The sequence below is a fragment of the Acinetobacter sp. FDAARGOS_559 genome (assembly GCF_003940475.1).
Lineage (GTDB): Bacteria > Pseudomonadota > Gammaproteobacteria > Pseudomonadales > Moraxellaceae > Acinetobacter > Acinetobacter baumannii.
In genome coordinates, this window is the sequence record NZ_RKJG01000005.1 from 4,032,321 (window position 1) to 4,088,536 (window position 56,216).

The 56,216-nt window shown below is 39.5% G+C and carries 60 protein-coding genes and 2 pseudogenes (2 of these 62 cut by a window edge); 33 read left to right on the top strand and 29 right to left on the bottom strand.

Going from position 1 to position 56,216, the window contains the following annotated elements:
• A protein-coding gene (locus EGS71_RS20965) for a LysR family transcriptional regulator (RefSeq protein WP_000119787.1) crosses the window boundary here: on the top strand, positions 1-183 show its end. The gene continues 723 nt to the left of window position 1, outside the view; the window shows 183 of its 906 coding nt (coding positions 724-906); the start codon falls outside the window, past its left edge; the stop codon is at positions 181-183.
• Position 184: 1 nt separating this feature from the next.
• On the opposite strand, the gene EGS71_RS20970 is transcribed toward EGS71_RS20965, so the two are convergent.
• Entirely contained in the window at positions 185-475 is a 291-nt protein-coding gene (locus EGS71_RS20970) for a hypothetical protein (RefSeq protein ID WP_004736273.1), read from the bottom strand.
• A gap of 969 nt (positions 476-1,444) precedes the next feature.
• Here EGS71_RS20970 and EGS71_RS22515 point away from each other — a divergent pair.
• The 3 genes from EGS71_RS22515 to EGS71_RS20980 all read left to right on the top strand — a co-directional run bounded on the left by EGS71_RS22515 (position 1,445) and on the right by EGS71_RS20980 (position 2,595).
• Entirely contained in the window at positions 1,445-1,588 is a 144-nt protein-coding gene (locus tag EGS71_RS22515) for a hypothetical protein (protein WP_000251688.1), read from the top strand.
• A 269-nt stretch (positions 1,589-1,857) separates the two neighbouring features.
• Positions 1,858-2,286: a hypothetical protein gene (locus tag EGS71_RS20975; RefSeq protein WP_001136759.1), complete on the top strand. Its 429-nt coding sequence runs from the start codon at positions 1,858-1,860 to the stop codon at positions 2,284-2,286.
• An 87-nt stretch (positions 2,287-2,373) separates the two neighbouring features.
• Positions 2,374-2,595, top strand: a complete 222-nt coding sequence (locus EGS71_RS20980; RefSeq protein ID WP_000498474.1) for a hypothetical protein — start codon at positions 2,374-2,376, stop codon at positions 2,593-2,595.
• 84 nt (positions 2,596-2,679) lie between these two features.
• On the opposite strand, the gene surA1 is transcribed toward EGS71_RS20980, so the two are convergent.
• The 3 genes from surA1 to EGS71_RS20995 form a co-directional block, all read right to left on the bottom strand.
• Complete coding sequence (gene surA1, locus EGS71_RS20985; protein ID WP_000132045.1) at positions 2,680-2,997, bottom strand: surface antigen protein 1; 318 nt, start codon at positions 2,995-2,997, stop codon at positions 2,680-2,682.
• Between the two features lie 105 nt (positions 2,998-3,102).
• Positions 3,103-3,324, bottom strand: coding sequence for a hypothetical protein (locus tag EGS71_RS20990; RefSeq protein ID WP_000108365.1), 222 nt, complete (start codon positions 3,322-3,324; stop codon positions 3,103-3,105).
• Positions 3,325-3,608: 284 nt separating this feature from the next.
• Complete coding sequence (locus EGS71_RS20995; protein ID WP_000482091.1) at positions 3,609-4,088, bottom strand: CinA family protein; 480 nt, start codon at positions 4,086-4,088, stop codon at positions 3,609-3,611.
• Between the two features lie 315 nt (positions 4,089-4,403).
• Between EGS71_RS20995 and EGS71_RS21000 the strand changes: the two genes are divergently transcribed.
• Both EGS71_RS21000 and katE read left to right on the top strand, forming a co-directional pair.
• Positions 4,404-5,813 (top strand): iron-containing redox enzyme family protein, encoded by a 1,410-nt coding sequence (locus EGS71_RS21000; RefSeq protein WP_001145692.1) that lies wholly within the window; start codon positions 4,404-4,406, stop codon positions 5,811-5,813.
• Positions 5,814-5,867: 54 nt separating this feature from the next.
• Positions 5,868-8,012 carry a catalase HPII gene (katE, locus tag EGS71_RS21005; protein ID WP_002009133.1) on the top strand — a complete coding sequence of 715 codons (2,145 nt, stop codon included), beginning with the start codon at positions 5,868-5,870 and terminating at the stop codon, positions 8,010-8,012.
• Positions 8,013-8,067: 55 nt separating this feature from the next.
• Here katE and EGS71_RS21010 read toward each other — a convergent pair whose 3' ends face one another.
• Both EGS71_RS21010 and EGS71_RS21015 read right to left on the bottom strand, forming a co-directional pair.
• Positions 8,068-8,946: an SDR family oxidoreductase gene (locus tag EGS71_RS21010; RefSeq protein ID WP_000432325.1), complete on the bottom strand. Its 879-nt coding sequence runs from the start codon at positions 8,944-8,946 to the stop codon at positions 8,068-8,070.
• A 141-nt stretch (positions 8,947-9,087) separates the two neighbouring features.
• Positions 9,088-9,501 (bottom strand): DUF6367 family protein, encoded by a 414-nt coding sequence (locus tag EGS71_RS21015; protein WP_000983537.1) that lies wholly within the window; start codon positions 9,499-9,501, stop codon positions 9,088-9,090.
• 484 nt (positions 9,502-9,985) lie between these two features.
• On the opposite strand from EGS71_RS21015, the gene EGS71_RS22900 reads away from it, so the two are divergent.
• The gene (locus EGS71_RS22900; protein WP_000024215.1) at positions 9,986-11,218 is read left to right on the top strand and encodes a KGG domain-containing protein; all 1,233 of its coding nucleotides are present in this window, start codon (positions 9,986-9,988) and stop codon (positions 11,216-11,218) included.
• A 60-nt stretch (positions 11,219-11,278) separates the two neighbouring features.
• Here the strand turns inward: EGS71_RS22900 and EGS71_RS21025 are convergent, their stop codons facing one another.
• Entirely contained in the window at positions 11,279-11,515 is a 237-nt protein-coding gene (locus tag EGS71_RS21025) for a hypothetical protein (protein WP_000795915.1), read from the bottom strand.
• Between the two features lie 282 nt (positions 11,516-11,797).
• Between EGS71_RS21025 and EGS71_RS21030 the strand changes: the two genes are divergently transcribed.
• Entirely contained in the window at positions 11,798-12,409 is a 612-nt protein-coding gene (locus EGS71_RS21030) for a LexA family protein (RefSeq protein WP_001124835.1), read from the top strand.
• A gap of 70 nt (positions 12,410-12,479) precedes the next feature.
• Here the strand turns inward: EGS71_RS21030 and EGS71_RS21035 are convergent, their stop codons facing one another.
• Entirely contained in the window at positions 12,480-13,091 is a 612-nt protein-coding gene (locus tag EGS71_RS21035; protein ID WP_000885224.1) for a LysE family translocator, read from the bottom strand.
• Positions 13,092-13,247: 156 nt separating this feature from the next.
• Between EGS71_RS21035 and EGS71_RS21040 the strand changes: the two genes are divergently transcribed.
• Positions 13,248-13,703, top strand: a complete 456-nt coding sequence (locus EGS71_RS21040) for an Lrp/AsnC family transcriptional regulator (protein WP_000376215.1) — start codon at positions 13,248-13,250, stop codon at positions 13,701-13,703.
• Positions 13,704-13,759: 56 nt separating this feature from the next.
• Here EGS71_RS21040 and EGS71_RS21045 read toward each other — a convergent pair whose 3' ends face one another.
• Positions 13,760-15,376: a purine-cytosine permease family protein gene (locus tag EGS71_RS21045; protein ID WP_000116432.1), complete on the bottom strand. Its 1,617-nt coding sequence runs from the start codon at positions 15,374-15,376 to the stop codon at positions 13,760-13,762.
• Positions 15,377-15,571: 195 nt separating this feature from the next.
• On the opposite strand from EGS71_RS21045, the gene EGS71_RS21050 reads away from it, so the two are divergent.
• Complete coding sequence (locus EGS71_RS21050; RefSeq protein WP_000115395.1) at positions 15,572-19,036, top strand: ATP-binding protein; 3,465 nt, start codon at positions 15,572-15,574, stop codon at positions 19,034-19,036.
• Positions 19,033-19,992 carry a response regulator transcription factor gene (locus tag EGS71_RS21055; RefSeq protein ID WP_000107134.1) on the top strand — a complete coding sequence of 320 codons (960 nt, stop codon included), beginning with the start codon at positions 19,033-19,035 and terminating at the stop codon, positions 19,990-19,992. The genes EGS71_RS21050 and EGS71_RS21055 overlap by 4 nt, the downstream gene beginning before the upstream one ends.
• A gap of 46 nt (positions 19,993-20,038) precedes the next feature.
• On the opposite strand, the gene EGS71_RS21060 is transcribed toward EGS71_RS21055, so the two are convergent.
• Together EGS71_RS21060 and EGS71_RS21065 are read right to left on the bottom strand one after the other, a co-directional pair.
• Positions 20,039-21,109, bottom strand: coding sequence for an alpha/beta hydrolase (locus EGS71_RS21060; protein WP_002009271.1), 1,071 nt, complete (start codon positions 21,107-21,109; stop codon positions 20,039-20,041).
• 45 nt (positions 21,110-21,154) lie between these two features.
• Positions 21,155-21,631, bottom strand: a complete 477-nt coding sequence (locus EGS71_RS21065; RefSeq protein ID WP_000179387.1) for a cyclophilin-like fold protein — start codon at positions 21,629-21,631, stop codon at positions 21,155-21,157.
• Between the two features lie 285 nt (positions 21,632-21,916).
• On the opposite strand from EGS71_RS21065, the gene EGS71_RS21070 reads away from it, so the two are divergent.
• A complete protein-coding gene (locus tag EGS71_RS21070) occupies positions 21,917-22,807 on the top strand; it encodes a LysR family transcriptional regulator (protein WP_000608483.1) in 891 nt (296 codons plus the stop codon).
• On the opposite strand, the gene EGS71_RS21075 is transcribed toward EGS71_RS21070, so the two are convergent.
• Positions 22,785-23,990, bottom strand: coding sequence for an MFS transporter (locus EGS71_RS21075; RefSeq protein WP_000093900.1), 1,206 nt, complete (start codon positions 23,988-23,990; stop codon positions 22,785-22,787). The genes EGS71_RS21070 and EGS71_RS21075 overlap by 23 nt on opposite strands.
• A gap of 262 nt (positions 23,991-24,252) precedes the next feature.
• Between EGS71_RS21075 and EGS71_RS21080 the strand changes: the two genes are divergently transcribed.
• Entirely contained in the window at positions 24,253-24,537 is a 285-nt protein-coding gene (locus EGS71_RS21080; RefSeq protein ID WP_001025680.1) for a GNAT family N-acetyltransferase, read from the top strand.
• Positions 24,538-24,645: 108 nt separating this feature from the next.
• Here EGS71_RS21080 and EGS71_RS21085 read toward each other — a convergent pair whose 3' ends face one another.
• The gene (locus EGS71_RS21085; RefSeq protein WP_085944081.1) at positions 24,646-24,759 is read right to left on the bottom strand and encodes a hypothetical protein; all 114 of its coding nucleotides are present in this window, start codon (positions 24,757-24,759) and stop codon (positions 24,646-24,648) included.
• Positions 24,760-24,823: 64 nt separating this feature from the next.
• On the opposite strand from EGS71_RS21085, the gene EGS71_RS21090 reads away from it, so the two are divergent.
• The 5 genes from EGS71_RS21090 to EGS71_RS21110 all read left to right on the top strand — a co-directional run bounded on the left by EGS71_RS21090 (position 24,824) and on the right by EGS71_RS21110 (position 28,712).
• Complete coding sequence (locus tag EGS71_RS21090) at positions 24,824-25,483, top strand: amino acid ABC transporter permease (RefSeq protein WP_001104467.1); 660 nt, start codon at positions 24,824-24,826, stop codon at positions 25,481-25,483.
• On the top strand, positions 25,473-26,138 hold the full coding sequence (locus EGS71_RS21095; protein WP_000418069.1) for an amino acid ABC transporter permease: 666 nt from the start codon (positions 25,473-25,475) through the stop codon (positions 26,136-26,138). The genes EGS71_RS21090 and EGS71_RS21095 overlap by 11 nt, the downstream gene beginning before the upstream one ends.
• A 2-nt stretch (positions 26,139-26,140) precedes the next feature.
• Positions 26,141-26,872 carry an amino acid ABC transporter ATP-binding protein gene (locus EGS71_RS21100; RefSeq protein ID WP_001130360.1) on the top strand — a complete coding sequence of 244 codons (732 nt, stop codon included), beginning with the start codon at positions 26,141-26,143 and terminating at the stop codon, positions 26,870-26,872.
• Positions 26,873-26,902: 30 nt separating this feature from the next.
• Complete coding sequence (locus tag EGS71_RS21105) at positions 26,903-27,763, top strand: transporter substrate-binding domain-containing protein (RefSeq protein ID WP_000476785.1); 861 nt, start codon at positions 26,903-26,905, stop codon at positions 27,761-27,763.
• Between the two features lie 82 nt (positions 27,764-27,845).
• Complete coding sequence (locus EGS71_RS21110) at positions 27,846-28,712, top strand: cysteine ABC transporter substrate-binding protein (protein ID WP_000209982.1); 867 nt, start codon at positions 27,846-27,848, stop codon at positions 28,710-28,712.
• Between the two features lie 50 nt (positions 28,713-28,762).
• Here EGS71_RS21110 and EGS71_RS21115 read toward each other — a convergent pair whose 3' ends face one another.
• Both EGS71_RS21115 and EGS71_RS21120 read right to left on the bottom strand, forming a co-directional pair.
• Entirely contained in the window at positions 28,763-28,882 is a 120-nt protein-coding gene (locus tag EGS71_RS21115) for a hypothetical protein (protein WP_001990052.1), read from the bottom strand.
• 76 nt (positions 28,883-28,958) lie between these two features.
• Positions 28,959-29,894: a LysR family transcriptional regulator gene (locus EGS71_RS21120; protein WP_002009175.1), complete on the bottom strand. Its 936-nt coding sequence runs from the start codon at positions 29,892-29,894 to the stop codon at positions 28,959-28,961.
• A 91-nt stretch (positions 29,895-29,985) separates the two neighbouring features.
• Here EGS71_RS21120 and EGS71_RS21125 point away from each other — a divergent pair, with 91 nt between their 5' ends.
• On the top strand, positions 29,986-30,624 hold the full coding sequence (locus EGS71_RS21125; protein ID WP_000267778.1) for a LysE family translocator: 639 nt from the start codon (positions 29,986-29,988) through the stop codon (positions 30,622-30,624).
• Between the two features lie 84 nt (positions 30,625-30,708).
• On the opposite strand, the pseudogene EGS71_RS22850 reads toward EGS71_RS21125, so the two are convergent.
• The 6 genes and pseudogenes from EGS71_RS22850 to EGS71_RS21150 all read right to left on the bottom strand — a co-directional run bounded on the left by EGS71_RS22850 (position 30,709) and on the right by EGS71_RS21150 (position 36,818).
• Positions 30,709-30,835 (bottom strand): annotated as a pseudogene (locus EGS71_RS22850) (hypothetical protein).
• A gap of 429 nt (positions 30,836-31,264) precedes the next feature.
• Positions 31,265-33,226 carry a family 2A encapsulin nanocompartment cargo protein cysteine desulfurase gene (locus tag EGS71_RS21130; RefSeq protein ID WP_000211585.1) on the bottom strand — a complete coding sequence of 654 codons (1,962 nt, stop codon included), beginning with the start codon at positions 33,224-33,226 and terminating at the stop codon, positions 31,265-31,267.
• Positions 33,201-34,133 carry a family 2A encapsulin nanocompartment shell protein gene (locus EGS71_RS21135; protein WP_001107594.1) on the bottom strand — a complete coding sequence of 311 codons (933 nt, stop codon included), beginning with the start codon at positions 34,131-34,133 and terminating at the stop codon, positions 33,201-33,203. Before EGS71_RS21135 ends, EGS71_RS21130 begins: the two co-directional genes overlap by 26 nt.
• Positions 34,134-34,373: 240 nt before the next feature.
• A complete protein-coding gene (gene epsC / locus EGS71_RS21140) occupies positions 34,374-35,315 on the bottom strand; it encodes a serine O-acetyltransferase EpsC (protein WP_085944080.1) in 942 nt (313 codons plus the stop codon).
• Between the two features lie 18 nt (positions 35,316-35,333).
• Entirely contained in the window at positions 35,334-35,843 is a 510-nt protein-coding gene (locus tag EGS71_RS21145; RefSeq protein ID WP_000992245.1) for a rhodanese-like domain-containing protein, read from the bottom strand.
• Positions 35,844-36,081: 238 nt separating this feature from the next.
• Positions 36,082-36,818: pseudogene (locus EGS71_RS21150) on the bottom strand (SDR family oxidoreductase).
• A gap of 125 nt (positions 36,819-36,943) precedes the next feature.
• Here EGS71_RS21150 and EGS71_RS21155 point away from each other — a divergent pair.
• Positions 36,944-37,864 (top strand): LysR family transcriptional regulator, encoded by a 921-nt coding sequence (locus EGS71_RS21155; protein WP_000357074.1) that lies wholly within the window; start codon positions 36,944-36,946, stop codon positions 37,862-37,864.
• A gap of 37 nt (positions 37,865-37,901) precedes the next feature.
• On the opposite strand, the gene yghU is transcribed toward EGS71_RS21155, so the two are convergent.
• From yghU to EGS71_RS21170, 3 genes are all read right to left on the bottom strand, one after another.
• Positions 37,902-38,762, bottom strand: a complete 861-nt coding sequence (gene yghU, locus EGS71_RS21160) for a glutathione-dependent disulfide-bond oxidoreductase (protein ID WP_001285213.1) — start codon at positions 38,760-38,762, stop codon at positions 37,902-37,904.
• A 32-nt stretch (positions 38,763-38,794) separates the two neighbouring features.
• A complete protein-coding gene (gene yfcF, locus EGS71_RS21165; RefSeq protein ID WP_001058356.1) occupies positions 38,795-39,421 on the bottom strand; it encodes a glutathione transferase in 627 nt (208 codons plus the stop codon).
• Positions 39,422-39,540: 119 nt separating this feature from the next.
• A complete protein-coding gene (locus tag EGS71_RS21170; protein ID WP_000949916.1) occupies positions 39,541-40,446 on the bottom strand; it encodes a LysR family transcriptional regulator in 906 nt (301 codons plus the stop codon).
• Positions 40,447-40,556: 110 nt separating this feature from the next.
• Here EGS71_RS21170 and EGS71_RS21175 point away from each other — a divergent pair, with 110 nt between their 5' ends.
• Both EGS71_RS21175 and EGS71_RS21180 read left to right on the top strand, forming a co-directional pair.
• Entirely contained in the window at positions 40,557-40,988 is a 432-nt protein-coding gene (locus EGS71_RS21175) for a CidA/LrgA family protein (RefSeq protein ID WP_000102765.1), read from the top strand.
• 13 nt (positions 40,989-41,001) lie between these two features.
• Positions 41,002-41,691 (top strand): LrgB family protein, encoded by a 690-nt coding sequence (locus tag EGS71_RS21180; RefSeq protein WP_001028714.1) that lies wholly within the window; start codon positions 41,002-41,004, stop codon positions 41,689-41,691.
• A 7-nt stretch (positions 41,692-41,698) separates the two neighbouring features.
• Here EGS71_RS21180 and EGS71_RS21185 read toward each other — a convergent pair whose 3' ends face one another.
• A complete protein-coding gene (locus EGS71_RS21185; protein WP_000113417.1) occupies positions 41,699-43,189 on the bottom strand; it encodes a PLP-dependent aminotransferase family protein in 1,491 nt (496 codons plus the stop codon).
• A 115-nt stretch (positions 43,190-43,304) separates the two neighbouring features.
• Here EGS71_RS21185 and EGS71_RS21190 point away from each other — a divergent pair, with 115 nt between their 5' ends.
• Positions 43,305-43,940: an FMN-binding negative transcriptional regulator gene (locus EGS71_RS21190; protein ID WP_000275755.1), complete on the top strand. Its 636-nt coding sequence runs from the start codon at positions 43,305-43,307 to the stop codon at positions 43,938-43,940.
• 42 nt (positions 43,941-43,982) lie between these two features.
• Positions 43,983-44,576, top strand: coding sequence for a GNAT family N-acetyltransferase (locus tag EGS71_RS21195; protein WP_000060333.1), 594 nt, complete (start codon positions 43,983-43,985; stop codon positions 44,574-44,576).
• A gap of 3 nt (positions 44,577-44,579) precedes the next feature.
• Here the strand turns inward: EGS71_RS21195 and EGS71_RS21200 are convergent, their stop codons facing one another.
• Both EGS71_RS21200 and EGS71_RS21205 read right to left on the bottom strand, forming a co-directional pair.
• Positions 44,580-45,572 carry an AraC family transcriptional regulator gene (locus EGS71_RS21200; protein WP_000872515.1) on the bottom strand — a complete coding sequence of 331 codons (993 nt, stop codon included), beginning with the start codon at positions 45,570-45,572 and terminating at the stop codon, positions 44,580-44,582.
• Positions 45,573-45,611: 39 nt separating this feature from the next.
• Positions 45,612-46,442: an oxidoreductase gene (locus EGS71_RS21205; RefSeq protein WP_001098856.1), complete on the bottom strand. Its 831-nt coding sequence runs from the start codon at positions 46,440-46,442 to the stop codon at positions 45,612-45,614.
• A 342-nt stretch (positions 46,443-46,784) separates the two neighbouring features.
• Between EGS71_RS21205 and mdcA the strand changes: the two genes are divergently transcribed.
• From mdcA to madM, 9 genes are read left to right on the top strand one after another with little or no spacing between them, the layout of a single operon-like run.
• On the top strand, positions 46,785-48,464 hold the full coding sequence (mdcA, locus tag EGS71_RS21210) for a malonate decarboxylase subunit alpha (protein ID WP_000399249.1): 1,680 nt from the start codon (positions 46,785-46,787) through the stop codon (positions 48,462-48,464).
• A complete protein-coding gene (locus EGS71_RS21215; protein WP_000968293.1) occupies positions 48,464-49,348 on the top strand; it encodes a triphosphoribosyl-dephospho-CoA synthase in 885 nt (294 codons plus the stop codon). Before mdcA ends, EGS71_RS21215 begins: the two co-directional genes overlap by 1 nt.
• Positions 49,349-49,350: 2 nt before the next feature.
• A complete protein-coding gene (locus tag EGS71_RS21220) occupies positions 49,351-49,650 on the top strand; it encodes a malonate decarboxylase subunit delta (RefSeq protein WP_000448953.1) in 300 nt (99 codons plus the stop codon).
• Positions 49,643-50,494 carry a biotin-independent malonate decarboxylase subunit beta gene (locus tag EGS71_RS21225; protein WP_000129854.1) on the top strand — a complete coding sequence of 284 codons (852 nt, stop codon included), beginning with the start codon at positions 49,643-49,645 and terminating at the stop codon, positions 50,492-50,494. Before EGS71_RS21220 ends, EGS71_RS21225 begins: the two co-directional genes overlap by 8 nt.
• Entirely contained in the window at positions 50,491-51,318 is an 828-nt protein-coding gene (mdcE, locus tag EGS71_RS21230) for a biotin-independent malonate decarboxylase subunit gamma (protein ID WP_001017585.1), read from the top strand. Before EGS71_RS21225 ends, mdcE begins: the two co-directional genes overlap by 4 nt.
• Positions 51,309-51,917: a malonate decarboxylase holo-ACP synthase gene (locus EGS71_RS21235; RefSeq protein WP_000245142.1), complete on the top strand. Its 609-nt coding sequence runs from the start codon at positions 51,309-51,311 to the stop codon at positions 51,915-51,917. Before mdcE ends, EGS71_RS21235 begins: the two co-directional genes overlap by 10 nt.
• A gap of 12 nt (positions 51,918-51,929) precedes the next feature.
• The gene (gene mdcH, locus EGS71_RS21240) at positions 51,930-52,868 is read left to right on the top strand and encodes a malonate decarboxylase subunit epsilon (RefSeq protein ID WP_000146923.1); all 939 of its coding nucleotides are present in this window, start codon (positions 51,930-51,932) and stop codon (positions 52,866-52,868) included.
• A gap of 48 nt (positions 52,869-52,916) precedes the next feature.
• Entirely contained in the window at positions 52,917-53,333 is a 417-nt protein-coding gene (gene madL / locus EGS71_RS21245; RefSeq protein ID WP_000587904.1) for a malonate transporter subunit MadL, read from the top strand.
• Complete coding sequence (gene madM, locus EGS71_RS21250) at positions 53,326-54,090, top strand: malonate transporter subunit MadM (protein WP_000229914.1); 765 nt, start codon at positions 53,326-53,328, stop codon at positions 54,088-54,090. The genes madL and madM overlap by 8 nt, the downstream gene beginning before the upstream one ends.
• A 49-nt stretch (positions 54,091-54,139) precedes the next feature.
• On the opposite strand, the gene EGS71_RS21255 is transcribed toward madM, so the two are convergent.
• Positions 54,140-55,024 carry a LysR family transcriptional regulator gene (locus EGS71_RS21255; RefSeq protein ID WP_264753157.1) on the bottom strand — a complete coding sequence of 295 codons (885 nt, stop codon included), beginning with the start codon at positions 55,022-55,024 and terminating at the stop codon, positions 54,140-54,142.
• 130 nt (positions 55,025-55,154) lie between these two features.
• Positions 55,155-56,216 carry the 3' portion of a PLP-dependent aminotransferase family protein gene (locus EGS71_RS21260; RefSeq protein ID WP_000278280.1) on the bottom strand. The gene runs 357 nt beyond the window's last position, so only the last 1,062 of its 1,419 coding nucleotides appear in the window; its start codon lies off the right edge, out of view — the gene reads right to left on this strand; it ends in the stop codon at positions 55,155-55,157.

The following is a 56,216-nucleotide window of genomic DNA, read 5'->3' on the forward strand; positions in this document are numbered from 1 at the left end:
CAACTAAATGAATTCCAGATTCGAAATGCGTTACAGCAAAAACAACTCGTCAAAATTCTTGAAGATTGGAATATTCATGCTTCTGAAGAATTTCATGCTGTCTGGATTGGCCACGATAAGTATGTTCCTAATCGCGTACGTACATTCTTGGATTTTTTGGTAGAGCATGCCTCTATAAATTAGTTTAGTGTTTGCTCGCACTCAATTGGCACTGCTGCATTGTTTGATTCATGGTTTCTACAAAGTTCATTTTTGCATCAATATTTTGCAAACTTAATTTTGGTAAACTTTCTACAAATTGAGGTGAATAATGCTGCTCTAAAGAATTATAAATACAATTGCACGCTGAAAGTTCATGTCCGGCCCATACACAACGCGTATTAAATTCATTTTTACTCATTGGCCTGCACCCCATCAAATTTAAAACACCTATTGTCAGAAGGCTCACCAAAACAAAACGATAGAGAAAAAACATTCTTGTTACTCTTCATGGGTTGTTGTTATCGTTAAGTGATGTTGATAGAAGTTTTAATCTTTATGTGATTTTGAATACATAAAACTTCTGCCCCCAATCTTGTATATCAAGATGGGTACACAAAAAGATTAAGTAAAAATTTTTCGAACTCTATAGTGTGTAGTTCTTTTAAACAGAGGATGAGAAAGAACTCTAAGAAATGACTGCTTGAGTGAAAGATGTTGAATGTAAGTAGGTTTAATAAAAGAGTTTAAAAAATATAGAATAATAGTCATGAGTGACTCCTTGGTTAAAAGAAGTTATGCCCACTCATTGCTCATTATTATGGTGGCGAAACGAAAGAGGGTTAGCAGACTGATACCTAAGAAACCAGCACACCCAAGGGTGTCCCACTCCCGTTCCTCCATCAAAGGCACGAGGGGCGTCACACCAAAAAACGTGTTTTTAGTGCACTTAGGTAGACGGTCTGCTAAAACCGACTGACAAAATTGGTCAGCGCGAGCATCATAAGCTGAGCATTGGGGTGGGTCAATTGCAAAAATAAAAGATTGATTTATATAACTTGATATAAATATTTCACTGTTTTTATTTAGAAAATAGAAAAATTAAAAAATATAATGTGAGTATAAATAATTTGAATATAAGTCACACTATTATTTTTTAATCTTATATATCAAATATTTATTAATTGTTTATTTGTATAGTATATCAATATCTCTAATTGGGTGTGTTGTTTGGCTAAACTATTTAATAATTCGAATTTTATAACATGACCAGCGTCTCCTAAACATTGCTTGCCAAAAAATAACCAAAATATCAATTGCAAGAAATATAATTTTATTAATCATAATTTTTGGTTTTTACAAAAGCTTGCATAATCTACAAAAGTTAAGAGAACCACTGCGGTAGGCCAACATAAGATAATGTTATTCATAAACCTACATTTTAATATTTATAAAGGTGATTTAAATGGTAAGAATCGTTTGTGCAGTAAGTATGGTGTTGGCAATTGCTATGGGTATGAGTGCTTGCCAAGATCGTAATTCAAGAAATGACGGCATGCATGAAGCAAGTGATCCAGCCACATCTCATGACATGAATAAAAACTCGTAATAAATTAGCTTCTCTAAAAAGCCTACTTTATTAGTAGGCTTTTTTAATCGTTATTTTATATAAAAAATATAATTTAATAATAATGAAATATATAAAAATATAAAATTAATCAAATATTTATTTTATTTTTACAATTTGGAGAATTTATTGTTGCCGTTTTGTTGCAATCTTAAGTTAACGTTTCAAAAAGTTAATAAAACAAACACAATAGCTTACTTATATTCATCCAAAATTCATTTTAGTAAGAGCGAACTATAAAAGGTAAGGATATGCCCCAATATTTAAAAATAGCTGAGAAAATATATCAAAATGTTAAAGAAAAAAAAGGCTTTACGGATGATCCGATGGAAGATCTTAATAATTTGATGATTGAACTCAGACAAGAAATAAAGGGGACAAAATTAAAGCTTTTATATAATTATATTGATTTTGCCGAAATACTCATTAAACCTTTGCAAGAGTCAAAAATTAAATTGGATTTAAGTCTTATTCCTAAAAGTAAAAATACTCAGGAGTTTGTACTTTGGCTTGCTGGTTTTATTGAGCGAATTACCACAGGTGGACAAGAAAAATTACCTCCAATTCGAGCTAAAATTACTTTACCCGCCTATGCCTATGAAGAAACTTACCCTTCGCAGAAAAAGCCTGTAAATAATGGGGAAGAAATAATTGAATATTTTAAGAAAAATCAAAGTTAATTTTGATGAAAGGCCTGACCTGATTATCTGAGTCAGGCTTTATTCTTGATAAGACCGCTATGATGAGTAATATTTAAGGTAGGACGTATGTTTGTATATTTTACAGATGGAACTTGCATTAATGATTCTGAGATTTATGGTGTAAAAGCCAAATATGAGCAAAATAAGTATGTAGTGGAAGTTACTATTAAGCCGACACATGTACTCGCTACAACACCGAGTGTACAATTTAAAAAAGAAATTTTTGATGATCCAATTTTAGCAAATCAATATCTTAGTCATAATTTTAATATGCCACCATTTTTTTAATGCTCATAATTTTAGGACAATAAAAAAGCCTATTTCCCAGGGCCAATAGGAAATAAGCTTATAGCTATGGACCTTTTGAGGATGTTACATATCATCCCATGCATCTTTAATCGCTTGTTTAGCGTGTTCCCATTTTAGGCGGGACTCAGCTTTTAGCTCTTCCCATTTTTGCTGCAAGCTGCCTTCCATATCTTCAAACTGAGTTCCTTCTTTAGATTCAGAACGAGCTCGATGACCAAGTTCATAAGCTGCAGAGAAATCACGATCATAATCTAGATCTGGTGTAGTTAATTGCGCTTCTTGATAATAAGGTCGAGTAAGATAGCTTTCGCGCCAGCGAGAGTCAGAATAGTTATGATCGCCAGCTACCAATTGAGCATGATCTGTATTTTGATCTGTCATCAGAATTCCCTCATATTTTATTGAATTTTATGCTTATATTTTGATTTAGGAAGGTGAGGTCACCTTCCTAAATGATCGACCGCATCAAAGAACAACTACAAACGATTAACGTTGTTGGTTGTTATTTGAGTTTTGTTGGCCAGAATCTTTTTGGTTAGATCCTTGTTGTTGGCCGCGGTTATCATTTTGCTGTTGTTGCTGGTTATTTTGTTGCTGTTGATCGTTTTGCTGTTGGTTACCGTGTTGCTGTTGATTACGGTTGTCATTTTGCTGTTGTTGTTGCTGCTGATTATTGCGTTGATTTGCTTGATTATTAGTAGTGCTCATTTTTAATACCTCATATCAATTATGACGATGTGTTTTATCTGAGAGCTTCAGATAGGGTTATTAAAACATGTAGATTTTAAATGTGTAGGGTAGGGGTGTTACCCTATATTTAACTGTAAACTTAAAATTTATAAATTTTAAATAACTTGCTGATTTTTAATGTATGTAATTTTAAGTCATAAACATTATTAATATGAACATTTAAAAAATTACATTTCAGCACATAATATTTAAGAAAGATAATAAATATTTCTAAATGTATATTTGTTAACTTTTATATAAAATTAACGCCTTTTGTCTTCTAATATAATAAGTTTTATATCTTGAGTAACATAGTAAATCAACTTTCTTAGTTTTAAAAAGGCAGGACCTCTTAAAACACGTCTAAAATTATAAAAATTATTTTTATAATATATTGAGTAAAAGAAAGTACCTACAGGTTTTTCTGGTGTTTCAGAGCCGCCTTTTTTCAAAAGACCTGTGCAGGCAACATACAGGTCGGCATGTAAAAGTTCTTTACCTTTATTAATCATTTCAACAGTCACTTGCATTGATTCTGCAGTATATTTTTCAATAAGCTCTTCTGAAATATGTAAGGTATTTTCCTTTACGCGAAGGTCGTAACTCACAAGGCTTCCAATCAGAATATCGCCTGAATAAGGACTTAAAGAGAAACGATAAGCAAGGTAGCCCGCAGAGGCACTTTCAAAAAATGCAATTTTAATTTTTTCCTTTGCTAATAATTCGCAACATTTATTGAACATTTTAATTCTCCCTACAATTGTTTTTAAAATGTTATAAAACTATTTAATTGTTTGCTTTGTTATTTTTTTAATGTTTATAATTTTGATGGTGAAGTTAATGTAAAATTGGATTAAGTTTTGCAAATTTTATATAAAAACAGTAGCTTAAATAATACTAAAAGTTTAAATGTAATTTTGCGTTATTTTATATGTCTATGAATTTTTTAGATTTATTGTATTTACCTTGTTTTTTAATAACGCAAAATAACAAACTTAAAACTCGATTATAGTTAGGGTGACGTATGGTAATTGATATCTCACAAACGGAGAATGAAAATGCCTGTTGTAGTGAAAAAACGATTATTAGACTTATTACAAGATAATCAACAAAATTATTATGAATTGTTTGTTTTTTTCCTTGATCCTGATGTTTCTAGCTTTGAGAAAGAGAAAAAGGCTAGAGATTTTCTTGTTAAAGAGATAGATAAACTAGAGATGAAGGAAATAGATTTTCCTTCGGATATCAATTTGATTAAGGCATGGTGTGAAAACGATAATAAAAAAAATTGTCAGGAATTTCAGGCATATTTAAATCGTAGACAATCTGGTCAAGATAGAGAGTATTTTAAGAACGTCGCTCAGGCATTTGAGTTTTTAATAAAGGTGTCTCCAACCAAAAAAGTAGACGGTGCATGGCTATATAGCTCAGTGCATTATTGGAATGATCCTATTTTTCATGAATTAATTATTACTTATCTCGAAGAGCTTGGGTTAGGTGAGCCAAAAGCAAACCATGTCTGTATCTATGATGATCTTTTACGCAGTCTAGGGCTAGACAGTTTCGATCTGCTTTTAGAAGACGAGTATTATCATCAAGCAGTTGTGCAGCTTGCTCTGGGTTATGCGCCTCCTGAGTTTATCCCCGAGATTGTGGGTTTTAATTTAGGCTATGAGCAGTTACCACTGCATCTTTTAATTTCGAATTATGAGCTTGCTGAATTAGGTATTGATTCTAAATACTTTAATCTTCATATCACTATCGACAATATTGACAATGGTCATGCCTATAAAGCCATTAAAGTTATTGAAGATATTTATAATAAATATAGAGATAAAAAACTCTTCTTGACCAAGCTAAAACGTGGTTTTGCCCTTAATAATCATGGGGTATCCTCTTCAAACATTATAAAAAATTTAAATACTGAAGACTTTGTCCATAGAATTTTCAAAAGAAAGGCGCTTGTCGGTCAGTTAATCCATAACGAAACCAGACAGTTTGGGTGCAAGACCATTAATCAATGGTTATCAAATCCCGATGACATTGCAGGTTTAATCACTCATTTAACTGAACACAAATGGATTAAGTTTAATACCGACCCTGAACAGAGCGTATTCTGGCGAATGATTAATGAAGAAAATGGAAAAATGTTTGGGGTATTTAACCCTGTAGAGCGCCAAATTATTCATGACTGGATTGCTGGTAGTGATCATTCTTCTAACTTCTTGGCATACAGCAGAGAACTAAAGAATAGCCAGCGTATTCAGGACTATCTATTTAGTTATATCTCGGATGGCGAACTTGATGCACTACAAGAGCGCGTCCAACAATCAAATGACCTTGCCATAAAGATTTGCAAACTTACTCCGTTTCTTGCCCCAGATTCTCATCATAAAAGTATTGGTCTTTGGAGTACTCGTAAATACGTAGAACTCCTTTTTCCTTATTTAGGTACGTTTAAAAACTAGTTTTATAAACGTTTTCTACTTCAACCCCAAGTTTAACTTTCAAAAACATAGGTAATGGACATGAACGACAATACTAAATCAACCAATAAAACAAGTGAAATGGCTGGTGCCGATGCAGCAAATAAAGCCAATACTACCCAGAAAACTGAACAGTTAGACACAGTTAGAGATGATGCAACTAATGAAGCTTTAACCACAAATCAGGGGGTTAAAATAGCGGATAACCAAAATAGCTTAAGAGCGGGTATTCGTGGCTCGACTTTATTGGAAGATTTCATTTTAAGAGAAAAAATCACCCACTTTGACCATGAGCGTATACCTGAGCGTATTGTGCATGCGCGTGGTGTAGGGGCACATGGTTATTTTCAGGCATATGAAGGAAACGAACGTTTAACCAAAGCTGGATTCTTGACAGACCCAACTATTCAGACGCCTATTTTTGTACGTTTCTCAACAGTGCAAGGGCCTCGTGGTTCAGCCGATACTGTCCGTGATATTCGCGGTTTTGCCATTAAGTTTTATACCCAAGAAGGTAACTTTGACTTGGTAGGAAATAACGCACCTGTCTTTTTTGTGCAAGACGGGATTAAATTTCCAGACTTTGTACATGCGGTAAAACCTGAACCGGACACAGAAATCCCAACGGGTGCAACTGCGCATGATACTTTCTGGGATTTTGTATCTTTAGTGCCCGAGTCAGCACATGCGGTAATTTGGGCGATGTCAGACCGTGCGATTCCTCGTAACTTACGTTCAATCCAAGGTTTTGGTGTGCATACGTTCCGTTTAATTAATGCTGAAGGTAAATCACATTTTGTGAAATTTCACTGGACACCAAAACAAGGTTTGAGTGCGCTGGTATGGGATGAAGCTCAAAAACTTGCAGGTAAAGACCCGGATTTCCACCGTCGTGATCTTTATGAAGCAATTGAGCAAGGTTTTTATCCAGAATGGGAACTCGGCGTGCAGATTGTCGAAGAAGAAGATGAAATGAACTTTGACTTCGATTTGCTGGACCCAACAAAAATTATTCCTGAAGAATTAGTTCCTGTTACGCCAATTGGCCGATTTGTTTTAAATAGAAATGTAGATAACTTCTTTGCTGAAACAGAGCAGGTAGCTTTCTGTCCGGGTCATGTAGTACCTGGTATTGATTTTACAGATGACCCACTTTTACAAGCACGTCTATTTTCATACACAGATACCCAGTTAAGCCGTTTAGGTGGACCAAACTTCCACCAAATTCCGATTAACAAACCTGTGTGTCCATTCCATAACAATCAACGTGATGGTATTCATCAGCATACCATTCATAAAGGACAGGCTGCATATCAACCAAACTCAATTGATGGAAATTGGCCAGTAGAAACACCGCCAGCGGCATCAAATGGTGGTTTTGAAAGTTATCCTGAAAAAATTAGTGGACATAAACTTCGTCAAAGAAGTGAGACGTTCTCTGATTATTTCTCTCAACCGCGACTATATTACAAAAGCCTTGCACCGCATGAACAAAAACATGTGGTCGATGCCTATACTTTTGAATTAAGTAAAGTTCAAAGAAAGCATATTCGTGAACGTCAAGTTCAACAAATTTTGGCTAATATCGACTTAGATTTGGCACGCCAAGTAGGGGCAAATTTAGGTATTGAAGTGCCTGACTTAACCCTAAACTATAAGAAAACAGCAGTTGAAAAATCTGCCAAGTTATCTTTTTTAGCTTTCCCACCTGAAGATATTCAAGGTAGAAAAGTTGCCGTACTTATCCATAACATGGTGAAGTCTGATGCATTGGAGGCTATTAAAAACTGGGCAATTAAAGAAGGCGTAATCCTTCACTTACTAGCGCCGAGCTTGGCTCCAGTCAAAGATCATGAAGATAACGTTATTGTGGCTGATGGCATGCAAATGTCTGAGCCTTCAATTGCCTATGATGCGGTAATTATTCCGGATGGCGATAACCTAAATACGGTTATGCAAGACGGGGTAGCTCGCCATTACTTACTCGAAGCTTATAAGCACTTAAAGCCAATCGTATTTTTAGGTAATAAATCTGATTTGCTTGAACCATTAGGTTTAGTGGCGGATGAAGGAACTTTAATTGAAGATGAGTTCCAGCATGTTGCGGAAAAATTTAAGAACCTGATTAAAGCACACCGTGTTTGGTCAAGAGAACAAATAGCTGCTCATGTACCGGCTTAGATAAAAAAAGCCCTGAAAGTTTAAACGCTTTCAGGGCTTTTTCTAAATTATGTTATTAGCCATTAACAATTTGACCGCCATTTACATGAATAACCTGACCAGTAATATAACTTGCATCATCTGAGGCAAGGAAAAGGTAAGCAGGGGCGACTTCACTTGGCTGACCCATTCTACCCATTGGGGTATCTTTACCAAACTTTTCGACAGTCTCGGCATCGAAACTACTTGGAATAAGGGGAGTCCAGATTGGGCCTGGTGCAACACCATTTACACGAATACCTTTTTTCTGCTTCATTAAATTGTTCGATAGACTACGAGTAAAAGAGGTAATTGCACCTTTAGTACTTGCATAGTCAATCAACTCATCATGACCTTGGTAACTGGTAATACTGGTGGTGTTAATAATGCTATCACCTTCCTCCATATAAGGAATGGCTTCTTTGGTTAAATAAAACATGGCAAAAATATTTGTTTTAAATGTTTTTTCTAATTGTTCATTACTAATACTTTCAATTTCTTTTTGTTGATATTGCACACCCGCATTATTCACTAAAATATTAATTTTCCCAAAATGCTGTAAAACCTTATCAATATTTTGTTTTGCAAGGTCTGGATCGGAAATATCACCTTTTAATAAAAGACATTGTTGTCCTTCCTTTTCAATAAGCTGTTTAGTAATTTCGGCATCTTGGTCTTCTTCAAGGTACAGTACAGCAATATCGGCACCTTCACGGGCAAATAGTACGGCAACTGAACGGCCTATACCGCTATCACCACCGCTAATGACGGCAACTTTGCCTTTTAGTTTTTCACTGCCTTTGTGGGATGCTTTAATAATTTCTGGTTCAGGATGCATTTTCTCCTGATCACCTGGTTGATGAGGTTGAACTTGTGCAGGAACTTCTGATGGATACTGATTCGTTGTATTTTCCATGTCTAGACTACCTCTATTTAATTTTCAGTCCCTCTATATTGGTTAATTTGCACGTGAATATGAGTAAATAGTCTTTTTTAAAAAGTTGTCTTTGTTATTTTATATATAAGGATGTAAAAAAATATAACATATCAAGTTAGGTTAGATAATATCCAATAACTTAACCTTGTTTTTATCAATCATACTTTCAACAATTGATCGATTACCTGTATCATTTAGCCAATTTTCTATAGGTATATAATTAGATAAATCTAAAATTTCTTTTATTACTGTTTCCGCTTCGACTATATTTTTTAAGTCATCTTTATTTTTACTGTTTTTAAAAACTGTATTATCTAGTAATTTTTTTATATCTTCCGTTTCAATATTTTTTGATTTAATAATATACAAGTCTCTCTGAAAAGGATGGCTTGCGTGAGGCGGGTCTAATCTATAGCTCCATTCTTGGTTATAATCTTGCCAAGAATTTTTTATTTGAATATTACTGAGTAAAATTTCAGGTACAGAAATATGAATATATTGTAGCGTTGAGTGTGTATGAATAGGTTGCATCATTCTTTTCTCACAAATATTATATGTTAATTTTAAATCTTGATTTTAATCACTCAAGTAAAGTTTTTATGTAAAAGTAATAGTTTATGTTATTGTTTTTAAATAATTTTAATTATATTTTAGGTTTGTTTCTTCAATAGTGAAGATGTTTTTGTTTTTTATTGATTTGTACGTTATGAAAGTTTGTGTTATTTAGCCTGAATTTTTAAATGCATTTGTAAAAATATATTGTTATGTAGGTTTGAGTAATAATAAGTATGGTGAGTATTTAAAAAGTAAAATTAGCTAATAATTTATAAATATTTTAACTAAGGAAATCTTTATTTAAATAATGAAGTTAGAGTTTTTATTTGAAATTTAAATTATATACATTTAAAAAGATTGAAACATAGCATGGGTATAAAAATAATTTAAATCTCTTATCTTAAATTTATCCGTTCAATAAAAGCGGTAGCGACTTATAATTTTAATATAGGAAGATATAACTATGGCTAATACTAGATATGAAGATGATAACAATAGTTCAGGTACTTCAAATCGTGGATTTGCAAGTATGGATCCTGAAAGAGTCAGAGAAATAGCCAGTAAAGGTGGGCGAGCTGCACATGCCAGTGGCAATGCGCATGAATTTACTTCAGAAGAAGCTCGTGAAGCTGGCCGTGCTGCACATGCCAGTGGTAACGCACATGAATTTACCTCAGAAGAGGCCCGTGAAGCTGGTGCTTTAAGTCATAAAAACGATGATCGTAATGGTCGTGGTCGCAGCCGTTATGATGACGACGAAGATGATGACCGCGGCCGTTCAAGCGGTCGAGGCCGTGGCCGCAGTCGTTATGATGATGACGACGAAGATGATGATCGCGGTCGCTCAGGCGGTCGAGGCCGTGGTCGCGGTCGTGATGATGACGACGAAGATGATGATCGCGGTCGTTCAGGTGGCCGAGGCCGTGGCCGCAGTCGTGATGACGACGATGAAGATGATGATCGCGGTCGTTCAGGTGGCCGAGGTCGTGGTCGCAGCCGCCGTGATGATGACGATGAAGATGATGATCGCGGTCGTTCAGGCGGTCGAGGTCGTGGCCGCAGCCGTGATGATGACGATGAAGATGATGATCGCGGTCGTTCAGGTGGCCGAGGTCGTGGTCGCAGCCGCCGTGATGATGACGATGAAGATGATGATCGCGGTCGTTCAGGCGGTCGAGGTCGTGGTCGCAGCCGTCGTGATGACGACGATGAAGATGATGATCGCGGTCGCTCAGGTGGCCGAGGTCGTGGTCGCAGCCGTTATGATGACGACGATGAAGATGATGACCGTGGCCGTTCAGGTGGCCGAGGCCGTGGTCGCAGCCGTCGTGATGACGACGATGAAGATGATGATCGCGGTCGTTCAGGTGGACGAGGTCGTGGTCGCAGCCGTTATGATGACGACGATGAAGATGATGACCGTGGCCGTTCAGGCGGTCGAGGTCGTGGTCGCAGCCGTCGCGACGATGATGACGAAGATGATGACCGTGGTCGTTCAGGTGGCCGAGGCCGTGGCCGCAGTCGTTATGATGACGACGATGAAGATGATGATCGCGGTCGTTCAGGTGGTCGAGGTCGTGGTCGCAGCCGTCGTGATGACGACGACGACGATGATGACCGCCGTGGCCGTTCAGATGGTCGTGGTCAGAACTCTCGTAATCAAAAACGCGATGCTTATGGACGCTTTACGTCTTAAGCAAACAGTTTTTGAGAATAAAGGAGGCATTATGCCTCCTTTATTTTTATTATTTTAAACTTATGAATGGGTAAGGGGATGTAAGCCTTTTACAATATCTGTGAATTCTGAGCCATTTAACCAAAATGATTTCTTTAAAAATAGTGTCGTCATAATACTTTCGGCTGCTTCACTTTCCGGATTTTCACAGAAAATTCCATAGCTTTCGCCTAATACCGCATCATTTTCAATAAGACGGATATAGTAGGCATGTTGTTCATCTGCATAACCTAAAACTGCATCACGTTGATTTTTCATTTCGCATGTCTCCATACCAAAAACTGAATCTAACTCATATTTAAGTGTTCAGAATTTCATTGATAAAAATCAAAACAGTCAGTAATAAGGACTATTTCACAATAGGTTTTGATTCTCTTCAACTTACCATTTCCGTTTTAACATCCCTGTTAAAAGCAAAATGGATTAAAATCTGATCATGAAATTTATTGTTATGCAAAAAAAATATTTCGTCAACTTGAAAATGTAACTTTTTCAAGCTACATTGTTTGTGTAGGATTTGAACGGTGAAATGGAGGAGATATGCCAAAGAAGAAAGAATTCGAGCATGGCGGTGCACGGGAAAACGCCGGCCGTAAAGCACAGTTCAATGAACCCACTAAAGTGATTCGTGTTCCTGAATCTCAAGTCAACTTTATCAAAAATTGGTTACTGAATAATGTCAAAACCGATCACCAGACAGATTTCACTTCAAAACTAAAGATACAGCAGGTCCATCCGAACAACGATAAAATTTACCACATTCCTTTGGCGACAGAACGTGTTGCTGCGGGTTTCCCATCACCAGCGCAAGACGATATAGAGCAAGCTCTTGATTTAAATGAATATTTGATTAGAAATGAAAATGCTACGTTTATTGTGAAAGCCAATTCGTTGTCTATGTTAGATGCCGGAATTGATATTGATGATCCGCTTATTGTGGACCGTAGTATTCCTGCTAAATCGGGCGATATTGTGATTGCACTTATCGACAATGATTTCACTGTGAAGCGCTTAATGATTGATACCCAATTTCAACCCCCTAAAGTGTGGCTAAAAGCAGAAAATCCTGATTATCAAAATATTTATATTGAAGAGGGGCAAGAACTGGTGATTTGGGGAGTCGTGACCTATAACCTTAAACGAATGAGATAAATTTTTCTTATATTTATTATTTAAGTTACCGACCCGAAAAGTGAGTCAGTAACTTTTTCCTAAATGACTTTTAAATTTGTCCAATCAATAAACATGTTGCGATAACAACCATCAAACCGCCCGAAAAACGGCCCACTAACTGTGCTGCTTGTGGTCTGGTTTTCAAAATAGCCTCTGAACCATAACCCACCATTAAGTAAATAATCGCGCAGCTAATCATGTGCACAACACCGAAGGCAAGAATCTGTGTAGTTACGGACCATGAAGCAGTCGTGTCAATAAATTGAGGAAGCAGGGCTAAAAAGAGCAAAAAAACTTTCGGGTTTAATCCACTCACGTAAACGCCTTTGGTTGCCCAACTTAACCATGACTGAGCCTTTTCAGAATCAGACTCGTTCGGAGTTGGAGGGGTAAGTAATAAGTTTATTCCCATCCATAGCAAATAAGCAGAACCTGCAATTGTTAGGATCATCAGAGCAGTTGGGTTATTTGCTACAAGCAGACCAACACCAGCCGCTACCAATAAAATCGTAATAAAGTGCCCGAATAGCATACCTGCAACAGCGGGGACGACGACTTTACCCTTAATACCTGCGGAAATGGCGTAGGCCCAGTCTGCCCCTGGCGTAATAATAAAAAGAATGGAGACACTCCAAAATGCAATAAAAATGTTAAAAGCCATATGCTTATCTCGGCAAACTATTTTCCAAAGGTTTCGCCCGTGGTTTAGAAAAAATCCCTATTTATTCGAGCTTGTTGAAAATAATATGCTCATGTATTTAGAATGTGCTTTTAAATGTTTGCTCATATCACATACATTTGGGGTAAATTTTTCTAAATGGATCGCACGGATAAAAAGATTCTTGCTGAATTGCAATTAAATGGCCGATTATCTATCACTGAGTTGGCAGAAAAAGTTGGTTTGAGCATTTCACCTTGTCACAGACGAGTGAAGGCTTTAGAAGAGTCGGGAGCTATCAAAGGCTATCGGGCAGAACTTGACCCAAACTTAGTCGGTTTTGAGTTTTCAGCGATTGTTTTTATTACGCTTAAAGAAGGCGATAAACAGGCAGTTGAGAAGTTTGAAAATGCCGTGATTGAGATTCCGCAAATTATTCAGGCACAGCGTTTGTTTGGTGAACCTGACTATTTACTCCATGTTGTTGCTAGAGATTTACCAGCTTTTCAGCGTTTATATGACGAAAAATTATCTGCTATTCCAAGTGTGCAACGGCTCATCTCAACCATTGTGATGAAAGATGTGGTGCCTGAGCGTTTATTTCCTATTGGCTAAATCATCAGATGTAAAAAAAGAAGCTTTAAAGCTTCTTTTTTAATTGGTAAAGGGGGCTAAGCGTCGAGTGTTTTACACAAAGAACAAATTGTACCGTTATGTTTGTGAGAGAACATAATATCTGGACGCTCATAGCCTTGCTCACATACGCGGCAGTGATAAACAGTTGCTACTGGTGTACCTTCAGCATCGTAACGTGGTTCTTTAACGCCGTCATCGTGTGACTTGATGTAGTATTTTCCTTTGGTTAATAGGCCCATGATTGGTGTTAGTACAAAGGCAAGTACAAGTGCAATAATTGGAGAGTAAGGTGCTAAGAAACTACCCAATAATCCGAAGAATGCTGCAATCGATAAACCTGCTGATACAAGGAAGGCAACCATACCGACAGGGTTTACGTTGTAGAGCATGTCACGACGGTATTCCGGTTCTTTTGGTGAAAGTTTTAAAACATATTTGTTGATTGAGATGTCTGTTGCAACCACCACCACCCAAGCAATTGCAAAGTTTGAATAGAATCCTAAGATTTTACCCAGTACCGCAAACATGTTGCCTTCCATCAAAGCAAGTGCAATTGCCAAGTTTACAATCACAAAGACAATACGACCAGGATAATGTTTGCTAATACGAGTGTAGGCACTTGTCCATGCAAGGGAACCAGAGTAAGCATTGGTCACATTAATTTTAATTTGAGAAATAACCACCAAAATAACCGCAAGTGTTAAAGCCGCCCAGCCCGGAAGCATGTCATGAAACGCCGCATTAAACTGTTGAACAGGTTCAGTGCTGTTTACGCCCGGTATTTTAGTGAGTAAATAGAAACCTAAAAATGCCCCAATAATTTGTTTAATCGCCCCTAAAATCACCCAGCCCGGACCTGCTGAAATAACTGCAGCCCACCATGCTTTGCTATTTTCTTTTGTTTTTGCAGGCATGAAGCGTAGGTAGTCAATTTGCTCACCGATTTGCATAATTAGGGATAAGCATATACCCGCACCAAGCATGATCGCTGCCATATCTACAGGTGCAAAACCTTCATGACCTGTAAAAGTTGCAAACTGGCTAACTAAGGTAGGTTCTTGGTAAATCAGATAGGCCACAGGACCAATCATTAGAACGAGCCAAAGTGGGGTAGTCCAGACTTGTAATTTACTTAAAGCTTTCATGCCGTAAATGACGAGTGGAATGACCATAACGGTTGAGATGAGGTAACCTGCCCAAAGCGGAATGCCTAAACCGAGCAATAACCCTTGCGCCATGATTGAACCTTCAAGGGCAAAGAAAATAAAGGTGAAACTGGCGAAAATGATACTGGTTAGGACCGAACCGATATAACCAAAACCTGCACCGCGGGTAATCAAGTCAAGGTCGATGTTATAGCGAGCTGCGTAGTAGGCTAAAGGAATGCCGGTTAAGAAGATAATAATCGCTGCAAATAAAATGGAGAAAACAGCATTGGTTGTTCCATAAGACATACCAATACTGGCACCAATAGAAAAGTCAGCAAGATAGGCAATACCACCAAGTGCAGTAATAGCAACAACTTTGGGACTCCAGCGCCGAAAGCTGTGTGGAGCATAACGTAAAGTATAATCTTCTAAGGTTTCATTCACTGCTTTTTGTGAATCTGTACCTTGCACAGTGTCCAGATTTGGATGTTCAGATACACTCATAACATCAATCTCCCAATCATTTTCGGTCAATCAACACAAATATTGATCATTGTTTTTTGATGGTTTTGAGTGTGTGATTTTTGGGGAAAATTGAAAATACGTTATTTTGCGTATATGTGCGTATTAGAAAAAATCGCCATGATAAATGACTTTTGGCATAAGGATTGCTGGGTTTAATGCAGCCACATGCCAAACATGAGTGTTATGCCAGATTCTTCACGCCCCCAACAAGCGCCACAACGTGTGATCAAAACACGCCGTGAATATAATATTTGGGTGGCAGATGAAAGTATCGAAGATTATGCGCTTCGCTATGCACCTACCTCAGTACGAAAATGGTCGCCTTGGACGGTAACTAATACCGCAATCTCGACCGTTAGCTTTTTGGCTATGGAAGCCATTGGGGCGACCATGCTTTGGCAGTATGGCTTTAGCAATGCATTATGGGCAGCAATTGTCGTATGTACCATTATATTTTTAACCAGTTGGCCGATTAGTTACTACGCCGCAAAATATAATGTAGATGTTGATTTGCTTACTCGTGGTGCAGGTTTTGGCTACATTGGCTCGACCATTACATCTCTGATTTATGCCAGCTTTACCTTTATTTTGCTTGCATTTGAAGCCGCAATTATGGCGATGGCACTTGAGCTGGCCTTAGGCATTCCGCAAGTTATTGGTTACTTAATTTCTGCCTTAGTGATTTTGCCTTTAGTGGTCAAAGGCATTGGTTTTATTAACAAAGTTCAGGCAGTCACTCAGCCAATCTGGCTCTTATTGCTGTTATTACCGTGGTTTTTTGTACTTTGGAAACAACCACAAATTTTAAGTAGTAGTCTGCATTTTGTTGGGGCAGTTTCAAACTCGACCGATTTTAATCTGTATTACTTTGGTGCGGCGTGCACTCTTATTTTTTCATTTGTGATCCAAATTGGTGAGCAAGCCGACTATTTACGTTTCTTACCGCAAAAAGAAAAGAATAGAACTGCATGGCGTTTTGCCGTTTTTTTAGGTGGTCCGTCATGGATTATTTTCGGATTTCTAAAAGTTTTGATGGGCATGCTACTGATGGTGTTGGCTTTTCAGCTGTTTACTCCTGTCTCTGAACTAGACAATCCTACATATTTGTATTGGGTTGCCTATCAACAATTTATTCCAAATCCTCAGCTAGCGTTAATATTGACTCTAGCACTGGTTTGCTTGGCGCAAATTAAAATTAATATGACCAATGCCTACGCTGGTTCATTGGCATGGTCTAACTTTTTTGCGCGCTTAACTCATAGCCATCCGGGACGAATTGTCTGGCTTCTTTTTAACGTGTTTATTGCCATTGTTTTGATGGAAATGGGCATTAGCCATGCGGTTGAACGCATTTTGGGGCTATATAGCAATATCGCTTTGGCATGGATTGGTGCCGTTGTTGCCGATTTAATTATCTGTAAACCTTTAGGTTTAAGCCCGAAAGGAATTGAATTTCGTCGTGCTTACTTATATGACATCAACCCCGTAGGCGTGGGCGCTTTACTGATTGCTTCAGTGTTATCGATGCTGAGCTATTTGGGCTTTTTCGGATTGATGGCGAAAGGTTTAGCAAGTTTCATTGCTTTGGGGAGTGCGGTTTTATGCGTTCCTATTATTGCTTACCTAACCAAAGGCAAATATTACATTGCACGCCAGCCTGAAAAAATTCAGGCGACGTCGGTTGCTAACTGTGTGGTATGTGAACGGGATTATGAGCTTGCTGATATGGCGGGCTGCCCAGCCTATAACGGTACGATTTGCTCTCTATGCTGTTCACTTGAAGCCCGCTGTCACGATTTATGTAAACCCGATGCACGTTGGTCAGTTCAGCTCAAAAAAGCCATCTGGCACTATTTACCAGAACGTTGGGCTAGCCGTTTAAATAGCAGGGTCAGTTTGTATTTATTACTGACTTTAGGGTTGTCTATTGTTTTGGCAGTGAGTTTAAGTCTGGTTTATATCCAAGAAAAAACCTATTTAGAAACCATTAATGCCGCAGCCGTTCCGCAGTTATTTACACTGTTTGTAAAAATTTACACCATTTTATTTTTATTGATGAGTGTTGCAGCATGGTGGTTAGTACTAAACGATGAAAGCCGACGTAATGCCGAAATCGAAACGCATCAGCAAACAGCATTATTGATTGATGAAATTGCTGCCCATGAAGTCACTTCAAAAGACTTACAAGACGCCAGAATAGCAGCAGAACGGGCCAATGATGCAAAAAGCCGTTATGTCATTGGCATTAGCCATGAATTACGAACGCCTCTAAATAGTATTTTGGGCTATAGCCAATTACTTCAAAAACAAGAACAACTCTCTGAACAAGGCAAAATGGCGCTCGGGGTGATTAGCCGTAGTGGGCAGCATTTGACTTCACTCATTGACGGTTTACTAGATTTAGCACGCATTGAAACAGGCAAGATTTCTTTAAATGTAGTGGATGTGCATTTCCCCAATTTTATTGAACAGATTATTCAAATGTTTCAGCCACAGTTTGAACAGAAGAATTTACAGTTTGTTTATGAAATTGGAGATAACTTACCGCACTACGTTCGTACCGACAAAAAACGCTTAGAGCAAGTGCTCATCAATTTACTGGGCAATGCTTTAAAGTTTACGACAAGCGGCACAATTACTTTAAAAGTCGAATACCGTTTTCAAACGGCTTATTTTGAAATTAGAGATACGGGCTGTGGTATTGCAGAGGCAGATTTAGAGCGAATCTTTAACCCGTTTGAACGGGGCAGCAATGTAGTACAAGGTGGATTTACCGGAACAGGGCTAGGCCTACCTATTGTAAAATTGTTGGTCGATTTACTCGGTGGACAGCTATCTGTGACTAGTCAGCTCAATCAGGGTTCACAATTTAAGATTAAGTTTTACTTACCTTCAAAAGAAGTGGTTCATCCGATTTCTAATGTTTACTCCAACCAAATTACAGGCTATCAAGGCGAACGAAAACGAATTTTGGTTGTCGATAATGAAGCGGTGGACCGAGGATTAGTTGCTAATTTTCTCAAACCTTTGGGATTTATGATTGAAGAAGCCGAGTCGGGCATTGATTGTTTAAGACGTGTACCTATTTTTCAGCCGAACCTGATTTTGATGGATTTAAATATGCCTTTGATGGGCGGGTGGGAAACTGCGCGTTTGTTACGTCAGAATAATATTACCAATGTGCCGATCTTAATTATTTCGGCCAATGCAGGCGAGCGTGAAGTCAACCCACAAGATGCGGTCTTAAGTGAAGACTTTATGTTAAAACCAATCGATCTCAATTTATTGCTGAGTAAAATTGGAGACAAGTTGGGCTTGGTGTGGATTGATTCCAAATCAGAGACACTCCTTGAAAATAATGAAGTTCAAGCACTCGATTTAAATATATATAAGCAAGAGCAAGCTGCTGTTCATACACCAATTCAACGACCAGAAAATAATGATCTGCTTGATTTACCGCAAAGCTTGCAACAGTTAAATGATTTAATTGGACAGGGGTACATTCGAGGAATTCAACAGGCTTTAATGCAATGCCGTCAAAATTTTCCAGAGCATAATGAGTTATGGGAACAGCTTGAACAGGCTATTCAAAAGTTTGATTTAAAACACGCGCAACGATTAATTCAGGATAAGCAATGAGTACGCAACATGTTTCTTTTCAGCAAGCTTCGCCAAATGAGCAGGCTGTTATTCTGATTGTAGATGATGTGCCGGAAAATTTAGGCTTGCTACATGAGAGTCTGGATCAGGCAGGTTATCGCGTACTTGTCACAACCGATGGGTTAAGTGCAATTGAAATAGCACACCGATGCTTACCGGATATGATTTTGCTTGATGGCAATATGCCACATATGGATGGTTTTGAAAGTTGTATACAGCTTAAAGCGAGCCCAATTACGCAGTTTATTCCCGTCATTTTTATGACAGGTTTGTCTGAGACAGAGCATATTGTGCGTGGTTTTCAGGTCGGCGGGGTGGACTATGTAACCAAGCCACTGAATATTGAAGAAGTATTAGCAAGAGTAAAAACACATTTGGCACATGCCAAACTATTGCAACAACAAAAACAGGTCATTGATGCAACGGAAACAGCCATTCTTGCGCTAGATGTTCACGGTAAAATTGTGTGGAAAACCCAAAAGGCTAGTGATCTACTAAATCAATATTTACCTGAATTAGAAGGCTTTGAAGCAGGTTTAAAAGCTTGGTTTTCAGATTTAGAACATGAAAAAGACTCCAAAAAATTAACCAGCTGTTCTTATTCAACACCATCTCAGCAATTACAGCTTTTATTGCTTACGCCGTGGGAGAATGAGCCAAGTGTGGCAAAAAATTATCTTATTCAGATAAAAACCTCTACACCAGCTTTGGAAATGGCTGATATTTTGAAATATTGCCCGCAGTTGACTCAACGTGAGGCAGAAGTCATGCACTGGTTGTTGTTAGGAAAAACCAATAAAGACATTGCAGAAATTTTGGAGCTGAGTCCACGGACAGTGAATAAACATTTAGAGCATGTTTTTGAAAAACTTTGTGTTGAAAACCGAACTGCTGCCGTGGCGCATATTAATAGTTTGGTGCAAGAGTTTCATTAAGTTAATTAAAAAGCTAGAGGCCCGTGTTGAGCCTCTATCATCTGTATTACTTCAAGTTTTGTTTAAAGAAACTGGTTAATTTATTAAATGGAATGAGATCGACCCGATCATATAAATCAACATGTCCAGCGCCTTTAACGTAATAAAGCTCTTTAGGTTGGCCTGCGAGCTTATAAGCTTCTTCACTAAACTCTTTTGAATGAGCCTGATCACCTGTAATAAACAACATCGGACGTGGTGAAATCGTTTCAATGTCGTTAAATGGGTAGAAGTTTAAAAATTTGACATTACTTGTGAGCGTTGGGTGAGTTGTAAGCTCTCTCGATGAGCCTTTAGGCGTATATTCTCCGCGTGGAGTACGATAAAAGTCGTAAAATTCACGTTGAATAGGGTGTGTATCTGCTGTTAGCTCATGCGTAGTTCCGCTGGTATATTTGGTTTCACCACCTTTAAATTCAATGTAACGCTGTGCAGCGGCTTCTGCAACAATTTGCTTTCTCTGCTCTAGGGTTTGTGAGTGACGTAAGCCATTGCGGTTTGCTGCGCCCATATCATACATGCTGACAGTTGCTATCGCTTTCATACGCGGATCAATTTTTGCTGCACTAATGACAAAACTCCCACTTCCACAAATACCCAGTACACCAATATTATTAGGATCAATGAAAGATTGTGTTCCCAAATAATCTACAGCGGCACTAAACGCTTCTGCATAAATGTCTGGTGCCACAACATTTCTTGGTTGGCCCGCGCTTTCACCCCAAAATGATTGATCAATTGCTAAGCTCACAAAACCTTGTTCAGCCAGTTTTTGTGCATAAAGCATAGAGCTTTGCTCTTTTACAGCCCCCATAGGGTGACCAATTATAATTGCAGGGGCTTTAGTCTTTTTATTCAAATTTTTGGGAATAACCAGATTGCCGACAATATCCATGTTGTATTGATTTTTAAAAGTCACTTTTTGAATAGTCACTTGCTGACTTTGATAAAAATTATTTGCACCATTAGACATATCGGCCGCCATAGCTGAAGTTGAAGAAAATAGACCAATAGTTGCTGCACAAATTGCAACCACTGTATGGGTTTTAAGCTTTTTAAATAAGGGAGATGTCGTCATAAATACCTCAACTTAAACAATGTGAATGAGTGAATAGATAGATGCTTATTCGATTTGGGAAATTGAAATTTTGATGGGTTGTTTTTGCTTGAATGCGTGGGGAATAGCATCAAGTTTCCCAAGAAAAATGAGGCCATTCGCGTAACCAACAGCTGAGTCTTTATAGAAAAAAGCCAGATTACCCCACGGAGCATAATAGGTAAGATCACCAGCCTTGCCCGCATAACCATCAGGCGCGTTTTGTGTAGTTAGCTTGGTGGGTAGATCGGCTATTTTTTCGGTAGCGTCATAATCTTTAAGTGTTAATGTCAGTGGAAGCTGTTTGATAAAATCTTCAACAGTAGGTGTTATAGCTAATGTGGCAAATAGTGGTTGCTGTGTTCCATCAATATCAATACGGATTTTCATCATCGATACCCTTTGTTGATTTTTACCTTGAGGCTTTATTGCATAAGAAGCGGAAGTCACTGAGAACAAAAAACATAGGCTGACTAAGCCTTTAAAAAACTTATAACTAGCCATATCAACTCACCTCGCTTCTTTAAGAAAAAGCACATAAATGCAATGAAGCTATTTATTCTTTAACGTAAAGATATGAGTGGAATTTATTAATTTTTTACAATAATAAAATGACTCATAATAATCGCCTCAGTTTATTTAAATCTTCATATTTACTGCTTGATATGGATTTTAACGAATCTTCTTTTTAATAATTAGTCTAAAAAACAAACATGGACTTATGAGTAATATTCATGAATGGTTTTATCCTTTATAATGAGGTTGACTCCCCAATAAGAGATAAAGCAGATGATAAATAAAGAAAACTATAATGATCTTTATGCTTTTTTAATGGTGGCAAGAGAGGGTAGTTTTACTAAGGCTGCTGGGAAAATGGGAATTTCACAATCTGCGCTGAGCCATACGATTCGGGGTTTAGAAGAACGTTTGGGAATGTTGCTCCTGACCAGAACTACACGTAGTGTTTCACCTACAGCAGCAGGCGAAAGGTTGAAACAAACAATTAGTGCTAGCTTCGATCAGATTGATAATGAATTATCCCTTTTAACTTCATTTCGAGACCAACCCGCTGGTACAGTTCGGATTAATGCTAGCAGCCATGCGATACGGGAAGTGCTGATTCCAAAACTTAAAAAGATTGCTGGTGTTTATCCTGATGTACAAGTAGAAGTGACTGCCTATAGCGGCATGGTCGATATTGTGGCAGAACGCTTTGATGCTGGCGTTCGTTTCGGAAGCCGCGTAGCTGATGGCATGATTGCAGTACGCATTAGTCCAGATGTCAAAATGGCGGTAATAGCAACACCAGCATATTTTGAACAATATGGAATTCCTCATACTCCTAAAGATTTAATCAATCATCAATGTATTGGCTATCGTTTAACGACCCAAGGCAGCGTGTATGCGTGGGAATTTGTGAAAGATGGTCAAGAAACAAAAGTTAAAATTCAGGGGCAATGGATATTTAATGAAAGCTACGATATCGTCGAGGCGGTTAGAGCTGGATTTGGACTGGCTTATATTCCCGAAGATTTGATTCGAGAAGATTTAAAAGAGGGGAAGCTGATTCAAGTTTTGGAAGAGTACAGTATCCAGTTTCCCGGATACCATTTGTACTATCCACATCGCAGACAACTTTCACCTGCATTACGGTTGGTTATTGATGTGTTACGTGAGTAGCATTCCGCCATGTAATATAAGCAGTAATCGCGCCAAATAGCAAAACAGTTGCGCTCATATAGAACGTGGCGCTATAGCCATGTAAGTCATATAACAACCCACCTATAGTTGCACCTAAAGTAATTGCAAATTGAATAATCGCAACCATCAAACCACCACCAATTTCGGCATCTTGATGTAGTGTTTGGGCAAGCCATGTATTCCACGCAACAGGTGCCGACGTTCCAATAAAGCCCCAGAAACCCATCAATATGGCAACAAACCATAAATGCTCACCACCAAATACAAAAGCTCCAGCAATCACTGCCATGATCAATGGAATAAGAATCAGATAACGATAAACATGTTGGTGGAGAATTAAACTAATTACAAATGTACCCACTAAACCTGCTAAACCCAATATTAATAATAAAATGGATAGCATTGTCGCATCGACATGAGTAACAGTTTCTAGAAATGGGCGTAGATAGGTAAATAGCGCAAATTGGCCCATAAAGAGTAATAAAATTCCGGTCATCCCATAAAGTACAATTGGGCGTTTTAGTAAAGCAAATGGATTTTTAGATTTCTCAGCTGACAATATTGCAGGAAGAGAGGGCATACTTTTAAATTGCCAAATAAGTGCAACAATCGCGATAGGAACAATACAGAAAAAAGCGCCACGCCAGCCAATAATTGAACCCAAAAAGCTTCCTAATGGTGCTGCAATTGTGGTGGCTAGCGCATTTCCGCCATTTAATAAACCGAGTGCTTTAGGTACTGAAAGCGGAGGAACGAGTCGCATGACAATTGATGTCGACATTGCCCAAAAACCACCAATAACTACGCCTAAGATTGCACGACCCAACATAAACAAAGCCGCAGAATGGGCAAATGTAATGACTATGCCAGAGACAATCATCAGTAGGGTGAGTAATAAAATGATATGACGTCGGTCCAATGCCTTAAATACACGGCTAATCGATAAGCTGGTAATAACAGCAAAAATACCAGAAATTGCGATTGCTTGACCCACTTGGCCTTCACTGATATTTAAATCTAAAGAGATGGGGGTAAGTAAACTTACAGGCATGAACTCAGATGCAATTAATACTGCACAGCAGAGCGACATTACAAAGACGGCACCCCAGGCAGGTGTTGAATGTTCATATGTGCTTTGCTCAATTTGATGAAAAGAAGACATAAAAGTTCCAATCTCAAAACCATTGAATTTTCATAAATGAAATGAATAAAATTTGGTCGCAGAGCTTAACAACAATGATTTGAGAGGATTAGACGCTGAATTACGAATAGAATTATGAATTTTATGCATGAATTGTATTTAAAAAGCATACAGACTCACTGCTAAAAATAGGCTATTTTTTTACAGTTAAATTTGTTCTTATAGATAAAGATATATAAAGTCATTTTTAAATAAATTTGAGTCGTAATACGAGGAATTCATTGTGAATATTCAACAAAAAGATGATACAAAACACGGCAGCTTTAGCTTACTTGATGGTGAAACCGTTGCAGGCGAAATGACTTATACATGGGCAGGCGAAAGCATGCTAATTATTGATGCCACAGATGTAAACGAAAATTATCGTGGACAAGGCGTAGGTCGCCAATTACTTGATGCTTTGGTAGCTTTTGTTCGCGAAAAAGACGTAAAAGTAATTCCACTTTGCCCATATGCAAAATCGGTTTTTGATAAAGACCCAAGCATTGGTGATGTACTTAGAAAATAAACAATAGATTAAAAATCATTTAATAAAAATCGGGCGTTGGTGTCCGATTTTTTTTATTGGTTTTATTACTCATCTTTGCTTTAGTGAACATGTTTTAAGCAGTTGTATTCAACTGATTTGAAGGTTTGCGATTGCCAAATCGAATTTATCAAACTTATAGAAAAGCTTATCTAATAAAAATAGTTTTAGACCAATTGGGAAAAAAATAAACTTGTTACACAAATATTTAATGGCTGACGAAAGCTAAATATTTATAACGTTTTAATATTATTTGTTGGAATTTTCCTTGAACTGGCAGTATATCCATAGTGTGTTGCCGCAATTTTTCTCTGCAACTTTGACCACGCTGAAAATTTCAATTATCAGCATTATTTTGGCGATTATTGTAGGGCTGATTTGCAGCATTTTAATCACATATCGCGTGCGGGTGCTAAATAGAATTGCCCAGTTCTATATTGAGTTATCTCGAAATACCCCTTTATTAATTCAACTGTTCTTTTTGTATTACGGTTTGCCAAAACTCGGTATCAAAATCGATGGTTTCACTTGCGGTGTGATCGGACTGACTTTTTTAGGTGGAAGCTATATGGCCGAAGCTTTCCGAGCAGGTTTGCAATCTGTGGCCAAAGGGCAGATTGACTCTGCAAAAAGTATTGGTCTACAACCGATTCAAATTTTTAGATATGTCATTTTCCCTCAAGCGCTTGCCATTTCAATTCCGGCAATAGGGGCAAATTGCCTATTTCTAATTAAAGAAAGTTCTGTGGTCAGTGCAATTGCTGTTGTTGAGCTGCTTTTTGTGACCAAAGACTTAATTGGCATGGACTATAAAACTACGGAAGCTTTGTTTTTACTCATCATGGCTTATCTGATTATTTTATTGCCCGTGTCTATTTTAACCAGTTATCTGGAGCACAAAAGTCGGAAGGTGAGCCATGGAACTTGATTATCTATTTCAAGCGAGTCACCTCGAACGTCTAATGTGGGGACTTTGGGCAACTGCAAAAATTGCATTTATTTCAGTGTTTTTCTCTGCAATTTTTGGCACAGTTTTCGGCGTCATTATGACTTCTAAAAACATAGTCGTTAAATCGCTGTGCCGCCTGTATCTAGAAGCCATTCGAATCATTCCAATTTTAGTTTTGCTATTTGTGTTTTATTTCGGCTTTGCGACATGGTTTAACTGGCAGTTTTCAGCAATGTGGGTATGCATTGTTGTATTTGTTTTATGGGGTACGGCAGAAATGGGCGATTTGGTTCGTGCAGCTATTACTTCAATTGACCAGCATCAACGTGATTCGGCCTATGCACTTGGACTCACCCATGTTCAAGCCTTGGTGTATGTCATTTTTCCGCAAAGTCTAAAACGAGTAACACCAGGCGCGATTAACTTATTTACCCGAATGGTGAAAACCAGCTCTTTGGCAGTCCTGATTGGTGTGGTTGAAGTCATTAAAGTTGGCCAGCAAATTATTGAAAACTCGCTGTTGACCGTGCCGAGTGCTTCTCTTTGGATTTATGGTTTTATTTTTATTTTGTATTTTCTGATTTGCTATCCCTTATCTCGTTTGGCGGCACATTTAGAAAAGGTCTGGGAGTAATTATGCCTTTGTTATCGATACAACAATTACAGAAATCATTTGCACAAAGTCATATTTTACAGGGCATTGATCTGGATGTAGAACAAGGAGAAGTGGTTGTTATTTTAGGTCCATCGGGTTGCGGTAAAAGTACCTTATTGCGCTGTATTAACGGCTTAGAACCGATTCAAGGTGGCGAAATTCGTTTAACTGGCTCAGGTGTGCTCGGTAAAGATGTGGACTGGACTAATGCTCGTCAAAAAATTGGTATGGTTTTTCAGAACTATGAGCTATTTGGGCATATGAACGTCATTGACAACATCTTGCTCGGACCACTCAAAGTACAAAAACGCCACCGCGATGAAGCAGAACAAGTTGCAGATGAGTTGTTAAAGCGCGTTGGACTGTTTGAGCGAAAATTAGATTATCCACGACAGCTTTCGGGTGGACAAAAACAGCGTATTGCCATTGTACGTTCACTGGTCATGCAACCTAAAGTCATTTTGCTTGATGAAATTACCGCTGCGCTTGATCCGGAAATGGTCAGGGAAGTGCTTGATGTGGTACTCAAGTTAGCGAATGAAGGAATGACCATGTTGATTGTGACACATGAGATGTCCTTTGCCCGCAAGGTTGCTGACCGCATTATTTTTATGGATAAGGGCAAGATTATTGAACAGGCTTCACCAGAAGAATTTTTTGAACAGCCAAAAACAGAACGAGCGAAAGCTTTCTTAAATATTTTGTCGTACTAAATTTTTATTATTTGAATCATGAGGAAGTGAATGTTTAAACGTAATTCAATAAAAATATTAAGCAGTCTTGCCGTTGCTGGGGTTTTATTAACTGCATGTAGTAAAACACCATCAACTGAACAGGCAAGTAATGCTCAAGCAGACCATTCTTTAGAACAAGTCAAAAAAAATGGGGTTTTACGCGTTGCCGTTTTTGCTGATGATCCGCCGTTTGGTTATGTAGATAGTGCGGGGAATAATCAGGGCTTTGATGTGGCTCTAGCAAAACGGGTGACTAAAGATTTGCTTGGTGATGAAAAGAAAGTTGAGTTTATTGTGACTGAAGCTTCAAATCGGGTGGAGTTTTTAAAATCAAATCGTGCCGATGTGGTGTTCGCGACATTTACAGTAACCCCTGAGCGTAAGGAGGTTGTCGATTTTGCCGAACCTTATTTAAAAGGGGCTTTTGGGATTGTCTCGCCTAAAGCCAAGCCGATTACTGACATTGCTCAATTAGAAGGTAAAACCTTAATTGTAAATAAAGGCACAAGTTCAGATACGTACTTTACCAAGCATTATCCAAAAGTGAATTTACTCAAGTTTGAAAGAAACTCGGATGCCTTTAAAGCCTTAACAGATGGTCGTGGTGACGCGATTTCACAAGATAGTACCTATGCTTTGGCATGGGCCGCGAAAAACCCAAGTTATGTTGCAGGTATACAGTCTATTGGTGATCAAGAGTTTATTGCACCGGCAGTTAAAAAGGGCAATACCCAATTATTGAATTGGCTCAATACTGAAATTAAGCAGCTCAGAACAAGCGGTGAAATCAAGAAAATTTATGATGAAACCTTGAAACCAATTTACGGTGACTCGGTCAATCCAAATGTGTTTTTAGATGTAGGCCAATAGTTTTCGATATCGCTAGAGCAGTGGCTAAAAGTAGGCGCTGCGATTCTAAATAAGACTTTTACAAGAACGATAGGGTGAAATAATGACAACATTAACATTTCAAAACGTGAAGCATATTTTAGCTGCCTCTTTACTGAGTTTAGGTTTAGTTGCATGTGATAAAGGAACTCAGTCTACTGAAAAAACGGCCGATACCACACAAACTACGTCAAGTATTGAACAGATCAAAAAGAATGGTGTGGTACGAATTGGCGTATTTAGTGATAAACCGCCGTTTGGATATTTAGATGCTCAAGGTAAAAACCAAGGCTTTGATGTAGAGATTGCCAAGCATGTTGCTAAAGATCTGCTGGGTGATGAAAACAAAGTTGAGTTCGTTTTAACTGAAGCAGCTAACCGTGTCGAATATTTAAAAGCCAATAAAGTAGATATTATTTTTGCAAACTTTACCGTTACACCTGAACGTAAAGAAGTGGTCGATTTTGCTAAGCCTTATCTAAAGGTTGCTTTGGGCGTAGTTTCTCCTAAAAGCCATCCGATTACTGATGTGGCTCAACTTAAAGATAAAACTTTGTTGGTAAATAAAGGTACAACGGCTGATTCATTCTTCACCAAGACTCATCCTGAAATTAAACTACAAAAATATGAGCAAAACACTGAAACTTTTGATGCTTTAAAAGATGGCCGTGGCGCTGCGCTTGCCCATGATAACTTGCTGGTTTTAGCTTGGGCTAAAGAAAATCCAAATTACACCGTTGGCATTACCAATTTAGGTGAGCAGGACTTAATTGCACCAGCAGTGAAAAAAGGCGATAAAGAGTTACTGGACTGGTTGAACCAAGACTTAGAGAAACTGGCAAAAGAAGGTGTGATTCATCAGGCTTATGAAAAAACGTTAAAACCAGTTTATGGTGATACGATTAATCCAAAAGATCTATTGGTTGAGTAATCGTGCTAATAACCTCTAATGATTAGAACTCTAGATAGTATTTACTCGAACTAAGATTCATCTACAGCCTGCCCATAATTTATAAAGGTAATGTTTTTGCAATATTTTTTATAGATGTAAACAGTGGTCAGGTTCTGTAGATGAGAAAGTTTTTTGGTTACTTTTTCCAAAAAAAAGTAACAGAATTAGCTGATTGCTTTAGAGATTAAAGGTAGGATTCAATCGTGCTAATTCTTTGACTTTATATTACTTTAACTTAAATAAAGTCGGCTCTGCTGCTAATTTATCTGCCAAATATTGAATCAACACACTCAATTTAGGCGGGACATGCCGTGTCGGTGGGTAGAGTAACCACAGCCCACCGCTATAATAGGTCTTAAAATACCAATCTGGTAAAACCTGAACTAAGGTACCTTGTTGTAGAGCATGGCGTGCAACGAAGTACGGCAAGCTCGCAATACCTAAATGCTGTAATGCAGCACTCAAACGCACACCCGTATGGTTTGCTGCATAACGGCCACGCACAGCCACACTGATCGATTTATTTCCTTGTTGAAATTTCCACTTTGAGTCACTGGCTTGTTCGCCCAAGTAAATACATTCATGCTGCTTTAAATCATGAGGATGGTTCGGTGTACCGTGCTTGGACAAATATTCAGGTGTAGCACAAACCAAGTGATCAATATCAATCAGCTTTCGACCCATAAGGCCACCTGGTGGTTGCTCTGTAATTCGAAGTGCTAAATCTACTCCATCATCAATCAGGTCTACATAGCGATCTTCTAAAAGCATTTGTATATCAATTTTCGGGTAGCGTTCTAAAAACTCGGGTAAATGCGGATGAATCATAAAATGTCCCACAGCTTTCGGAACACTCATACGAATAATACCTTCGGGTTCGACATGAAATTGGCCCGAACTTTCCATGACTGCTTGTGCAGCATTCACCATATCTAAACAACGTTGATAAACCTGTTGTCCGCTTTCACTTAAGCGAAGTTTCCGCGTAGTTCGATACAGTAAGCGGGTGCCTAAAGCACGTTCTAATCGAGCAATCGCGCGGCTCACAGCAGAAGGTGTTGTACCAAGCTGGCGTGCAGTTTCAGAAAAGCTTTCCGACTCGACAACCTTAACGAAGGTCGCCATTTCATTTAACAGAACCGGACTTTGATTTGTGCTCATGAGGCAAAAGTTATTTGGATTTTGACTAGATTATCGCGTTTAAAAAATCGCAATACAATCTTTTAGGTGATTTTCAGGAAACTAAATTGTTATGTGGCAGTTATATGGGCATGAGTTTTTAACGCTAGCTCTTATTCACTTTATGGCGGTGATTTTACCGGGACCAGATTTTGTGATTACGGTAAGACAAAGTGTACGTTATGGTTATTTGATTGGATGTCTGACTGCAATTGGTATTGGTGTCGGAATTTCAGTACATGTGTTTTATACACTTGTTGGTATTGGCTTTTTGATTCAGCAAAGCGAATGGCTCATGTCACTGATCAGAACAGTGGGGGCAGCTTACTTAGTGTATTTAGGATGGCAGTGTTTACGTAGCCAGCCGAATACTAATATTGAAATTAATGGCCAAGCAGGTAGTGACACGCCAAGTTTATTTAAAGCGTTTACCATGGGTTTTCTTACCAATGCGTTAAACCCCAAAGCCACTATCTTTTTTCTGGCAATTTTTACGACGATTGTAAGTACGACCACACCGATGAAAGTTCAGGTTTTTTATGGGATATGGATGTGTATGGTCAATGCTATCTGGTTTATGGTGGTGAGTGTACTGTTTGCACAGCCTATCGTACGTAAAAGATTTTTGGAGTTTGGGGTTTATTTTGAGAGGGTGATGGGAGTGTTGTTGATTGGGATTGCATTGAGATTGATTTGGAGTTTGTTTGTTTAATTGCCGTGAGTATTTAATGGGGGCAGAAGTACGATTTTAGATTGTATATAGTTTTTACGGCGTTCATACCAGTATTTGCTCGTGCTAAATTTCATCCACAGCCTGCCCATGATTTATAAAGATAATGTATTTGCAATATTTTTTGAAAAATGAAAACAGAGAACAGGTTCTGTGGATGAGAAAGTTTCTCTTGCGTGACGTTGTCACTCATTTTTTAAAAAAGTAATGGAATTAGCTACTTTCTTTGGAGATAAAACGGTAAGACTCCGCCGTGATAACCACTAATAATTTTTAGCTCAACCTAAAGTCATCTGCGAACTATTGCATAGCACGACAGAGTATTATCGCTTAAAGTTTTAATTTCTTCAGTCGCCTTCGGCTGGACTTACTTTGGTTTCGCTCAAAGTAAGCAAAAGCATTGTCATCTGCAAAACCTGTCGACTTATTTCATTTAACTAGTGTTTCACAGAAACAGAATCTTTTTGATGCTACGCAGGTTGCAGACGACTTTTGCTCGAGTAAATGTGGTGCTAGGACTATTTGAGTTTTAATAGTTTCCTCATTGAAAAATTGAATTTTAATGATGGCAAATTAATTATAAAAAAAGACCGCTCAAAAGCAGTCTTTTCTACAAATAGATTTAATTGCTACGCCTATTACGCGTCAGTTGATGTAACACTGACACCAATAAATCAATTTCTTCAGTCGTATTATAAAAAGCCAAAGACGGACGCACGGTTTGTTCTACACCAAAACGACGTAAAATTGGCTGTGCACAGTGGTGTCCAGAACGTACGGCAATGCCATGTTGATTTAAAGCTTTACCCACTTGTTCAGTTGAATAGCCTTGTAGGGTAAATGACATGACACTGGCTTTGTGATGCGCCGTTCCGATCAGACGTAAACCAGACACACTGCTCAGTGCATTTTGACCATATTCGAGTAGATCATGTTCATAGCGAGCAATGTTATGAATACCTAGACTCTCCACATATTCAAGTGCAGCACCTAAACCGACAGCATCGGCAATGTTTCCAGTTCCGGCTTCAAACTTGTTTGGTGCAGGTTGGTAAACTACTTGTTCGAAGGTGACATCCTGAATCATGTTACCGCCGCCTTCCCATACAGGCATGCTTTCTAGCAACTCTGGTTTGGCATATACCGCACCAATGCCCGTCGGCCCAAACACTTTATGTCCAGAAAATACAAAAAAGTCTGCATCAAGAGCTTGAACATCGGTTGGCATGTGCGAAACGGATTGAGCACCATCGACTAGCACGCGGATACCTTTTGCATGAGCGATTTTAATGACTTCAGCAACAGGTGTGACTGTGCCTAAAGCATTCGAAACTTGAGTAATCGATAGCAGTTTGGTGCGTTCATTAATCAGTTTTGGTAATTCTTCCAAAATGATTTGTCCCGTGTCATCGACAGGAATGACTCTTAATTTCGCTCCAGTTTTTTTAGTGAGTTGATACCAAGGCACAATATTGGCATGGTGTTCCAAGTGCGAAACAATAATTTCATCACCTTCGCCAATATTTTGCTCACCCCATGTTTTCGCAATCAGGTTAATCCCTTCCGTGGTGCCTCGAACAAAGATAATTTCTTTAGAAGAGGGTGCACCAATAAATCGGGCAACTACATTTCTTGCATGCTCATAGGCGTCGGTTGCACGAGCCGCTAACTCATGTGCAGCACGGTGAATGTTCGAGTTTTCATGCTGATAAAAATAAGCAATCCGGTCAATCACGCGCTGCGGTTTTTGTGTGGTCGCTGCATTATCAAACCAGACCAAAGGTCGACCGTTGACGCGTTCCTGTAAAATAGGAAAATTGCGACGTATGGCATGCACATCAAGTGGTTGAGCACTACTTGCTACAAAAGTGGGTTGTGATGGTTGATAGTGACTATAACTTTGTCCACTTTGAGGCAAGTCTAAAAAATAAAATGCAGAGCTTGCTGAACTTTGGGGAGGCGTGTTCGTTGCAAAACGATCTTCCGTCAGTAAGGACTTTAGCTGGTCACCATGTGGCAACTGAAAAGACTGTGCAACCGAATAATTATCTTCAACACCTTTAACAGATGGCTCTGCTGCATTGGGGACAGAAAAATCATTTAAAAAATAATAAGGTGATTCACCAGCACCCGTTGGTAAGTTCGGTTCAATGCGTGGCACATTGGGTTCACTATGAGCAGCTTGTGGCAAATGTGGTTCAAATGGTGGGCGTGGCAAATTAGCTCCACCCACCACAGGCGCAGACGCTACAATTCGGCGTTCAGGGTAGTCGGGCAAATTTGGAATATGTTCAGGATATTCCGGATTAAGACTTTTCTGAAAGGCGATATTGGGCGCACGACCACTGAGTGCAGAAAATGGTTCACCCGGTTGTGGTGGGTGCGGTGGTGCTCCGACAGGTAAATCCAAGTTAAGGCCCGATGGAGAAGCTGAATTGCTTGAGCTTGGCACTGCTAAAAAAAACTCATTAGCAAGTCGAGCAATGGTGGACTCATCGGGGAAGTTGGCTGGTGGGTTAGCACCAGTCACTTCAGGCCCCGTTGAACTACCTTGCAGATTACTTGTAGTTAACTGGGTAGTCATGATATTTGTCCACCTCCACATCATCTAACACTGCCAAAGCATCGTCTGTTAATACTGCAAGTGAGCAATATAACGAGATTAGATACGACGCAATCGCGTTACGGTTGATTCCCATAAAGCGTACTGAAAGCCCCGGTGACTGTTCACCCGCAAGACCCGGTTGGAACAAACCAACAATCCCCTGACGCTTTTCACCAACACGAAGCAGCAAGATTTTAGTTTTGCCATCTTCTACAGGAATTTTATTTGATGGAATGAGTGGAATTCCGCGCCATGTAATGAATTGCGAACCGAACAGACTAACCGTTGGAGGCGGTACACCACGGCGTGTACATTCACGGCCAAATGCTGCAATTGCATCAGGATGCGCTAGGAAAAATCCCGGTTCTTTCCAGACTTTACGTAACAAATCATCTAAATCATCTGGCGTAGGTGGGCCGTTTAGAGTCGAGATACGTTGGTCATCTGTCACACTTGCCAGTAAACCGTATTCAGGATTATTGATGAGCTCACTTTCTTGACGTTCTTTAATGGTTTCAATGGTTAAGCGAAGCTGTTCTTTAATTTGGTCGTGTGGGCTGCTGTAAAGATCAGCAACACGCGTATGCACATCTAAAACAGTAGATACACCATTTAAAAAGTATTCGCGTGGCTCAGGGTCATAATCAACAAAAGTCTGAGGTAAAGTTGCTTCATCACGTTGTGTACAAGCCACCTGAATATCATCGGTATTATTGACACGGTTTAGGCGATAAATACCTGCTTCAACAGGAATCCACTGAAGTAAGTGAGTCAGCCAGCGGGGAGTAATTGTAGAAAGCTGGGGAGCTGTTTTGGTTGCATTGGCCAGTTGACGGGCTGCATGGTCCCCAAGTGCAAGTTGGGCTTTATCTGTATTTTTCGCCATGAATCATTTTTCCTTATTACATTGGCTTTTTGAAAATAAAAATTCTAGGATGCATATAAACTAGAATTAGTTCTGGTTTTAAAATTAAAATCGCGTTATAAATTTTTTAAATACTGAGCTTATTAATGAGTTATCTATTTTCTAAATAAAAATATATTTAAACTAGAAATAAGCATTTTATTAATCTGCACGTTCTTTGTTTATTTATCTCCTTATCTATTTATTTCACATCTATAGTTTTTAACCGGCAATATGATTTTTTTGATAAGACTCATTCGGTGACTGTAAAATCTGGCTACCTGCAGCAACACTATGGGTTAGCCAAACATTCCCCCCAATAATTGACCCTCGACCAATGGTAATACGGCCTAAAATAGTGGCGCCTGCATAAATCACGACATCATCTTCAACAATCGGATGGCGTATATAATCTTTTTTCAAACCACCATCATCATTGGTTTCAAAGCGTTTTGCTCCAAGGGTCACGGCCTGATAAATACGAACGCGTTCCCCAATCACACAAGTCTCGCCAATCACCACACCCGTACCATGATCAATGAAAAATCCTTTACCGATTTGCGCACCCGGATGAATATCAATACCTGTTGCAGAGTGAGCCAACTCCGAAATAATGCGAGACAATAAAGGCACTTGAGCATAGAGCTGATGGGCAATTCGGTGATAGATAATCGCAAATATGCCCGGATAGCAGAGTAATACTTCATCTACACTATGTGCTGCCGGATCACCTTCATAAGCCGCTCGCACATCGCCGTCTAAAAGGCGCCGTATAGAGGGCAAAGTGTTGGCAAAATCCTGCACAATAGTTTGAGCAAGTTCTTGTGGCTGCTGCACTGGGTTTGAATGACTCAAATGTCGTTTCGCTTCATAATTTAAAGCCAGTTGTACTTGAGCATGTAAAGCTGTTAGTACCCGATTTAAAGTATAGGCAATATAAGAATCTTCAGTTTCCTGACGTAAGTCGGCAGGGCCTAAACGCATTGGAAATAAAATCCCGCACAGGTCATCTAAAATGGCCTTTAAAGCTTCTTTAGATGGAAGTTCACGGCCTCCAAATTCTTTTGTTCTGTGCTGTTGCTGACGCCAGTCATGCCTTGCTTGTTGTAAACCTTGTACAACCGCATTAATGTTCCATTGAGTCACAAGCTTTCCTTGATTCACTGAAAATTGATTGAAGTATTAGTCTTGTTGCCAAGGAAGTTGGTGGATGCGCCAGCCATTTTTCTGATTACGCTGTTGCTGATCATTTAGATCACCTTCGAAGCCTTCAAGAACGTTATAAATATGCTCAAAACCTGCATTAAATGCGGCCTCGGCAGCTTGTGCTGAACGGTTGCCACTACGACATAACAAAAGAATGGTTTTATCTTTGCCAACTTTTGATTCGAGTTCTTTTAAAAAGCGTGGATTACGGTTAAACGATGTGCCTGTTGCCCAAGCAACATGAACACTTTCAGGGACATAACCTACAAATTTACGTTCTTCATTGGTGCGCACATCAACTAAAACAGCTTCTCCTTGTTGTACGAGTTGCCATGCGTCAACAGGTGATAAACTGCCACTAAAATTTAGTTCGTGTTCTTGTGCATATTGCTGTGCTTTAGCAAGAATATCTTCGGCTGAAAAGGATGTATTTGAACCATTTGAGATAAAACTTTGTGGAGTTTCAGTATTTAATTTAGCGTTCATTGAATATATCCTTATCTTTGATTCAGATTGTTAAGGTTCAATTTACGCGGTTTTAAATATAAGCAAAAATAAGGAATATCTATTTATATATATTATTTTGATAAATAAGAGCGGTGAATATTTTATATAAAACAGTATTAGTTAATCTTATAAAGTTATTAAAATAAAATAAATTTAAGAAATTTTATTATTTAGTAAAAAACCGTACAGATTAAAATAATCCGCACGGTTTTTAAAATTAAGCAAATCCACCATTTACACGAATGACTTGAGAGTTTACCCAGCCCCATCTGGACCAGCCAGCATGGCCACTACGCCAGCAATTTCGTCAGGTGTCCCGATTCGTTCCAATGGAGCAAGTTTTGCAATAGCTGCCACTTGCTCTTCAGTTTTTCCATTGTAAAAAAGGTCAGTGCCTGTCGGGCCAGGCGCAACAGCATTTACAGTGATATTGCGTCCACGTAACTCATTTGCTAACACATGTACCAAACCTTCGACACCTGCTTTTGAAGCAATATAAGGACCATATGCCGGAAAAGATTTGGCAATTACACTGGTTGAAAGCGCAATAATCCGGCCACCATCTGGCACTGTTTCGGCCGCATGCGCCAATATTAAAAACGCGCCACGTAAATTGGTATGAATCACTTTATCGAAATCTGGCAGGCTTTCAGGTGTAATTTTTGCCATAGGCATAATACCAGCACTATGAACTACCACATCTAATTGCCCGTTAATCGCTTTAGCTTCTTGAAACAAACGGCTCACCTCATGTTCATTTGCAACGTCCGCTTGAATAGCTGAGGCTTGACCACCTTGCTCAATAATATGTTCTACAGTGGCTTGGGCATGCGCTTTATTGCCAGCATAATTAATAATCACATAAAACCTATCTTGAGCTAAGCGTTCTGCAATAGCACGGCCAATACCACGTGATGCGCCAGTAACCAGAGCTGTTTTTCTTGAAATATTCATTTTTAGATTGCCTGTTTGATTAAGTATGGCTTATTTTAATAATGTAGAAATATGGGATAAATCATCAGAATTGGATAAGATAATTCCATATTTATTAATAATAGACAGGGTTAAAAGCGAGCACTATGGATAAATTTGATACCTTGCAACTTTTTACCCGCATCGTAGAGCTGGGTAGTTTTAGTCAGGCAGCCGATCAGCTGAATATCCCACGCGCTACAGCAAGTAACGCCATTAAAGAGTTAGAGAGTAATTTACAGTGCCGTTTGCTAGAACGGACGACTCGGCATGTAAGACCATCACTAGATGGACAGGCATTTTATGAACGCTGCACACAAATATTATCGGAACTTGATGATGCCGAATCATCTTTACGCAATGTAATTGCTCAGCCCCGTGGTTTATTACGTGTCGATTTATCAGGCGCACATGCAACTAAAATTGTTTTACCCAATATAGATCAATTTCACGAGTTATACCCCGACATTGAACTGGTAATCAGTACGGGTGACCGCTTGGTTGATCTGATCAGGGAAGGGATAGACTGTGTGGTGAGAGCGGGCCGTTTAGATGATTCCACTTTAATTGCTAGACATTTGGTGGATATGCCGCAAGTGATTTGTGCGAGTCCTGACTATTTAAATAAACATGGAACGCCAGAGCAACCAGAAGATTTGTTATCACATTATTGTGTTAATTTCTTTTCGAAATCAGGCGGACGGAATTATCCATTTGAATTGATGGCGAATGGCAAAAAACAAGATTATTTTTTGAAAAGCTGGATTGCGGTAAATGACGCTGAAAACTATGTATTATCTGCTTTACGTGGGGCAGGCTTAATTCAAGTACCGCGCTACCATGTGGCAAATGAATTAAAAAATGGGCGACTAGTTGAGGTTTTATCTGAGTGGGAAATCCCGAAGATGTCAGTTTCTGCTTTATATCCGCAGCATCGGCAGCTCTCGCCACGCGTACGAGTTTTTGTCGCTTGGCTGAGTGAGTTATACACGGGCTATTTTGCCAACTTTGAATACCCGCAAAAATGAAATATCTTGCGGGTAAGTCAAAAACTAAATGATATTTTTAAGACTGATTCTGCAATTTATCTTGAGTCTTGGTCTCAAAATCACTCGCATCATGGCGTTCATGCAACTGCGTAGTTAAATCACCAAAGGTACGATTGACCATACGGCCACGTTGTACCGCAGGGCGCGCTAAAATCGCATCTGCCCAACGTTGAACATTTTTATATTGATCGACACCTAAAAACTCCGCGCCGTTATATACCCAGTTTTTAACAAGACCGCCATACCAAGGGAATGCTGCAATATCAGCGATGCTATATTCAGAACCCGCCAAATATTCGTTTTTTGCCAGATGCTGATCTAATACATCAAGTAAGCGTTTTGTTTCCATTGCAAAGCGGTTAATCGCATATTCAATTTTAACAGGGGCATAAGCATAAAAATGTCCAAAACCACCACCTAAGTAAGGTGCACTGCCCATTTGCCAGAATAACCAATTGAGGCATTCAGTACGTGCAGCAATATCAGTCGGAATAAACGCTTTAAACTTTTCAGCCAAGTAAAGCAAAATTGAGCCAGATTCAAATACTCTTAATGGCGGGTTTTGGCTATGGTCAACCAATGCTGGAATTTTAGAGTTGGGATTAATGTCTACAAAGCCACTACCAAATTGCTGTCCTTCACCGATTTTAATCAGCCATGCATCATATTCAGCATCTTTATGTCCTAACGCTAAAAGCTCTTCAAGCAAAATAGTAACTTTTTGACCATTAGGCGTTGCTAAAGAGTAGAGTTGGAGCGGATGTTTCCCTACTGGAAGTGTATGCTCGTAACGCGCACCTGAGGTAGGTTGGTTTAAATCGGTTTTTTCTCCAGTCCATTGCCAAACTTGTGGAGGAATATAGTTTGAATCACTCATTTTTTATCTCATGTTTGGTGTAAATAAAGGGCTTAGTTATGTCGCAAGGCAAGCCATTTTTGTACAGACGGACGTTGCCATTGCTGTAATGCATAATTTTTTAGGCGCTCTGATACAGCATCACCATTTTGAATAAGGCGTTGCAACATCAGGGCAAGTTCAGCATCTACAATGCTCCATGAACCAAAAAGAAATTCCGCATCAGACGCAAGAAGTTTTTCTGCAACAAAGAAAAGTTTCTCGGCTGCTTTTTTGCCTTCTTCTGAAAGTGGAGTGGACTTGGGCTGAATAAAAATAACATCGGTTGGACGCTCAGTTCTTAATGCCACCAAGTCTGATCTGAGCCATGCCTGAATTTGTCGTGCTCTTGCGCGAGCTTGAATATCTTTGGGATAAATAGCTGTGTCTGGATAAAGTTCTTCTAAATATTCCAAAATGGCGGAGGATTCTGATAAGGCAAAATCATTATGCTCAAGTACAGGCACTTTGGCAGTTAATGACTTTTCTACATAAGATTTTTCAAACTGGCCTTGCTGGCCTAAGTCGATGGTTGCTATTTCAAATGGAATTTGTTTTTCGTGTAGTCCTACAAAAACTGTAAATGCATAGGGACTTAGAAATTGTGAATCTGTATACAGCTTAAAATGCTCGTTATTCATTGTTATTGTCCGTGTGATAAACAGATGGGTCTAGTCTAAGTGAGCTAAGCCAAGATTGGGTAGCTTTTTTGTGGAAAAGCTTTATCGGTTTTTGAACTAAGCTATTTCGGTGGTCAACGTTAGGGTTTAATGTGCTGAAAATGTTGACGAACAATGCTAAGCCAAGCTTGTACCGCTGGTGAGGCAGGAAGATTCTTTTTCCAAGCCATGACTAAGTGCCACTGAATATTTGGTTTTTCGAGTGGCACTGCTGCAAATAAACTAGGGTCAAGCATGTCGGTATAATATTGAGGGAGAAGCGCAATTCCCATACGTTGTAACACCATGTCTGCCAAGAGGTGCCATTGGCTGGTACGGCAAGCAATGGTTGGGTAAAAACCATGCTGCTTACAAGCATCGAGAATAATACTGTTTAAAGAGAAATTTTCAGGAAACATTAAAAATGATTGGTGTTGTAGCTCTTCTAGATTTATTTTTTTGCGGGTTGCCCAAGTTGCATCACGACGTAAAAGTACCATTAAAGGGTAGTTACATAACTCGATGCTATTAAAAGTTTGTTCATCAAAAGGCTGCAATAAAACACCAACGTCTAGCTCATTATTGAGTAAAGCCTGTTCAATACCGCGTGAACCCACTTCCATAAAAGCCAATTCAATATCTGGCCATTGACGATGAAAGTCAAACAGCGCTGTTGTTAGGAGCTGTGAACCTAAAGGTGGAACGCCAAGTTTTAAAGTACCTGTTTTTAATTGTTGATAGTTTTCTATTTCAAGAAAGATGTTTTGCTCTGCCTGAAGAAGTTCGACCGCATGTTGATAAATACGCTCTCCAATTTCAGTTAATTCAATTTGTCTTTTTCGTCCATGATCGGGTTTAACTAAAAGCTGTACCTGAAGCTGCTCTTCGAGTTGTTGTAATATTTTACTAATGGTGGGCTGAGTCAGATATAACTCTTCAGCAGTACGGGTAAAACTTTTAGTTTTAACCAGAGTAACAAAGCACTGTAATGATTTTAGAGAAAGCATAATAAAGAATAGATTATTCCATTTTGGAATAATATTAACATGAATAATTCATATTTAGCAGGTTTAACCAAGCTAGCATAATAGTGTAGTTAACCATTTAATTTCGAAAAATGAGTACTGAATCTGCTTCTGGAACACCCTCACAACCATCACTGTTCGTGTTAGTTAAACAAATTCTCATTTTGGCTGGATTTTGGTGGATCGGATATCTCTTACACCAAAAACTCGGTGTGCCTGTCTCGGCAGGTATTTTAGGTATGTTTTTATTGCTTTTATGCCTGTTCTTTAAAATTATCAAAATGGATCAGGTGGCAATGGGAGCAACTGTGGTTTTAGGTGAGCTATTACTGTTTTTTGTGCCTGTAGTCGTTGCCGTTGTCCAGTATAAAAACCTGTTTATGACCGAAGGATGGCAAATCGTCTTAAGCATTGCGGTTGGAACCATTTTAGTCATGTTAAGCACTTCACTGACTATTCATTATTACAATCGTTTGAAGGCTTACTTACAGGCTAGAAAACGTCTTCAACATAAGCATATCTAAAGAGCATAATGACATGAATATCTGGTCAATTCTTTGTCTCATCTGGACTTTGGTCGCTTATGTTGTGGCAAAGCGAATCTATCAAAAACATCCAAAACTTTGGTTATCACCCGCAATTAGTGTGCCTGTACTTACCATCATTTTGATGACGATTTTTGGAATTTCATACCAAACTTATTCAGAAGATACCCAGTGGATTGTTAATTTATTAGGTCCTGCAACGGTAGCTTTCGCTATACCGATTTATCGTTATCGGGAAACGATTCGTAAAAACCTCGGAGTTCTTACGATTGCGATTATTGTGGGCATGAGTGTAGGCGTGATGACTGCCTATAAAATGGCGCAGTGGTTCCACTTTAGCCCTGAAGTCACCAACAGTTTGATGGCACGTTCTATTTCAACACCTTTTGCCATGATTTTAGCTGAAGATATTCATGGTTCGGCGGCATTGGTTTCCCTATTTACTGTTATTACCGGTTTGGTCGGTATGATTTGTGGCGATGCAATTTTGGCAATTACTAAAATCCGTTCTAATGTGGCAAATGGTGCCGCCTTGGGTAACGCAGCGCATGGTTTTGGTACAGTTAGAGCACAGCAGCGCAATAGTGAAGAAGGGGTGATTGCCAGTTTAACCATGGTTATTGCTGGTATTTTAATGGTACTCATTGGACCATTTGCGATTCATCTATGGTTGCTGTTGTAAGGTTTACCTACATTGACTTGGCGTGCTGTTGAATAATCTTTGATAATTTTTTGATAGCTTGTTGCATTAGTTCGGGTTCAAAATCGCCTAAGCCGACAATTAAACCCGAACGTCGCCGCTCTTTTGAAAATGTCGGTGAAATTGCTTTGATGGCAATACCTGCATCGACTGCCGAGCTTGCAACGTCAATATCATTAATATGTTGAGCAAGCCATAACACCATATGCATGCCTTGATCGCCCGGTTGTAACCAAGCAAGTTCTTGAGGTATGTATTTTTCAATCAAGCCAATAATGTATTCTCGAACTTCTGCATAGACATTTCGAGTACGTCGAATATGCCGTTCTAAATAACCCTCTTGAATAAAAGCAGCCAAAACGTGTTGGTCGGCAGCAGGCGGGTGTCTATCAATTAATACTCTAAGCCCACAAAAAGGAGCTACCAGTTCTTTAGGCAACACTGCATAGCCAAGCCTAAGCGATGGAAATAAGACTTTGCTGAAAGTCCCAAGATAAATGACTTGGTCAGGTGCCATGCCTTGTAAAGATGGGAAGGGCTGACCGTTGTAACGAAGTTCACTGTCATAATCATCTTCAATGATCCATGCATTTTGCTGTTTTGCCCAAGCTAATAATGCCGTGCGTCTTGCTAGACTCATCGGCATACCCAATGGATATTGGTGAGAGGGTGTTACAAACGCAGCACGCGCTTGTTTAGAAAGTTTAATTCCGGTTTCAACCTGAATGCCTTCTTCATCAACAGGAACACGCACCATTCGAATGTTTTGTACAGTATGCTCAAAAATGGCTGTTGTCCCACGATAAGCAGGATCTTCAACCCAAACTTCATCTTTCGCTTCAAATAAAATTTGACTGCAAATATAAAGTGACTGTTGAATGCCAGGTGTAATCACAATTTGTTCAGGTTCGCAGTGGACAGAACGTGAGCGTCGTACATAGTCTGCTATAGCAACTCTAAGTGATAATACACCTTGGGGTTCGCCATATCCTGAAGGAACACCTGCTCCCCGAGATCTAAATTTATTACCAAATTTACGCCAGATATCACTTGGTTGAGTACGACCGACGGGGACAGATACCGCAAAAGGAACATGGGGAAGTGGCTTAAATTCATCAAGCACTTTGGCATATGAACGTGCCGATTTGGTCAAAGAGATCGAGTTAGGTTTATTTTCTTTTGAAGAATGTTGTATTACAGATGTTTTAACCAAAGCATGAGACACATAAGTGCCAGTTCGTGGTTGAGAGTCAAACACACCTTCAGCTAAAAGCTGATCATAAGCTTCAATAATGGTTCCGCGAGCGACACCTAGGGTTAAAGCCAGTTCACGAGAAGAAGGCAATGGATCGCCGGGTTGTAAATCACCACTTTGTACAGCTTCACGTAAAGCTTGAGTCAGTTGAGCACTTATCTTTCCTTGGCTTTTATCAATCTTTGCAATAGACGGAAGTTCCACAACTTTTGCCATTCTTGCCATAATTCTGGTCTACTTAAAAAAATACAAAGTGGTTCTTTTTAATAAACCACAGAAACCAGAAAATTTACAACACCAAATATAAATAACCCTGATATTTACAGCGAGGTTTTTAGCCATGTATATCCCTGATGATTTTGCAGAAAACCGTTTGGATGTATTGCACTCTCTTATTGCAGAACATCCATTTGGGGTGTTTTTTACGCATGGAAGTAATGGCTTAGATGCAAATCATCTTCCATTCGAGTTACAAGCAAATGAAGGGAAACTTGGCATGCTACATGCCCATGTGTCACGAAATAATTCTGTTTGGCAGGACATTAAAAATGGAGATGAGGTGTTGGTCGTTTTTCAAGCAGGCGATGCTTATATTTCACCAAACTGGTACCCATCCAAACATGAACAGCACAGACAAGTACCCACATGGAACTATAGGGTTGTGCATGCTTATGGCAAAGTGACGATTCGAGATGATGAACGCTATGTTCGTGGTGTAGTGGCTCGTTTAACCCGTACTCATGAAGCATCTCAACCTGAACCATGGAAAATGTCCGATGCACCAAAGGATTATCTTGAACCGATGTTAAAAGCCATTGTAGGTATTGAGATTGAAATTACCAAGCTGCAAGGAAAATCAAAACTTGGGCAAAACAAAGAACGCCGAGACATTTTAGGCGCGGCAGATGGCCTATCGAAATCTGGTCATCAAACTATAGCGAATGCCATGTACAGTGTGGCTGATTTAAATAAATAATTTTGAAAATATAAAAGCTTAATATCAATTGAGGAGATAAAGATGTCTTTGACTACACCTGTTGAGTTATTGGGTGAACACGTTATTTTAAAGCCGCTAGATGTAACTCAAGCTGAAGCGCTCAAAGAGGCCGTTTGCGATGGGGAACTCTATAATCTTTGGTATACCCGTGTGCCAAGACCTGAACAGATGACTGCTGAAATTGAAAGACGTCTTGATTTGCAAAAATCCGGCTCTATGTTGCCATTTTATATTGAAGACCGAAAAACGGGGCGAGCGCTGGGCATGACAACTTTAATGCATATTGAAGAAGCCCATCGCCGTGTAGAAATTGGCTCAACATGGTATCGAAAGTCTGCACAACGTACGCCTGTAAATACTGAATGTAAAAAGTTATTGTTGGCTCATGCATTTGAGACTTTAAACTGTATTGCGGTTGAGTTACGCACATCTTCTTTAAATGTTCAAAGTCAAGCCGCGATTGTACGCTTGGGTGCAAAGCTAGACGGTGTGCTAAGAAGCCATCAAATTGTGAAAGATGATATTTTGCGGGACACTCATGTTTATAGCATTTTAAAACATGAGTGGCCTGCGGTTCGCCAGAATTTGGAATGGATGTTGAATAAACCGCGTTAGGAATTAATGCATAAGTCTATATTCTTGTGGAGTATTACCCGTCCAGTTTTTAAATGCTCTGCTAAAAGAATTGTGCTCTTGAAAGCCCAATAGAAATGAAATTTCACCTGTACTCATTGATGACTTTTCTAAGTAATGTTGGGCAAGAGATTGACGTGTTGTATCCAAAAGCGTTTTAAAATTAGTTTGCTCTTCTAAAAGTAGCCGTTGTAGCGTACGTTTGCTCATCGCGAGTCGTTGAGCAACATCTTCTATTGTACATAGTCCAGCAGGTAGGTTTTCTAAAAGTATAGCTTTAACTTTTTCGCTAACTGTTGCATCTTCATCAAGCTGTATAAGACTACGTTGCAAGTTTGGCTCGAAAAAAGACCACATGGTCGGGTTGGCTGTTAAAAAAGGACGTTCAGCATCTTGGCGTGAAAAGACAATTGAAATGTGTTCACTTTTTTGTGGAAGTACGCCAAAAAATGTTTTGTACTCCGCCAGATTATTAGGTAAATCGGGCAGTGTAACTTTCAAAGGTATAACCTGATGTCTTGTACATATTCTTGCTAATTGAGCAAAGAAGACCAGTTCTGACATGGCAAGACTTTGCGGCGTTGGCGTAGATACATTATAAAATTTGAGTTCTAGCGTTGTTGTGTCGTTATCAATTGCTACTTGTAACTGCATTGGCCCAATCAGTCTTTTAAATTCAGATAGACGCTGTATCGCAATATTGAAGTTGGGACTACAAATACAGGCAAAAATCGCTGGGTCAAAAAGCTCAACTGTAATCATTTGACCGATTTTTAAAGGTAAGTCATTTATTCCTGCAAGTTGTTCAATTGCGTGCCAAAAATTGAAATATTGAACGGGCGTAAGGCTTGCATCTTTACGGTTGAACAAATCAAGCGGTAGAGATGCCAAACGTAATGCATCTTCAAGATTTATGCCTAGGTCATTCAGTAATAACTTCCAGTTGGTATTTAGGGCAAAATTTGAAGCATATTTCATTTGAGCATCTCAACATTAAACTTATACGGGTCACTTCATTTATTTAATAACTGACATCACCATACGATCAAATACACGGTCACCAAACCATTTACGTACAAATATCATCAGTTTGGCATATTTGCCACCCACATAGCGTGTTTTAGGTGAGGATGCATGAACAGCTTTCATCAGCATATCGACGACAACTTGCACGTCTGAAAGTTCACCTTTTTCTACTGTAGTTTTTGTTGAGTTAGCAACTGCGGCTGCCATATGGCTATACGCACTTTGCCCTGAACGTTCCAGCATAGGTTGGATCATTACATCTGCAAATTCAGTTGCGATAGCACCGGGTTCAATGACAACAACATCAATATTAAATGATTTTAACTCTAAACGTAGACAGTCAGACCAACCTTCAACAGCATGTTTACTCGCATGATACCAGCTACCAAGTGGTGTATAAATTTTCCCACCCATTGATGAAATATTGATAATTCGACCCTGCATTTTTTTACGCATACTAGGCAGAACCTTTTGGGTTAAATAGGCCATACCAAATAGATTCACTTCAAATTGATAGCGTGCATCGGCAAGTGTCGTATCTTCCATAGCGCCATACATACCAAAGCCTGCGCAGTTAACTAAAATATCAACACCATGGGTTTCTTTTTCAATAGTTTTCACAACTTGGTCGATATCATCCTGATTGGTAATATCCATTTTTAATGTATGAGCACCGAGTGTTTTTAGTTCTTGCATAGCATCAACGCGACGGGCAACGGCATAAACAGTTGCGCCTTCTTTGAGTAATGCTTTGGTAAATGCTTTTCCCATACCAGATGATGCGCCTGTGATGAGAACGATTTTTTCTTTAACTGTGTTCATATTCTGTCTCTCAACTAAAGTTTTAAGGAACTAGCTTTTCGATAGAGACATCATAGAAATTTGAATGATATTCATCCAAATCGAATGGCGACAATGTGTAATCAAAGTGCGCCAAATTTTAGTAAAGATCATTTATTAGAAATAGAAAAATAAACTCTGCATAAAGCGAAAGCTTATTTTTTGTTTAATCATGATGAACATAGGGCAATTAATAACCACGGGATTAAGCCATACTTAAATCATTAACCTGAAGTTAATAACTAACGAAGTAAGTTGATTGATCGAAATTCCATAAAGCGTTTTTATAGATTCAGAACAAAACTGCGATCTATAGGTAAGTACATGGAAGGATCAGTTCAGAATAAAGAACGATTATGGACAAAGCGGCGTCATGCCAAACAACTAAAACTAGAGATGGCAAACCAATATACCGATGGTGTGGTGATTCCAACTCAAGACATTATTAAAGTTTTGGAAACCTTAATTACACCGGGTGACAAAGTTGTACTCGAAGGGAATAACCAAAAGCAGGCTGATTTTTTATCGCGCTCTTTGGCTCAAACCAATCCAGATATTTTGCATGATTTGCATATGATCATGCCAAGCGTAGGGCGTTCAGAACATCTTGATCTGTTTGAAAAAGGTATTGCGCGTAAGCTCGATTTTTCTTTTGCTGGCCCACAAAGTTTGCGTATTAGTCAGTTAATTGAAGATGGTTTACTAGAGATTGGTGCGATTCATACCTATATCGAACTATATTCACGTTTGGTAGTCGACCTCATTCCAAATGTGGTGCTCTCAGCGGGCTTTATGGCAGACCGCCAAGGCAATATCTATACAGGTCCAAGTACCGAAGATTCTCCAGCACTCATTGAACCTGCTGCTTTTAGTGAGGGTATCGTGATTGTTCAGGTCAATGAACTGGTCGATGACGTCTCAGAGTTACCCCGTGTCGATATTCCTGCTTCTTGGGTTGATTATGTGGTGGTCGCAGATCAGCCATTTTATATCGAACCGTTATTTACTCGTGACCCGAAACACATCAAGCCAGTGCATGTGCTCATGGCCATGATGGCAATTCGCGGAATTTATGAAAAGCATAATGTGCAATCGTTAAACCATGGTATTGGTTTTAACACTGCGGCAATTGAACTGATTTTACCGACCTATGGTGAGTCTTTGGGTTTAAAAGGAAAAATTTGTCGAAATTGGACACTAAATCCGCATCCAACCTTAATTCCTGCTATTGAAACAGGTTGGGTTGAAAGCGTGCATTGTTTTGGTACCGAACTCGGTATGGAAAAATATGTTGCAGCTCGTCCCGACGTTTTCTTTACAGGCCGTGATGGCGCTTTACGTTCTAACCGCATGATGTGTCAGCTCGCAGGTCAGTATGCCGTTGATTTGTTTATTGGCGCAACGTTGCAAGTTGATGGCATGGGCCATTCTTCGACTGTTACCAAAGGCCGTTTAGCTGGTTTCGGTGGTGCACCAAACATGGGGCATGATCCGCGTGGTCGTCGTCACGATACGCCAGCATGGTTAGATATGCGTTTGCAAGGTGCCAATGAAACCGAAACTTATTTGGCACGTGGTAAAAAGTTAGTTGTTCAAATGGTGGAAACCTTCCAAGAGGGTGGCAAGCCAACTTTTGTAGAACGTCTTGATGCGATTGATGTGGCCAAAACCGCAGGCTTGCCTTTAGCCCCGATCATGATTTATGGCGATGATGTGACCCATTTACTGACCGAAGAAGGCATCGCTTATCTATATAAAGCAAACAGCCAAGAAGAACGTCAAGCCATGATTGCTGCGGTGGCAGGTGTGACCAGTATTGGTTTAACTCAAGACCCAAAAACAACAGCACGTTTAAGAAGTGAAGGCTTGGTGGTATTCCCTGAAGATTTAGGTATTCGTCGCACCGATGCAACACGTGAACTTTTAGCTGCAAAAAATATTGCCGACTTGGTGACATGGTCAGATGGCTTATATCAACCACCTGCAAAATTCAGGAGTTGGTAATGATGGCACAAGTTCAATATCAAACGCTCAGCGATAATCAGCTTTTGGCAGATATGGCAGTCGAAGCGTTAATTGATGAAGTTAATCTGACACCGAAACCAGCTTTGGTAGATCGCCGTGGCAGTGGTGCACATGATGATCTGACTTTGGAGTTAATGGAGCGCTCTGCGAAAAGTTTAGGGCCTATGTTTGAGGAAATGGCTCAAGTTGCAAAACATCATGGAAAAGTCTGTTTAGCTTTGCGTGAAGACATTGGAGAAATCGGTCGCCAAGGTGAAAAGACCATGATGTTGGCAACAGATGGTGTAAATACACACCGCGGTGCAATTTGGGCCTTGGGTTTAATGGTTACCGCATCAGCATTAGCGCACACGAATCAACAGTACTTTTCTGCTGTTGAGCTATGCCAGTTAGCAGGCCAGATTGCTCAGCTTGAAGATCGCTTTATTCCAAAGCAGGCTTTGAGTCATGGTCAGCAAGTACAAAAGAAATTAGGCATCTTAGGTGCTAAAGAACAGGCTCAACAAGGTTTTCCAACCATCGTAAATTTTGGCTTAAAACAGCTTTACCAAAGTCGTAGTAAACCCATGAAAGAAGAGTTCGCTCGTTTAGATGCTTTACTTGCCATGATGACCGATCTGACCGATACCTGTGTGCTTTATCGCTCGGGAACATCTGGCTTAAAGCGTATGCAACAAGGTGCACAGCAAGTACTTGATTTGGGCGGCAGCTCAAGCTTGGAAGGCCGACGTGCTTTGCATCTTTTAGAGATTGATCTGCTTCGGATGAAAGCTTCTGCAGGTGGTGCCGCAGATTTGTTGGCAGCAACACTATTTGTAGATCGTGCTGAGCAGTTATCCGGAAAAAATAAAAAGGGATTTTGATTATGGAAACACTTCATTTTGAATTTGTGGCCACAGAGCCACCTGTAAAAAAAGCACTAGTAGGATGTGTAGGCTCTGGCGATTTAGAAATTTTGATGGAACCCGGTGAAAAGGGAAAGACCTCTATTCAGGTAGTGACTTCGGTAGATGGCAGTGCAGCACGTTGGCACAATCTTTTTGAACGGATTTTTACTGCGCAAATACCGCCAGCGGTCAATATTGATATTCATGATTTTGGTGCAACTCCCGGTGTTGTTCGCTTACGTCTGGAACAAGCATTGGAGGAGATTGCTCATGACTGATATTCAAAGCTTGTTAAATAAACAAGATTTTATTGAGCTGAGTGCGAGAGAGCGTGCTAAAGCATTATTAGATGAAGGGACTTTTCGAGAGTTACTCGACCCATTTGCCCGTGTTATGTCGCCTTGGCTCGTTAAACAGAATATTGTGCCGCAAGCCGATGATGGCGTGGTGATTGCAAAGGGAACTATTCAAGAACGCCCAGTGGTTTTAATTTCTATTGAAGGCTTATTTCAAGGTGGCAGTTTAGGTGAGGTGGGCGGTGCCAAAATTGCGGGTGCCTTAGAACTTGCGGTTGAAGACAATCTAAAAGGCATTCCAACAGCTGCAATTTTATTGTTGGAAACGGGTGGCGTTCGTTTACAAGAAGCAAATCTGGGCTTGGCTGCAATTGCTGAGATTCAAGCTGCAATTGTGAATTTACGTCAGTATCAACCCGTGATTGCCGTGGTTGCTGGTAGTGTAGGGTGTTTTGGCGGTATGTCAATTGCAGCTGGACTATGTAGCTATATTGTAATGACACAAGAAGGACGTTTAGGTCTAAATGGCCCACAAGTGATAGAACAAGAAGCTGGTGTACAAGAATATAACGCCAAAGATCGTCCATTTATATGGAGTATTACTGGCGGGAACCAACGGTTTGCTAGTGGTTTGGCAGATGCTTATGTAGACGATGATCGCCAGAAAATTCGTCAGCGAGTCATCGATTATTTAACTCAAGGCGTACCTCATCAGCATCGTAGTTCAAATTACTCATTCTATTTAGAAAAGCTACAACAAGTTGATACTGCTGAGCAGATTACCCCAGCACAAGTTCAAGCTTTGTATCAAGGAGAGCAAGCATGAATATCGCCGTTGATACATTAAAAGCATCTACTCGTGGTGCACATTGGTTTAAAGCACTCACGCAGGGCTTTAAAACAGTTGAAGGTTTTCCAGCTTCGATTTGGGTGGCTGATGGTCAGCTTGACCAGCAAGCGGTACGTGTGATTGCCGTTGTTCAAGACAGCAATAATCTGTTCCCTCGGGCAAAACAAGGGGAAGTTGGATTATTAGAAGGCTGGAGTTTAGCAAAAGCAGTTAATGAAGTGATTCAAGCTGATATTCATTCGGAAACTAAACGCGCTATTTTATGTTTAGTTGATGTTCCAAGTCAGGCCTATGGGCGTCGTGAAGAATTATTAGGCATTCATCAAGCTTTAGCGGGTGCAGTAGATAGCTATGCTAGAGCCAGATTGGCAGGTCATCCAATTGTGAGTTTATTGGTTGGTAAGTCGATGTCTGGTGCTTTCTTGGCGCATGGATACCAAGCCAATCGTATTATTGCCTTAAAAGATTCAGGTGTTATGGTGCATGCAATGGGTAAGGAATCTGCTGCACGCGTTACCTTACGGTCGGTTGATGAGTTAGAGCAATTGGCCTCAAGCATTCCACCAATGGCTTATGACATTGAAAGTTATGCCACGCTTGGTTTGTTATCTGAACTGTTATCTGTTGAAAACCCTGAACAACCGACAAACGATGATCTTTTGTTAGCGAAACAGGCAATTGCTCAAGCGTTTAAAGAAATTAATGCTGAGCAATCGAGAGGACTGGAACAAAGACTGCATGGACAAAACCGTAAAATGTCTAAAAAGGTCCGTGAATTATTGCGTGAGCAATGGTCATGAAACTTAAGCTCGAAGCCCATGATTTGTTGTGGGGTATGACGGTCGATTGCTTGGCCGATGATGCTCCACATTGGGTGAAAGAGGTATTACTACGTGGTGATCCTGTTGTAGTTCGACGGGAAATTACTCCTGAAGATCAGGTGGCCGTGGGTATAAGAGGACAATTTCGCTATCAACGATATGCAGCGCAAATGCCAAGATCTGTAATTAGCAGACAGCTTAAACCCGAAGCACTAGCTGAAGTAAATCCAAGTCACTTTAAACACTTGGCAGAACGTTTACAGAGCATTTCTAGCATTATGAAAAACTTTTCAGGATGTTGGGGATATACGGGAAGTTTCGGCTTTGAACTAGCAACGGGCATTAAAACAGTAAATCAGCAAAGTGACATAGATTTGTTGATTCGAGCTGAACAACCTTTTGCCAAAAAGCAGGCAGTTGAGCTACTCGAAAATTTTCAGCAAGCAGGGCTGAATGTGGATATACAGCTACAACTTCCACAAGGTGGTTTGGCGTTAAAAGAATGGGCTGGGAATAGCGGAAAAGTTCTATTGAAACGTCTTGATGGTGCTGTTTTAGTAGAAAACCCATGGAATTAGGGAATAGATATCATGGCTTCAATTTGGGTATATCCGGGACAAGGTGTGCAAAGAAGCAATATGTTGCACGATTTACCTCAAACCGCACTGGTTAAAGAATACCTTGAGCGTGCATCGGATGCACTCAAAGAAGATGTCTTGATGTTAGATCGTCCGGCAGCATTAAAGTCAACGCGTGCAGTACAGCTGTGTTTGCTTATTTCAGGTGTGGTGAGTTCAGCTCTATTAAGGGCTGAAAACTTAAAACCTGATTATGTAGCAGGTCTATCAATTGGTGCATGGTCGGCTGCAGTTGTAGCAGAAGTTTTAGCCTATGAAGATGCTGTTCGTTTGGTTGCCTATCGAGGTGAACTCATGCAAAACGCCTATCCAACTGGCTATGGTATGACAGCCCTGATTGGTACAGACCGTGCAGCTGTTGAAACATGGGTCAAACAAATTTATGAAATAACGCCAGAGGTGTTTGTCGCAAATATTAATGCACATAACCAGATTGTTATTTCAGGAAGCTTTGAAGCCATGACTCAAGTTGCTGTTTTGGCAAAGCAACAAGGCGTGGTGGCAAAAAAATTAGATGTATCGGTGCCATCGCACTGTGAATTATTAAGTCAGCAAGCAAAGCAACTTGCAGCGTCTATGGAGGGAGTGACTTTAAAGCAGCCTAAAATACGTTATTTAAGTGGTACAACGGCTCGTACGCTTAGCAGGCCAGAACAGATTGGTGATGACTTGGCTTTTAATATGAGTCGAACTGTAGATTGGGAAAGTACCATCCAAGCTGCATGGGAGCGAGGTGTGAGGTTACAGATCGAAGCTTTGCCGGGAACGGTGCTTACTACACTTGCACGTCGAACATTTAAAGAAGGAACTGTATTGTCATTTCAGGGAACACGTTTAGACAGCATTCAGATGGCAATGCAAAAAGAACAGGCAAATAGTTTTTCTTTTTGAGTCAGATTTTACAAAAGCATAAATGATCCAAGGATATGAGGGATTGTCATGATTATATATGGAGTTGGTTTACTCGCACTTTGCACCTTGGTTGGTGTAATTGCTGGTGATCTATTAGGCGTTTTATTGGGTGTAAAGTCCAATGTTGGTGGCGTGGGTATCGCCATGATTTTACTCATTTGTATACGGTTATGGATGGAAAAACGTGGAATGATGACAGTTGAAACTGAAAAAGGAGTTTCATTCTGGGGCACCATGTATATCCCGGTTGTTGTTGCTATGGCAGCCCAACAAAATGTAGTGGCAGCATTATCGAGTGGCCATATGGCACTCTTTGCGGCTGTAGTCTCAGTTGCAGTTTGTACGCTCACTATTGCTGGTCTAAGTCGATTTAACAAAGCCAGCCCTTTACCTAAAGAAGAGGACACAGCCTTAAACCGAATCGGAGGTAAAGTTCATGGTTGAATTATTATTAAAAGACTTAACACATTTAGGTTTAATTACAGCTTTTGCTTTAATTGCCTTAATTATGTGGCTGTCGACCAAGCTCTCTAAATATTTAACCAATGGACGTGTGCATGCTTCAGCAATTGCGATTGTAATTGGTTTGATTTTGGCATGGTTTGGCGGAAAAATGACAGGTGGTGAAAAAGGCTTGACTGACCTTGCACTTTTTACAGGTGTAGGACTCATGGGCGGTGCAATGCTTCGTGACTTTACTATTGTAGCCACAGCATTTGAAGTACAAGCGACTGAGGCCAAAAAAGCTGGATTTATTGGTGCCTTCTCTTTATTTCTCGGGACCATTTTGCCATTTATTGTCGGTTGTATGTTTGCGTGGATTTTTGGCTATCGCGATGCGGTAAGTATTACCACAATTGGCGCAGGTGCAGTGACTTACATTGTTGGGCCAGTTACGGGTGCGGCCATTGGTGCGAGTTCTGAGGTCATGGCATTATCAATTGCAACTGGCTTGGTGAAAGCAATCTGTGTAATGGTTTCAACACCACTCACTGCGAAATTTATGGGATTAGACAATCCACGTTCTGCGATGATTTTTGGTGGTTTGGCAGGAACGGTAAGTGGTGTGTCAGCTGGTTTAGCGGCTACAGACCGCCGTTTAGTGCCTTACGGTGCACTTACAGCAACTTTTCACACGGGCCTTGGCTGTTTAATGGGTCCAACTATTCTGTTCTTTGCGGTTAAAGCTTTGGTGGGTTAATACGTATTTTATAATCAGGCAAAAGAGCTGTTGTTATTCGCAGCAGCTTCTATCTTTTAAAGTTAGATGCAAACATTCGACATTCAGCAATCAGAGCAAGTAAGTTTGGGTCGCGTTCTTTACTTTTTAAAAAGACCAGACCAATTTCTTGTTGCATGTGGTATTGCTGTTTTAAGGGAATAAGTTTTACCGAACTTTCATAAACCGCAGAAATACGACCAGGTAATAGTGCGAAACCTACACCTGAGCTAACCATACTAATTAGGGTAAAAATATCATTGACCTGCAAAGCAACTTTAGGTGAAAAACCGGCTTTTTTAAAAATGATGTCGCTGTCGTTATGAGTTGCAAAACCCTTGGTTAAAGTTAAAAAAGTTTCTTCTTTTAAAAGGCTTAAATCAATATCTTTAAACTCAGCATATTTTGAATCTTTATTGACGGCCAAAAAAATGTCGTCTGAAAACATCGGCAAAATTTCAAAATCATCATCCTGTGTGGTTTCGTTTAAAGCCACAATGATTGCATCCAGCTCAGTTGCTTTGAGCTTTTTTACCAAATCCTGATTTGAACTGAGTAATAATTGAATATCAAGCTCACTACGTCTGAGTTTAAGACCACTAATCACATTTGGAATTGTGTTTACCGTCAAAGAATAAAGTGAACCTAAATGTAAAACCTTGGCTGCAAAGCCTGCGGCTTCTCTGGTTTTATTTACGGTAATAAAAATGTCTTGTACGATTTTTTGTGCCCGTTCTTCAAAGACATAAGCACTTTTTAAAGGAATGAGGTTACGGCCTTCATTTTTAAAAAGAGGACAACGTAACGCGCTTTCTAAAGAGTGTAGTGCTTTATGAACACTGACATTACTCAGTTGCATTTCTGCCGCGGTTTTAGACAAATTGCCACAGCGCATAAAGGCCAAAAAAATCTGTATTTTTTAAAGAGTCAGTTCTTCATCTATTTCCATATTAACATCCAGATATTCTTACCCTTAAAATCGCGCTTTAAGATGAAACTATCATAAATTAAATACTTTAAAATTGTGCTTAGGTCGAAGCATCACTTTACAGGCTTGCTTCGACCCTTTGTTGAATGGTTTTGATGACTTGATCTAAAGCAGTTTGAATTTTTTCGTTCCACTCAAAAGAACAATTGATTCTTAAATAATGCTGCTGTGCGGGTAAAACACTAAAGAGTGGGCTTGGCGCAACACCAATATCTTGTTGGATGAGTTCTTCATAAATTTGCATGCTATCGAGTTTATGAGGCAATTTAACCCATAGAAAATAACCGCTTGGGTAATAATAAATCTCACAGATCGCGGGCAGATGTTGCTTCAAATAGTGGTAAAACTGCTTTTTATAACGTTCAAGTGAAAGTCTAAGTGTGCGCAAATGCTTTTCATAATGATGATGAGACAAGAACTCAACCAAGGCATTTTGGATGAGTGCATTCACTGAAATAGTACTCATGAGCTGCAAGTGTTGGATATGATCTGAAAACTTACCCGCATAGACCCAACCTACCCGAAAACCTGCCCCTAAAGTTTTAGAAAATGAAGAGCAGTGCAGTACCAGATTTTGTTGGTCAAAGTACTTCATCGAAAGTGGTTTTTGCCCGCCATAATAAAGCTCTTCATACACATCATCTTCAATTAAGTAAATTTGGTGTTCATGAAGCAGTTTGGCAATTTTATATTTAATCTCATCACTGACCGTAAACCCAATCGGATTATGGCTATTTAACATGAGCCAACATACTTTAATTGGATATGTATGAATAACCTGCTCAAAAGCCTCTAGGTCAAAACCATGTTGTGGATGTTCGGGAATGGTAATGACCTTAAGCCCTAAACGTTCAGCAGCCTGCCAAGCACCGTAAAACACGGTTTGTTGCAATAGAATATAGTCACCCGGTTTAGCTACTGCTTGTAAAGAAAGATTGAGTGCATCTAATCCTCCAGATGTAATGACAATGTCATCTGGATCGGTCTGTATGCCTTGCATACAGTAGCGCTGAGCAATTAGTTTTCTTAACGCTAAATTACCGGGAGGTAGGCTTGCTGTCTGGTCATAGCTTTGCCTTTGCCGTGCAAGTTGCCCCATAATTTGAATAAGTTTGGGAGC

What these genes read in the sequence shown, in the direction of transcription:
- EGS71_RS21180 (WP_001028714.1), top strand. Translation starts at nt 41,002, where the DNA reads ATGAATATCTGGTCAATTCTTTGTCTCATCTGGACTTTGGTCGCTTAT.
- EGS71_RS21010 (WP_000432325.1), bottom strand. Translation starts at nt 8,946, where the DNA reads ATGGAAAATACAACGAATCAGTATCCATCAGAAGTTCCTGCACAAGTT.
- EGS71_RS21175 (WP_000102765.1), top strand. Translation starts at nt 40,557, where the DNA reads ATGAGTACTGAATCTGCTTCTGGAACACCCTCACAACCATCACTGTTC.
- katE (WP_002009133.1), top strand. Translation starts at nt 5,868, where the DNA reads ATGGACATGAACGACAATACTAAATCAACCAATAAAACAAGTGAAATG.
- mdcA (WP_000399249.1), top strand. Translation starts at nt 46,785, where the DNA reads ATGGAAGGATCAGTTCAGAATAAAGAACGATTATGGACAAAGCGGCGT.
- EGS71_RS21030 (WP_001124835.1), top strand. Translation starts at nt 11,798, where the DNA reads ATGCCAAAGAAGAAAGAATTCGAGCATGGCGGTGCACGGGAAAACGCC.
- EGS71_RS21050 (WP_000115395.1), top strand. Translation starts at nt 15,572, where the DNA reads ATGAGTGTTATGCCAGATTCTTCACGCCCCCAACAAGCGCCACAACGT.
- EGS71_RS21155 (WP_000357074.1), top strand. Translation starts at nt 36,944, where the DNA reads ATGGATAAATTTGATACCTTGCAACTTTTTACCCGCATCGTAGAGCTG.
- EGS71_RS21035 (WP_000885224.1), bottom strand. Translation starts at nt 13,091, where the DNA reads ATGGCTTTTAACATTTTTATTGCATTTTGGAGTGTCTCCATTCTTTTT.
- EGS71_RS20980 (WP_000498474.1), top strand. Translation starts at nt 2,374, where the DNA reads ATGTTTGTATATTTTACAGATGGAACTTGCATTAATGATTCTGAGATT.
- EGS71_RS21145 (WP_000992245.1), bottom strand. Translation starts at nt 35,843, where the DNA reads ATGAACGCTAAATTAAATACTGAAACTCCACAAAGTTTTATCTCAAAT.
- EGS71_RS21100 (WP_001130360.1), top strand. Translation starts at nt 26,141, where the DNA reads ATGCCTTTGTTATCGATACAACAATTACAGAAATCATTTGCACAAAGT.
- EGS71_RS21185 (WP_000113417.1), bottom strand. Translation starts at nt 43,189, where the DNA reads ATGGCAAGAATGGCAAAAGTTGTGGAACTTCCGTCTATTGCAAAGATT.
- EGS71_RS21215 (WP_000968293.1), top strand. Translation starts at nt 48,464, where the DNA reads ATGATGGCACAAGTTCAATATCAAACGCTCAGCGATAATCAGCTTTTG.
- EGS71_RS20990 (WP_000108365.1), bottom strand. Translation starts at nt 3,324, where the DNA reads ATGAGCACTACTAATAATCAAGCAAATCAACGCAATAATCAGCAGCAA.
- yfcF (WP_001058356.1), bottom strand. Translation starts at nt 39,421, where the DNA reads ATGAATAACGAGCATTTTAAGCTGTATACAGATTCACAATTTCTAAGT.
- EGS71_RS20970 (WP_004736273.1), bottom strand. Translation starts at nt 475, where the DNA reads ATGTTTTTTCTCTATCGTTTTGTTTTGGTGAGCCTTCTGACAATAGGT.
- EGS71_RS20995 (WP_000482091.1), bottom strand. Translation starts at nt 4,088, where the DNA reads ATGTTCAATAAATGTTGCGAATTATTAGCAAAGGAAAAAATTAAAATT.
- EGS71_RS21060 (WP_002009271.1), bottom strand. Translation starts at nt 21,109, where the DNA reads ATGACGACATCTCCCTTATTTAAAAAGCTTAAAACCCATACAGTGGTT.
- yghU (WP_001285213.1), bottom strand. Translation starts at nt 38,762, where the DNA reads ATGAGTGATTCAAACTATATTCCTCCACAAGTTTGGCAATGGACTGGA.
- EGS71_RS21120 (WP_002009175.1), bottom strand. Translation starts at nt 29,894, where the DNA reads ATGAGCACAAATCAAAGTCCGGTTCTGTTAAATGAAATGGCGACCTTC.
- mdcH (WP_000146923.1), top strand. Translation starts at nt 51,930, where the DNA reads ATGGCTTCAATTTGGGTATATCCGGGACAAGGTGTGCAAAGAAGCAAT.
- EGS71_RS21125 (WP_000267778.1), top strand. Translation starts at nt 29,986, where the DNA reads ATGTGGCAGTTATATGGGCATGAGTTTTTAACGCTAGCTCTTATTCAC.
- EGS71_RS21235 (WP_000245142.1), top strand. Translation starts at nt 51,309, where the DNA reads ATGGTCATGAAACTTAAGCTCGAAGCCCATGATTTGTTGTGGGGTATG.
- madM (WP_000229914.1), top strand. Translation starts at nt 53,326, where the DNA reads ATGGTTGAATTATTATTAAAAGACTTAACACATTTAGGTTTAATTACA.
- madL (WP_000587904.1), top strand. Translation starts at nt 52,917, where the DNA reads ATGATTATATATGGAGTTGGTTTACTCGCACTTTGCACCTTGGTTGGT.
- EGS71_RS21105 (WP_000476785.1), top strand. Translation starts at nt 26,903, where the DNA reads ATGTTTAAACGTAATTCAATAAAAATATTAAGCAGTCTTGCCGTTGCT.
- EGS71_RS21170 (WP_000949916.1), bottom strand. Translation starts at nt 40,446, where the DNA reads ATGCTTTCTCTAAAATCATTACAGTGCTTTGTTACTCTGGTTAAAACT.
- EGS71_RS22900 (WP_000024215.1), top strand. Translation starts at nt 9,986, where the DNA reads ATGGCTAATACTAGATATGAAGATGATAACAATAGTTCAGGTACTTCA.
- EGS71_RS21135 (WP_001107594.1), bottom strand. Translation starts at nt 34,133, where the DNA reads ATGGCGAAAAATACAGATAAAGCCCAACTTGCACTTGGGGACCATGCA.
- EGS71_RS21040 (WP_000376215.1), top strand. Translation starts at nt 13,248, where the DNA reads ATGGATCGCACGGATAAAAAGATTCTTGCTGAATTGCAATTAAATGGC.
- EGS71_RS21225 (WP_000129854.1), top strand. Translation starts at nt 49,643, where the DNA reads ATGACTGATATTCAAAGCTTGTTAAATAAACAAGATTTTATTGAGCTG.
- EGS71_RS21190 (WP_000275755.1), top strand. Translation starts at nt 43,305, where the DNA reads ATGTATATCCCTGATGATTTTGCAGAAAACCGTTTGGATGTATTGCAC.
- EGS71_RS21000 (WP_001145692.1), top strand. Translation starts at nt 4,404, where the DNA reads ATGCCTGTTGTAGTGAAAAAACGATTATTAGACTTATTACAAGATAAT.
- EGS71_RS21025 (WP_000795915.1), bottom strand. Translation starts at nt 11,515, where the DNA reads ATGAAAAATCAACGTGATGCAGTTTTAGGTTATGCAGATGAACAACAT.
- EGS71_RS21055 (WP_000107134.1), top strand. Translation starts at nt 19,033, where the DNA reads ATGAGTACGCAACATGTTTCTTTTCAGCAAGCTTCGCCAAATGAGCAG.
- EGS71_RS21095 (WP_000418069.1), top strand. Translation starts at nt 25,473, where the DNA reads ATGGAACTTGATTATCTATTTCAAGCGAGTCACCTCGAACGTCTAATG.
- EGS71_RS21070 (WP_000608483.1), top strand. Translation starts at nt 21,917, where the DNA reads ATGATAAATAAAGAAAACTATAATGATCTTTATGCTTTTTTAATGGTG.
- EGS71_RS22515 (WP_000251688.1), top strand. Translation starts at nt 1,445, where the DNA reads ATGGTAAGAATCGTTTGTGCAGTAAGTATGGTGTTGGCAATTGCTATG.
- EGS71_RS20975 (WP_001136759.1), top strand. Translation starts at nt 1,858, where the DNA reads ATGCCCCAATATTTAAAAATAGCTGAGAAAATATATCAAAATGTTAAA.
- EGS71_RS21065 (WP_000179387.1), bottom strand. Translation starts at nt 21,631, where the DNA reads ATGGCTAGTTATAAGTTTTTTAAAGGCTTAGTCAGCCTATGTTTTTTG.
- mdcE (WP_001017585.1), top strand. Translation starts at nt 50,491, where the DNA reads ATGAATATCGCCGTTGATACATTAAAAGCATCTACTCGTGGTGCACAT.
- EGS71_RS21220 (WP_000448953.1), top strand. Translation starts at nt 49,351, where the DNA reads ATGGAAACACTTCATTTTGAATTTGTGGCCACAGAGCCACCTGTAAAA.
- EGS71_RS21045 (WP_000116432.1), bottom strand. Translation starts at nt 15,376, where the DNA reads ATGAGTGTATCTGAACATCCAAATCTGGACACTGTGCAAGGTACAGAT.
- EGS71_RS21110 (WP_000209982.1), top strand. Translation starts at nt 27,846, where the DNA reads ATGACAACATTAACATTTCAAAACGTGAAGCATATTTTAGCTGCCTCT.
- EGS71_RS21015 (WP_000983537.1), bottom strand. Translation starts at nt 9,501, where the DNA reads ATGATGCAACCTATTCATACACACTCAACGCTACAATATATTCATATT.
- EGS71_RS21075 (WP_000093900.1), bottom strand. Translation starts at nt 23,990, where the DNA reads ATGTCTTCTTTTCATCAAATTGAGCAAAGCACATATGAACATTCAACA.
- surA1 (WP_000132045.1), bottom strand. Translation starts at nt 2,997, where the DNA reads ATGACAGATCAAAATACAGATCATGCTCAATTGGTAGCTGGCGATCAT.
- EGS71_RS21205 (WP_001098856.1), bottom strand. Translation starts at nt 46,442, where the DNA reads ATGAACACAGTTAAAGAAAAAATCGTTCTCATCACAGGCGCATCATCT.
- EGS71_RS21130 (WP_000211585.1), bottom strand. Translation starts at nt 33,226, where the DNA reads ATGACTACCCAGTTAACTACAAGTAATCTGCAAGGTAGTTCAACGGGG.
- EGS71_RS21200 (WP_000872515.1), bottom strand. Translation starts at nt 45,572, where the DNA reads ATGAAATATGCTTCAAATTTTGCCCTAAATACCAACTGGAAGTTATTA.
- EGS71_RS21195 (WP_000060333.1), top strand. Translation starts at nt 43,983, where the DNA reads ATGTCTTTGACTACACCTGTTGAGTTATTGGGTGAACACGTTATTTTA.